Source organism: Paenibacillus terrae, assembly GCF_000943545.1.
GTDB lineage: Bacteria > Bacillota > Bacilli > Paenibacillales > Paenibacillaceae > Paenibacillus > Paenibacillus terrae_A.
Window position 1 is genome coordinate 230,687 of sequence record NZ_JTHP01000001.1, and the last position, 57,671, is coordinate 288,357.

At 48.0% G+C, this 57,671-nt stretch carries 56 protein-coding genes, 1 pseudogene and 2 riboswitches (2 of these 59 running past the window's edge); of the genes and pseudogenes, 44 read left to right on the top strand and 13 right to left on the bottom strand.

Features of this window, described 5'->3' with window-relative positions:
* The 3 genes in view from QD47_RS00975 to QD47_RS33660 are tightly spaced (at most 29 nt apart) and all read left to right on the top strand, a layout consistent with a single transcriptional unit that may run on beyond the window.
* On the top strand, positions 1-1,300 hold the 3' portion of the coding sequence (locus tag QD47_RS00975) for a polysaccharide deacetylase family protein (RefSeq protein ID WP_044644344.1). The gene continues 728 nt to the left of window position 1, outside the view; 1,300 of the gene's 2,028 nt are visible here — the last part of the coding sequence; its start codon lies beyond the left edge, outside the window; the stop codon is at positions 1,298-1,300.
* Between the two features lie 21 nt (positions 1,301-1,321).
* Positions 1,322-2,716: a hypothetical protein gene (locus tag QD47_RS00980; RefSeq protein WP_044644345.1), complete on the top strand. Its 1,395-nt coding sequence runs from the start codon at positions 1,322-1,324 to the stop codon at positions 2,714-2,716.
* Between the two features lie 29 nt (positions 2,717-2,745).
* Positions 2,746-2,871: a hypothetical protein gene (locus tag QD47_RS33660; RefSeq protein WP_268794219.1), complete on the top strand. Its 126-nt coding sequence runs from the start codon at positions 2,746-2,748 to the stop codon at positions 2,869-2,871.
* Between the two features lie 399 nt (positions 2,872-3,270).
* Here the strand turns inward: QD47_RS33660 and QD47_RS00985 are convergent, their stop codons facing one another.
* Entirely contained in the window at positions 3,271-3,618 is a 348-nt protein-coding gene (locus tag QD47_RS00985; RefSeq protein ID WP_044644346.1) for a hypothetical protein, read from the bottom strand.
* A 79-nt stretch (positions 3,619-3,697) separates the two neighbouring features.
* Here QD47_RS00985 and QD47_RS00990 point away from each other — a divergent pair, with 79 nt between their 5' ends.
* The 10 genes from QD47_RS00990 (at position 3,698) to QD47_RS01035 (ending at position 13,221) form a co-directional block, all read left to right on the top strand.
* Positions 3,698-5,158 (top strand): lipase family protein, encoded by a 1,461-nt coding sequence (locus QD47_RS00990; RefSeq protein ID WP_044644347.1) that lies wholly within the window; start codon positions 3,698-3,700, stop codon positions 5,156-5,158.
* A gap of 38 nt (positions 5,159-5,196) precedes the next feature.
* Positions 5,197-5,493, top strand: coding sequence for a WXG100 family type VII secretion target (locus QD47_RS00995; RefSeq protein ID WP_014278615.1), 297 nt, complete (start codon positions 5,197-5,199; stop codon positions 5,491-5,493).
* A gap of 32 nt (positions 5,494-5,525) precedes the next feature.
* Positions 5,526-5,837, top strand: coding sequence for a hypothetical protein (locus tag QD47_RS01000; RefSeq protein ID WP_028540768.1), 312 nt, complete (start codon positions 5,526-5,528; stop codon positions 5,835-5,837).
* Positions 5,838-6,223: 386 nt separating this feature from the next.
* Positions 6,224-6,568 carry a hypothetical protein gene (locus tag QD47_RS01005; protein ID WP_014278613.1) on the top strand — a complete coding sequence of 115 codons (345 nt, stop codon included), beginning with the start codon at positions 6,224-6,226 and terminating at the stop codon, positions 6,566-6,568.
* A gap of 175 nt (positions 6,569-6,743) precedes the next feature.
* Positions 6,744-7,817, top strand: a complete 1,074-nt coding sequence (locus QD47_RS01010) for an ABC transporter substrate-binding protein (protein WP_044644348.1) — start codon at positions 6,744-6,746, stop codon at positions 7,815-7,817.
* Positions 7,817-8,746, top strand: coding sequence for a nucleoside hydrolase (locus QD47_RS01015; RefSeq protein WP_044644349.1), 930 nt, complete (start codon positions 7,817-7,819; stop codon positions 8,744-8,746). The genes QD47_RS01010 and QD47_RS01015 overlap by 1 nt, the downstream gene beginning before the upstream one ends.
* Before the next feature lie 27 nt (positions 8,747-8,773).
* The gene (locus QD47_RS01020) at positions 8,774-9,595 is read left to right on the top strand and encodes an ABC transporter permease (protein ID WP_044644350.1); all 822 of its coding nucleotides are present in this window, start codon (positions 8,774-8,776) and stop codon (positions 9,593-9,595) included.
* A gap of 6 nt (positions 9,596-9,601) precedes the next feature.
* Positions 9,602-10,390 (top strand): ABC transporter permease, encoded by a 789-nt coding sequence (locus tag QD47_RS01025; protein ID WP_044644351.1) that lies wholly within the window; start codon positions 9,602-9,604, stop codon positions 10,388-10,390.
* Positions 10,391-10,406: 16 nt separating this feature from the next.
* A complete protein-coding gene (locus QD47_RS01030) occupies positions 10,407-11,465 on the top strand; it encodes an ABC transporter ATP-binding protein (RefSeq protein ID WP_044644352.1) in 1,059 nt (352 codons plus the stop codon).
* Positions 11,466-11,493: 28 nt separating this feature from the next.
* Positions 11,494-13,221 (top strand): adenine deaminase C-terminal domain-containing protein, encoded by a 1,728-nt coding sequence (locus QD47_RS01035; RefSeq protein ID WP_044644353.1) that lies wholly within the window; start codon positions 11,494-11,496, stop codon positions 13,219-13,221.
* Positions 13,222-13,270: 49 nt separating this feature from the next.
* Here QD47_RS01035 and QD47_RS01040 read toward each other — a convergent pair.
* A pseudogene (locus QD47_RS01040) lies at positions 13,271-13,600 on the bottom strand (Rpn family recombination-promoting nuclease/putative transposase); the annotation flags it as partial.
* A 578-nt stretch (positions 13,601-14,178) separates the two neighbouring features.
* On the opposite strand from QD47_RS01040, the gene QD47_RS01045 reads away from it, so the two are divergent.
* The 4 genes from QD47_RS01045 (at position 14,179) to QD47_RS01060 (ending at position 17,952) form a co-directional block, all read left to right on the top strand.
* Positions 14,179-15,450, top strand: coding sequence for a M20 metallopeptidase family protein (locus tag QD47_RS01045; protein WP_044644355.1), 1,272 nt, complete (start codon positions 14,179-14,181; stop codon positions 15,448-15,450).
* A gap of 191 nt (positions 15,451-15,641) precedes the next feature.
* Positions 15,642-16,121, top strand: coding sequence for a Dps family protein (locus QD47_RS01050; RefSeq protein ID WP_044644356.1), 480 nt, complete (start codon positions 15,642-15,644; stop codon positions 16,119-16,121).
* A gap of 150 nt (positions 16,122-16,271) precedes the next feature.
* Positions 16,272-17,396: a nitric oxide synthase oxygenase gene (locus tag QD47_RS01055; RefSeq protein WP_044644357.1), complete on the top strand. Its 1,125-nt coding sequence runs from the start codon at positions 16,272-16,274 to the stop codon at positions 17,394-17,396.
* A 97-nt stretch (positions 17,397-17,493) separates the two neighbouring features.
* The gene (locus QD47_RS01060; protein ID WP_044644358.1) at positions 17,494-17,952 is read left to right on the top strand and encodes a hypothetical protein; all 459 of its coding nucleotides are present in this window, start codon (positions 17,494-17,496) and stop codon (positions 17,950-17,952) included.
* Between the two features lie 71 nt (positions 17,953-18,023).
* On the opposite strand, the gene QD47_RS01065 is transcribed toward QD47_RS01060, so the two are convergent.
* The 5 genes from QD47_RS01065 to QD47_RS01085 all read right to left on the bottom strand — a co-directional run bounded on the left by QD47_RS01065 (position 18,024) and on the right by QD47_RS01085 (position 21,262).
* Complete coding sequence (locus QD47_RS01065) at positions 18,024-18,461, bottom strand: AbrB/MazE/SpoVT family DNA-binding domain-containing protein (RefSeq protein WP_044644359.1); 438 nt, start codon at positions 18,459-18,461, stop codon at positions 18,024-18,026.
* A 191-nt stretch (positions 18,462-18,652) separates the two neighbouring features.
* The gene (locus QD47_RS01070) at positions 18,653-19,372 is read right to left on the bottom strand and encodes a 3-ketoacyl-ACP reductase (protein WP_044644360.1); all 720 of its coding nucleotides are present in this window, start codon (positions 19,370-19,372) and stop codon (positions 18,653-18,655) included.
* A gap of 157 nt (positions 19,373-19,529) precedes the next feature.
* Positions 19,530-20,381 carry a DUF4097 family beta strand repeat-containing protein gene (locus tag QD47_RS01075; protein WP_044644361.1) on the bottom strand — a complete coding sequence of 284 codons (852 nt, stop codon included), beginning with the start codon at positions 20,379-20,381 and terminating at the stop codon, positions 19,530-19,532.
* Position 20,382: 1 nt separating this feature from the next.
* Positions 20,383-20,940: a DUF1700 domain-containing protein gene (locus QD47_RS01080; RefSeq protein ID WP_044644362.1), complete on the bottom strand. Its 558-nt coding sequence runs from the start codon at positions 20,938-20,940 to the stop codon at positions 20,383-20,385.
* Entirely contained in the window at positions 20,933-21,262 is a 330-nt protein-coding gene (locus QD47_RS01085; protein WP_044644363.1) for a PadR family transcriptional regulator, read from the bottom strand. Before QD47_RS01085 ends, QD47_RS01080 begins: the two co-directional genes overlap by 8 nt.
* Positions 21,263-21,776: 514 nt before the next feature.
* Between QD47_RS01085 and QD47_RS01090 the strand changes: the two genes are divergently transcribed.
* On the top strand, positions 21,777-22,310 hold the full coding sequence (locus QD47_RS01090) for a DUF6985 domain-containing protein (protein WP_044644364.1): 534 nt from the start codon (positions 21,777-21,779) through the stop codon (positions 22,308-22,310).
* A 56-nt stretch (positions 22,311-22,366) separates the two neighbouring features.
* Here the strand turns inward: QD47_RS01090 and metE are convergent, their stop codons facing one another.
* The 4 genes from metE to QD47_RS01110 form a co-directional block, all read right to left on the bottom strand.
* The gene (gene metE, locus QD47_RS01095; protein ID WP_044644365.1) at positions 22,367-24,685 is read right to left on the bottom strand and encodes a 5-methyltetrahydropteroyltriglutamate--homocysteine S-methyltransferase; all 2,319 of its coding nucleotides are present in this window, start codon (positions 24,683-24,685) and stop codon (positions 22,367-22,369) included.
* 159 nt (positions 24,686-24,844) lie between these two features.
* A riboswitch (cobalamin riboswitch) is annotated at positions 24,845-25,040 on the bottom strand.
* A gap of 183 nt (positions 25,041-25,223) precedes the next feature.
* Positions 25,224-25,721: an anaerobic ribonucleoside-triphosphate reductase activating protein gene (gene nrdG / locus QD47_RS01100; protein ID WP_044644366.1), complete on the bottom strand. Its 498-nt coding sequence runs from the start codon at positions 25,719-25,721 to the stop codon at positions 25,224-25,226.
* On the bottom strand, positions 25,718-27,667 hold the full coding sequence (locus QD47_RS01105; RefSeq protein WP_044644367.1) for an anaerobic ribonucleoside triphosphate reductase: 1,950 nt from the start codon (positions 27,665-27,667) through the stop codon (positions 25,718-25,720). Before QD47_RS01105 ends, nrdG begins: the two co-directional genes overlap by 4 nt.
* A gap of 294 nt (positions 27,668-27,961) precedes the next feature.
* The gene (locus tag QD47_RS01110; RefSeq protein WP_014278591.1) at positions 27,962-28,432 is read right to left on the bottom strand and encodes an AbrB/MazE/SpoVT family DNA-binding domain-containing protein; all 471 of its coding nucleotides are present in this window, start codon (positions 28,430-28,432) and stop codon (positions 27,962-27,964) included.
* Positions 28,433-28,551: 119 nt separating this feature from the next.
* Here QD47_RS01110 and QD47_RS33665 point away from each other — a divergent pair, with 119 nt between their 5' ends.
* From QD47_RS33665 to QD47_RS01120, 3 genes are all read left to right on the top strand, one after another.
* Positions 28,552-28,683 (top strand): DUF7916 family protein, encoded by a 132-nt coding sequence (locus tag QD47_RS33665; RefSeq protein WP_268794220.1) that lies wholly within the window; start codon positions 28,552-28,554, stop codon positions 28,681-28,683.
* 126 nt (positions 28,684-28,809) lie between these two features.
* Positions 28,810-31,791: a glycoside hydrolase family 3 C-terminal domain-containing protein gene (locus tag QD47_RS01115; RefSeq protein WP_044644429.1), complete on the top strand. Its 2,982-nt coding sequence runs from the start codon at positions 28,810-28,812 to the stop codon at positions 31,789-31,791.
* 66 nt (positions 31,792-31,857) lie between these two features.
* On the top strand, positions 31,858-32,355 hold the full coding sequence (locus QD47_RS01120) for an Rrf2 family transcriptional regulator (RefSeq protein WP_044644368.1): 498 nt from the start codon (positions 31,858-31,860) through the stop codon (positions 32,353-32,355).
* Positions 32,356-32,472: 117 nt separating this feature from the next.
* Here the strand turns inward: QD47_RS01120 and QD47_RS01125 are convergent, their stop codons facing one another.
* Positions 32,473-33,564, bottom strand: a complete 1,092-nt coding sequence (locus QD47_RS01125) for a GGDEF domain-containing protein (protein ID WP_044644369.1) — start codon at positions 33,562-33,564, stop codon at positions 32,473-32,475.
* Between the two features lie 225 nt (positions 33,565-33,789).
* Between QD47_RS01125 and QD47_RS01130 the strand changes: the two genes are divergently transcribed.
* The 10 genes from QD47_RS01130 (at position 33,790) to QD47_RS01175 (ending at position 44,622) form a co-directional block, all read left to right on the top strand.
* Complete coding sequence (locus QD47_RS01130; RefSeq protein ID WP_044644370.1) at positions 33,790-35,424, top strand: spore germination protein; 1,635 nt, start codon at positions 33,790-33,792, stop codon at positions 35,422-35,424.
* Positions 35,402-36,643, top strand: a complete 1,242-nt coding sequence (locus QD47_RS01135; protein WP_235332155.1) for a Ger(x)C family spore germination protein — start codon at positions 35,402-35,404, stop codon at positions 36,641-36,643. Before QD47_RS01130 ends, QD47_RS01135 begins: the two co-directional genes overlap by 23 nt.
* Positions 36,644-36,668: 25 nt before the next feature.
* The gene (locus QD47_RS01140) at positions 36,669-37,778 is read left to right on the top strand and encodes a GerAB/ArcD/ProY family transporter (protein WP_044644371.1); all 1,110 of its coding nucleotides are present in this window, start codon (positions 36,669-36,671) and stop codon (positions 37,776-37,778) included.
* Positions 37,775-38,899 (top strand): GerAB/ArcD/ProY family transporter, encoded by a 1,125-nt coding sequence (locus QD47_RS01145; RefSeq protein ID WP_044644372.1) that lies wholly within the window; start codon positions 37,775-37,777, stop codon positions 38,897-38,899. The genes QD47_RS01140 and QD47_RS01145 overlap by 4 nt, the downstream gene beginning before the upstream one ends.
* A gap of 413 nt (positions 38,900-39,312) precedes the next feature.
* Positions 39,313-39,708 (top strand): Fur family transcriptional regulator, encoded by a 396-nt coding sequence (locus QD47_RS01150; RefSeq protein ID WP_044644373.1) that lies wholly within the window; start codon positions 39,313-39,315, stop codon positions 39,706-39,708.
* Positions 39,684-40,523, top strand: a complete 840-nt coding sequence (locus QD47_RS01155) for a winged helix-turn-helix transcriptional regulator (RefSeq protein ID WP_044644374.1) — start codon at positions 39,684-39,686, stop codon at positions 40,521-40,523. The genes QD47_RS01150 and QD47_RS01155 overlap by 25 nt, the downstream gene beginning before the upstream one ends.
* Positions 40,524-40,668: 145 nt before the next feature.
* Entirely contained in the window at positions 40,669-41,082 is a 414-nt protein-coding gene (locus QD47_RS01160) for a BlaI/MecI/CopY family transcriptional regulator (RefSeq protein WP_014278583.1), read from the top strand.
* Between the two features lie 3 nt (positions 41,083-41,085).
* Positions 41,086-41,946 carry a M56 family metallopeptidase gene (locus tag QD47_RS01165; RefSeq protein WP_044644375.1) on the top strand — a complete coding sequence of 287 codons (861 nt, stop codon included), beginning with the start codon at positions 41,086-41,088 and terminating at the stop codon, positions 41,944-41,946.
* A gap of 120 nt (positions 41,947-42,066) precedes the next feature.
* Entirely contained in the window at positions 42,067-42,474 is a 408-nt protein-coding gene (locus QD47_RS01170; protein ID WP_044644376.1) for a DoxX family protein, read from the top strand.
* A gap of 156 nt (positions 42,475-42,630) precedes the next feature.
* The gene (locus QD47_RS01175; protein ID WP_044644377.1) at positions 42,631-44,622 is read left to right on the top strand and encodes a methyl-accepting chemotaxis protein; all 1,992 of its coding nucleotides are present in this window, start codon (positions 42,631-42,633) and stop codon (positions 44,620-44,622) included.
* Positions 44,623-44,717: 95 nt separating this feature from the next.
* Here the strand turns inward: QD47_RS01175 and QD47_RS01180 are convergent, their stop codons facing one another.
* Positions 44,718-45,698 (bottom strand): DMT family transporter, encoded by a 981-nt coding sequence (locus tag QD47_RS01180; protein WP_044644378.1) that lies wholly within the window; start codon positions 45,696-45,698, stop codon positions 44,718-44,720.
* A 179-nt stretch (positions 45,699-45,877) separates the two neighbouring features.
* On the opposite strand from QD47_RS01180, the gene QD47_RS01185 reads away from it, so the two are divergent.
* The 13 genes from QD47_RS01185 to cobK all read left to right on the top strand — a co-directional run.
* Positions 45,878-46,735 (top strand): LysR family transcriptional regulator, encoded by an 858-nt coding sequence (locus QD47_RS01185; RefSeq protein WP_044644379.1) that lies wholly within the window; start codon positions 45,878-45,880, stop codon positions 46,733-46,735.
* A 69-nt stretch (positions 46,736-46,804) separates the two neighbouring features.
* A complete protein-coding gene (locus tag QD47_RS01190) occupies positions 46,805-47,518 on the top strand; it encodes a pirin family protein (protein WP_044644380.1) in 714 nt (237 codons plus the stop codon).
* Positions 47,519-47,533: 15 nt separating this feature from the next.
* Positions 47,534-47,869 carry a hypothetical protein gene (locus QD47_RS01195; RefSeq protein ID WP_044644381.1) on the top strand — a complete coding sequence of 112 codons (336 nt, stop codon included), beginning with the start codon at positions 47,534-47,536 and terminating at the stop codon, positions 47,867-47,869.
* 161 nt (positions 47,870-48,030) lie between these two features.
* Positions 48,031-49,656 (top strand): spore germination protein, encoded by a 1,626-nt coding sequence (locus QD47_RS01200; RefSeq protein ID WP_044644382.1) that lies wholly within the window; start codon positions 48,031-48,033, stop codon positions 49,654-49,656.
* Entirely contained in the window at positions 49,650-50,879 is a 1,230-nt protein-coding gene (locus QD47_RS01205) for a Ger(x)C family spore germination protein (RefSeq protein ID WP_044644383.1), read from the top strand. The genes QD47_RS01200 and QD47_RS01205 overlap by 7 nt, the downstream gene beginning before the upstream one ends.
* Positions 50,872-51,096 (top strand): hypothetical protein, encoded by a 225-nt coding sequence (locus tag QD47_RS01210; RefSeq protein WP_044644384.1) that lies wholly within the window; start codon positions 50,872-50,874, stop codon positions 51,094-51,096. Before QD47_RS01205 ends, QD47_RS01210 begins: the two co-directional genes overlap by 8 nt.
* A 40-nt stretch (positions 51,097-51,136) precedes the next feature.
* Positions 51,137-52,309: a GerAB/ArcD/ProY family transporter gene (locus QD47_RS01215; RefSeq protein WP_044644385.1), complete on the top strand. Its 1,173-nt coding sequence runs from the start codon at positions 51,137-51,139 to the stop codon at positions 52,307-52,309.
* Between the two features lie 107 nt (positions 52,310-52,416).
* On the top strand, positions 52,417-53,262 hold the full coding sequence (locus QD47_RS01220; protein ID WP_044644386.1) for a uroporphyrinogen-III synthase: 846 nt from the start codon (positions 52,417-52,419) through the stop codon (positions 53,260-53,262).
* A gap of 292 nt (positions 53,263-53,554) precedes the next feature.
* Complete coding sequence (locus QD47_RS01230; RefSeq protein ID WP_044644388.1) at positions 53,555-54,109, top strand: LOG family protein; 555 nt, start codon at positions 53,555-53,557, stop codon at positions 54,107-54,109.
* Between the two features lie 57 nt (positions 54,110-54,166).
* A riboswitch (cobalamin riboswitch) is annotated at positions 54,167-54,350 on the top strand.
* On the top strand, positions 54,309-54,536 hold the full coding sequence (locus QD47_RS31420) for a hypothetical protein (protein WP_152643756.1): 228 nt from the start codon (positions 54,309-54,311) through the stop codon (positions 54,534-54,536). It overlaps the preceding riboswitch by 42 nt.
* Before the next feature lie 128 nt (positions 54,537-54,664).
* A complete protein-coding gene (gene cobJ / locus QD47_RS01240) occupies positions 54,665-56,482 on the top strand; it encodes a precorrin-3B C(17)-methyltransferase (protein WP_044644389.1) in 1,818 nt (605 codons plus the stop codon).
* A 95-nt stretch (positions 56,483-56,577) separates the two neighbouring features.
* Positions 56,578-57,663: a sirohydrochlorin chelatase gene (locus tag QD47_RS01245; RefSeq protein WP_044644390.1), complete on the top strand. Its 1,086-nt coding sequence runs from the start codon at positions 56,578-56,580 to the stop codon at positions 57,661-57,663.
* On the top strand, positions 57,660-57,671 hold the beginning of the coding sequence (cobK, locus tag QD47_RS01250) for a precorrin-6A reductase (RefSeq protein ID WP_044644391.1). Its footprint extends 768 nt past the window's final position; only the first 12 of its 780 coding nucleotides appear in the window; its start codon is at positions 57,660-57,662; its stop codon lies off the right edge, out of view. The genes QD47_RS01245 and cobK overlap by 4 nt, the downstream gene beginning before the upstream one ends.

Here is a 57,671-nt window from a genome sequence, read left to right on the forward strand (position 1 = left end):
ACATGATAGCATGAGTATCGGAGTTTTAGACCACCGCGATGGTTTTTTAATAAACAGTGATCATTCTGATAAGAACATTACCATTGAGTTCTCTAGAAGTGGAGAAGTCTGTATTGATTCCGAATATAGCACCGCCTCGAATACTCATAGTGAACAGCAAAGCTATGAACTCATTCAAGAGAAATATTCAGAAAATGGGATCGTGATTAAATACCCTCAAATTACAAAACTCAAGGATATTGCAAAGCAAAAATCTTTAAATCAAATTCTTAAGATCGAAGCTTTAGAAGGATTACACGACTATGCGGATTCCAATTCTGGAGTCCATGTCGAAATTGATTATGAGATCAAACGACAAAGTGAACGATTCTTTAGCGTTCAATATACGGGTATTCGTTATGTGAAGGACGCAGCCTATCCTAGTCATATGTTTTATACGACGAACCTGGATATGAAGCAGGCTTCAAGAATAAAATTGAGGGATCTGGTAAAGGTCGAGAAACCTTTTATTGAGCTTATAAAAAGCGGGAAGATTACAGCTGTTCAGCCGGAGCAACAAGTATTAATCGGTGATTTCACAAAAGATGATTTGATTCAATTGTTAGCAAACGCGGATGTAACCAAAGGTTCGCCTGCGGAAGCAGAAATGGAATCGTTTAGTTATCTCACAAATGATTCGTTGGGGATGAGTGTACCTATGGCTCATGTAGTAGGGGACCATGCGGAGTATGAAATTCGTTTTGCACAAATTCCAGAGAATATCAGGCAGAATGAGGAACTATGGAGTGAGCTAAGTTCCGTTGAGGATCAGTCTGTTTCCACAGTTGGCAGTGAAAAATTGGATACCGACCAGTATGAAATTGAAGAGTCACAGTCTTTTCAAACTACTCTCGAGGGTTTTGGGAAAGTACGGTTTGTATCCACATATGGATATCCGGAAGGTCTTCGTAAATTCTTTTTCTTCCTTTTAGATGAGCAAGGACATATTATATATCCATTTCCCGAGTTCTACGGGAATCATGAGTGGGTCGCACGTTATGGAGGCGTAGAAGCGGTGGCCTTCAAGGATGTAAATAAGGATGGATTAAAGGATGTTATCATCATTAGCAGTGTGGATAACGGAATTCATGGATCTGGTAGAGTTGATCCATTTCCTATAGCAGGTATCTACTTTCAAAAGAAAAATAAAACCTTTACCACGCTCCCTGCACTGGATCAGGCCATCAACGATCAGGGGCATAATCAAACCATTAAAGATGTCATTCAATACGTAAGCAAACAACGGATAAGCGTAAACTAACCGACAAAAAGGGGCAGAGACATGGGATATCCAATCATCAAGTATAACGGAACTGTTCTATCTCTTAAAAATCCGAAAGTTAAAGTTGTACAGAAAATGAATGAGCATGTGAAAGTCTTTTTAACGGGTGTGTTAACCGGCACTCAAATGGAAGAGTATACGGATCATATGGAGGCAGGAGCTAAGTTAGTTGTTTCTTACCTGAATGATGATCAGAAACAGATTGTGTTGTTCCGGGGATTAGTCACGCAGTTCAGAATCAAGTTGGTGTCCAATGTAGCTTATTTGGTCGCCGAAGCCCTATCCTATACTAGCCAGCTGGATGAAGTGCCTCATAGACAATCCTTTCAAAATGTAAAAATGAAGCTACAGGCTTTGCTTGAACATGTCCTCAAATCATATCCTAAAGCCAATTGTACCAGTCGCTTAAAGGATCAGCTTTTACAGGAATTTACGATGCAATTCGATGAGACGGACTGGTCGTTTCTGAAACGTATAGCGTCTCGGCTTGGTTGGGGACTGATACCTGATCCGATAGGAGAGAACCCTCAGTTTTATTTTGGATTACCTGATGGTGTCCATAAAGGTGAGCTGAAACAGTATAACTACTCCTTGACCAGAAAAACCAAACCAGGGGCAAGCAAAGACGACAATCTTTTGTATTATAAAGTGCAAACGACGGGGCCGAAAGATGTCCTGCTACAAATTGGGGCTGAGGTTAAATTCAAAGGGAAAGCTTTATACGTCTTGCAGTCTGTTGCGTTTATACGACACAATTCCTTATGGCATGAATATGTGCTAACCACCTCTGATGGAATGAAGCAGGAACTGATTGTAAACGAGAACATTCGTGGCATATCATTGAAGTCGAAAGTGATTGGAATTGAACAGGATCATGTGAAGGTATTCTTTTATGAAATGGATAAGGTCAAGCCGAACGTTAAGGAAACCTTTGCTTTTCCATATGCTACATTTTATACATCGGAAGGGAATACGGGATGGTACTGCATGCCGGAGCTTTTTGACTTTGTAGATATCTACTTTCCGACCCATAACGAAAAAGACGCTACTGTAACCCACTCGATCCGAAAGAGATCTAAAGGGGGAGACTTTATTAAGGACCCGTCAACGAAAATATTTATGACCAAGTACCGCAAAGCTATTATATTTGAGAAAAATGAAATTTTAATCACGGGGAATGACGATGAAGTGGTGATTCGACTGCTGGATGACCATGGAATCGAACTGCGGAGTAAAAAGGACATCCGTGTTAAGGCTGACGGCAACTTAGTATTCAATGCGGGTAACACAATACAAGTCACAGCGAAGGATGCCATCGGTTTAAAATGTAAAACGAGTCTGGTAGAAATGGATGGTAACATCAAAATGACCGGAGAAAAGATAAAGACGCAATAACTAAAACCATCGTGAGAGGATAAAAAAGCATGGCTAAAGTAACTACTGGAGCAATCGTGAATGAGAAACCGCCTACCCAAGAAGATATGATCCAAGAGTGGAAACGTAAAATAAGCAGAGGCGAATATCCTTTTATTCATGTAACTAAGCATTAAGTGAAGAGTATTAAATATGTTTAGCAACAAGTAAATAAGGCTCCTAAGGAGCCTTATTTGAGTTTGATGATCTATACCCTTTTAGCACTGTTATGTAGCCGTAAAGGTGAATTTTATTAACTACATTTGTCATTGCATACTCTTTAGTACAACAAATTAAAAATGATGTTCATCTATACAATTTTCCCCTAACATACAGTTACAAAGACCTATTCTACATAACTATGTACTATGACCAGATATACTGTATCCAATGACTTTATACTTATTTTTCCTCTCGGCTATATCGCTCGCAAAAAGGATGCACTATAATTATACTACTTCTTAATTTGGGAAAAATTAGACTTTAACATAGATTACAAATATGTTGAAAGTGAAATGCTCGATGAGTATCCCTTCTCAGGAAGAAGGGGTCTTGTATTTGGGAACTTCACTGTCGATAAACCAATCTGGCCCAGAGACGTCGATCACTTCTTTGGTTTTATAATTATAGTAGATGGTAATTTTGTTGTCTTCGTGGCCTTTAATGTACCCATACAGATAGAGCCTGGAGTGGACAGCAGGATCATCCACAGCATAATCCTTTAATATGAAATCGGCATTATAATGTTCTTTAATAAAGTCCACGCCGATGGGAGTGGCGACGTCTACTAATTCTTGTTTCTCTTTGTCGGACAAGTTGGAACAACCTCCTAAATACATAACAACTAAAATAAGTGCCAGAATCAGTGGGGTTTTTCTGTTCAAGTTACAATTCTCCTTTTCTGGTAATCACCTTTTTCATAACTCTATAATATATTTACACAATAGACAAGGTGGGAATAACTTGACCTACATTAACGATAAAACATACTGGACCATTGCGGATAAAGTTTATGACCGAGAGTTGACTGCCAAAGATTCTAAAAGCAGAATTCTTCCTGACTGGAAGATTGTTGAGCCTGAAGGAGCTAAGCTGCATGATACGAACGGTTCTGGATTCGATGCGACTGTATTCCTTAACGAGAAGACCAATCAGGTGATCATCGGTTATAGGGGTACAGAACCTCCAGATCGCCCCAAATGGAGCGTGGCGATGGACTGGGGAACGGATATCAGCGATGTCGTCGGAGGGCGCGCGAAAACGTTGGAAGAAGTCCATCAATATTATGAAAATAATAAGGCAGAGGTGGCTAAACTCCCACCACAAGTGCAAAGTGCATTTCTTCAATATGAGGAAAAGTATCAGAATAATCAATTTACACAAGCTGAGAATCTATATGATGTCGTAAAAAAACAGTATCCCTCTGCTGAAATAACGACCACAGGCCATTCTCTAGGAGGAGCGGAGGCAGAATATGTGGCGGTGCGGAACGGACTGACATCAGTCGCTTATAATCCACCAAGTATTGTACATCTGTTACCGGATGATCTTCAAAAGAAGGTGGAAAATGGCGATTTTCGAAAGACGAATGTCGCTTATGTCAATCCGAAAGATACTATCGGTTCGGGAGCTAATGATGCACAGCCACATGGGGGTACAACCTACTTTATAGACAATGATTATAAGACGGCTAATAAAGCCAAAATCACTATTCCTGTTTCATTACCAGTCGAAAGAGAAAATAAGTGGGCTAACTTTTTTTGGGGGCCCAAATGGTCTCCCATTGTGTATGTCCCGATTACGTTGCCTATGATGCAGCAAGATCCTATTACAAAGTTCTATAATTCGGTAATGGGAGAAGCAACACATAGCATGGATCATTTCACATTTGATGAAAACGGCAATATAATCAATCCACTGTACACGATAGACGGTCAATTGGTGGAAGGCAATCCACGGGTGCAGGCGTACGAGCAAATGCTGGCCGCCCGAGCAGAACTCAAGGAAGTCATGGGCGATTTGGTTGAGCGCTACGGTGGACAAATGGGTGCTTTCGGGCAGTTTGCTGCTACTGCACTGGGAGTGAATATCCTGGGAGTAGGACAACAGCATGGTCGCTCCAATGGCGGTGCATATTTTGTGGGCAACAAAAATGGAGGCACAATTCAATTAACAACCGAAGAGCTAAAGCATGCGGCTAATCAGATGCGTTCCAGCTTGCATGGATTTTCTAGTGATACCCGTGCATCCATTCAGTTATTTCAGGCTCATATCGGAACAAGTGAAAGTCAGTCTTTGACCCCGCTTGCGCATAGTGCAACGGCAACACTGGATCGGATCAATCGCTGGTATCAGGAATCGATTACAGAGATAGCAGAGTATATAGATCGCAAGGGCCAGGAATTTACGATGGTGGATCAATAAAAAGAGCAGCTGGAAGAACACAACGGGAGGCAAAAGAGATGAGTAGAATATCTTTGAGCCTGGGGGATCTGCGTAGGGCTGTACAGCAGTGCGAGCAGCTAAAGCAAAGACTTCAGCATCAGGAGCAGCAGATGAGAAATATATATGGTCGTCTGCAAGACTGGAGGGGCGAATCGGCTGCTGAATTAACACGTAAAATGGAGACGTTTCTCCAAGGCACAACTGTACGAATACAGGAATTGGACGATCATAAAGAGCAGCTGAAACGTTATATTCGGAAAATGGAAGAAGCTGATCGGCGTGAGGAGAGACGCAAACGGGCTGCACAATGGTGATACAGGCGGACTGCAATAGTTAGGAGAACATCATGAAAGATCAAAATGCATTTGTCATTTTACTTATATTGAATATCGTTTATGGCTTAACGTTATTTGCCTATCCGGTCATGCTGATGGTGGTCGCATTTTCTTTCGATGCCCCAACAGCTGGAGATTATCTCATCAGTTATATTTTTGCCTATGTCATAATGAGCTACCCGATAGGAGTATTTATTTCATGGAGCTGTTGGTATTTTTATCATCGTTATGCTTTTAAGAAGGCGTATATCATAGCTAACTTTATGCTGCTGTGGCCAGCTACTCTTGTAGTGTCCTCGTGGATTCAATCGGCTTTTTCTTGAAGGGGTTCCCATCTGGCCCAGTCAGCTACATAACATAAAAAAAACCGTACAATCGCTAGGGGACTCCCGCGGGGTACGGTTAAATGCGTTTAAATAAAAACTACATATATAGTAGAAGAAAAAAATATTCTCCCAGAGTGGTGACGATAACGCCTTTGTAGTCTGCTTTAATTTTCCTGCGGGGAATATAGTATCGTTCGGAAGCTTAAGGGTTAGACGAAAAAAGTGTAAAAATGTTGAAAAGCTACAAAGTTCGACATATTGTTCGCTTTTTCGCATCATATGTTATTGTATTAGGGATTTTTATTGCTATTTATCATATATTTATGTATAATCTATCGTGTTGAAAGATTGATTGTACGTAATATGCTGATGAGGGTGGGTTCATGACGCTGCTCGACAGTAATGAAAGCAAGAAGCGGATGTGCCAGATTTACAACGAAATTTCAAAGGAACTGTTCGGCTTCGGGACCACGCTACTGCGGGCCACCGTTGAGAACAACATTGTTACCTTTGTGGCGAAGCACCGGCGTTCTCCACGCTCTGCGGCATTGGAAGTGGAAGCCCCCGGCTTGAAGCTGGAAGTGGATTTCCGAATGTCCATGCTGTATAAGAAGAGACTTCGCGAGAAGCTGATTGAGGATATGGGGCTCGATATTGAAGCTCTACTGCGCGACTATGATTCAGCAACGCAGTGGGCAATCACGAACATCATACTGAAGGAATCCTAATACAATTGGATATTCGGCTTTTCGCTTCGGATCTATCTGAGGGGAGAACCTGTTATAACGCGCAGCGGGACCAACTTATTCTTTGTTTACGAAGAAAAGTATTCTTGTTTTACAAGAGTACTTTTCTTTTTTGTGTTATCAGGTTCGCAGAATGAATAAATAGGGGGAGTTTCAAATGAAAAAATGGTTTAAAGGGTTCATGGCTTTGACCTTGGCATCTGTTGTGCTTGCAGGTTGCGGCAGCAATGCTACCGGAGGTCAGGAAGATGGAAAAGGCAGCTCGGCTGATGGAAAGAAGAAGCTAATCATTTCCACATGGGGCTTCTCCGAAGACTTCTTTAACAAAGAAGTGTACGAGCCTTTTGAGAAGGAACACAACGTTGATATTGTAGTGGAGATTGGAAATAACGCAGAACGGTTGAACAAAATTAGCCAAGGAAGCACAGACGTTGATCTGATTTATCTGTCTGATTATTATGCCCAACAGGGGATTCAACAAGGTTTGTTTGAAAAGCTGGATCGCAGCAAAGTGCCGAACCTGAATCAAATTTATGACATTGCCAAAGCACCGCTGGGTGAGGAGTATGGCCCTGCTTATACGGTTGGCCGCCTCGGTATTGCTTACAACCCGGAGCTGGTTAAAAAGAATGTGACCTCTTGGGCTGATCTGTGGGGCAGTGAGTTCAAAGGAAACGTGACCCTGCCGAACATTACGGCTACGGCTGGACCGATGGTTGTAGACGCGGCCTCCAAGGTAGCGGGTAGTAAAGAGTTTAATGAAGACCAGGCATTCGGGAAACTGAAAGAGCTGAGTCCGAATATCGTTAAGTTTTATAGCAAAACCTCCGAGTTCGTCAACATGTTCAGTCAGCAGGAAATCGCGGGCGGACCGATTATGGAGATGTACTTCAAAGATTTGCAGGCAGCTGTGCCTGGAGCCAAATTTGTAGCACCGAGTGAAGGTGCTTATGCAGTAATGAACACGATCAACGTGGTGAAAGGCTCCGACCAAAAAGAATTGGCTGAGGAATTTATCAACTGGCAGCTGAGCAAGGAAGTTCAAGAGAAGTCCGCCAAGGCGAAGGTTGATTCTCCGGTGAATACGCAGGTGGTGCTGTCCGGTGCGGATACAGAAGGAATTACGTATGGTACAGATGTGGTAAACAAGCTGACCAAGCTGGATATGAAATTCGTCAATGACCATATCAAGGAATGGACGGATCGCTGGAACCGGGAAGTTGCCCAATAATGAAAAAAGTCATATTAGATGTAGATACAGGTATTGACGATGCGCTGGGTATTTTATTAGCCACCAAAAGCGGCCAGCTGGACGTTACAGCGATTACTACCGTGTGCGGTAATGTATCGCTTAAACAGGCAACATTGAACACATGCAAAATCCTCGATCTTTTGGATAGACCGGATATTCCGGTCTATCGGGGGGCCGATGCTCCCTTGATCCGTAAAGGATTGCATGAGCACCGTATTCATGGGGAAGACGGTATTGGGGGCGCATTGAGTGGAGTTGTCCCTGCCATTTCGGCGTCCGAAGGCTTTGCGCCAGACATCATCATTGATACAGTCATGGCTCATCCGGGAGAACTGACGCTGGTTTGCACCGGGCCGCTCACGAATCTGGCGTTGGCGCTTCTGAAATGTCCGGAGTTGACGCAATACGTCAATGAGGTCATTTTTATGGGCGGTGTTATTTACGGGTGCGGCAATATTACGCCTGTAGCAGAATATAACATGTATGCTGACCCGGAAGCGGCGCGGATCGTATTTCATGCCGGATTTGGGCGGTTGGTACAGGTGGGACTGGATGTAACACGGAAGGCACTGCTGACGACGGACCATATTGCCCGTCTCACCGATCCGGCGATTCGCAGCTATGTGGCTGAAAGCACGGCCATTTATACCAAGCGTTATGAGGAACGTAACGGAGTAAAAGCGTGTGCGCTTCATGATCCGCTTGCTGTAGGCGTTGCGCTGAATTCGAGGCTGGTGGAAACTTCGCTAATGTATGTCGATGTGGAAACCTCCAGCCGTATATGTGACGGACAAACGGTGGGCGATGTACAGAATCGTCTCAATCATAGCCCGAACATGAACGTGTGCGAACAGGTGGAAAGCGAGGCATTTCTGGAACTATTTATTCAGGTGCTGAACAAGGAATAACATATTGATAACCGCAAGGAGCTACCCATGAAGAAAACATACTTGTATTGGCTGCTGCTGCCAGGTCTGCTCTTTCTGGCGGTGTTCATGGTCATTCCGATTGTGTTAACGATCGGCTCGACCTTCGTACAGAACAGCTCATTCACCCTAGAAGGCTATCTCCATTTCTTCAAGGACCCTTATTTTCTGAAAATATTGCTGACTACGCTGGAAGTCAGTATCGTTACGACGCTCGTATGCGTGCTACTCGGCTTCCCGACGGCTTATTATATTTCGCAAAAGGCCCCGCGCCGTAAAGGAATTTTGCTGGCGCTGGCTATCTTTCCCTTGCTGACCAGTCCGGTGGTGCGGTCATTTAGCTGGATGGTCATCTTGGGTCGCAAAGGGCTGTTGAATAACGTGCTCATCGGTTTAGGACTCATTGATGAGCCGCTCAATATTTTGTATACCCCGGCGGCGATGATTATTGGTCTGGTGCATTTGTTTTTACCGCTGATGATTATTTCACTGATCGGTGTTCTCGAAAATATCGACGGTGATCTCGTCCATGCAGCTCAGAGTCTCGGTGCCTCCAAATTCAGCGCATTCCGTAAAATTGTATTTCCTCTGTCTGTGCCGGGCCTGATTATCGGAAGCATTCTCGTTTTCGTGGGCAGTCTGACGGCTTATACGACACCAGCACTACTTGGAGGAAAACAGCGCGTCATTGCTACATTTTTGTATCAGAACGCAATGACGCTGAATGACTGGTTTCTCGCCTCCGTTATTGCAACGATTATGATTGTCATTACATTTATCGTGGTCGGTCTCTTAAATAAGGCGGCCCATAAACTCAATCCGAAGGGGTAGGTGGATATGCGGGAGAAACATTACGGACTAGGCTTCTTTAGCCTGCTGGTCTTCGTCTTTCTGCTCGGTCCGCTGTTGATCATATCGGTCACTTCTTTCGAGCCGGGCACGGTATTAAAATTTCCTCCGCAGGGCTTTTCCTTGCGCTGGTATCAAAATATTTTTGAAGTAGACCTGTTTATGTCCACATTCAAAACGTCGATTGTCGTCTCTCTGCTGGGTAACATTTTGGCGCTGCTGATCGGCATGCCTGCCGCTTATGCGCTTAGTCGTTTTTCGTTTCACGGGAAGGATGCGCTGAACGCCTTGTTCCTCTCCCCGCTGCTCATACCGGGTATTGTGCTGGGCTTTACACTGCTGCGTTATCTGATCATTGTTTATCATTTGCCGGTATACGCAGGACTGTTGATCGGACATACGGTGATTATGCTGCCGTTCATTATACGGGTCATTGCGTCCAGCTTGTCCAACTTTGATTTTGCGATTGAGGAAGCAGCGCTCAGTTTGGGAGCCGGACGGCTGGAAACCTTTTTCAAAGTGGTTCTGCCCAACATCCGTTCGGGTATTATTGCGGCCATCCTGATTGCCTTTCTGGAATCATTCAACAATGTCGACATTTCCGTCTTCATGACAGGACCGGGATTCAGCACCCTGCCTATTCAAATGCTGACCTACGTCGAAAATTATTTTGACCCGACGATTGCAGCGATTTCGGTAATGCTGATGATTTTGACCGGTATTCTGATGTTCTTGATTGAACGACTGATGGGATTGTCTTACTTCACTAAAAGGTAATGGAGGCTTCAACCATATGGCACTGCTTGCTCTGGATCGTGTATCGGTCGCTTATGACAACCAACTGATCTTGCAGGATTTCGATTTGCAGCTCGAACGGGGGCAATTGCTCTCGTTGCTCGGACCGAGTGGATGCGGCAAAACGACCACGCTTCGTCTGATTGCAGGATTTCTCGAAGCTAAACAAGGGACGTTTTTGTTTGGCGATAAAGATTACACCCGGGTTCCGGTGAACAAACGGAATTTCGGTTTTGTATTCCAAAGCTATGCGCTTTTCCCGCATTTGTCCGTTTTTGATAATGTTGCCTTTGGACTGCGGCTGCGCAAGGTGAAGGAAGATGATATAAAACGCCGTGTTATGGCTATGCTGGATACAGTTAGTCTGGGGGGCTTTGAAAAGCGTTTCCCCGGCGAACTGTCCGGTGGACAGCGTCAGCGTGTTGCGATTGCGCGGGCGCTTGTGATTGAACCTGACCTGCTGCTGTTCGATGAACCGCTGAGTAATCTGGATGCGAACCTGCGTGTGAATATGCGTGTAGAAATTCGCCGTATTCAACAGGAATTGGGGATTACCACTGTATACGTATCGCATGATCAGGAGGAATGTTTTTCGATTTCTGACCGAGTTGCGATTATGAACAAGGGGAATATCGAGCAGTTGGATGCGCCATCAACGATTTTTAAATATCCAACCACCGAATTTGTCGCCCGTTTTATCGGATTCAATAATTTCTTGTCCTTTGACGAACGCGTTGAGGAGGAGGAACGAATTCGCCTGAGTACAAGCGATCTTTCGTTTAGTGTGGCCCGTAATCAGGGTACAGTCCAGCCGGGTGCCCGTCAGGGGGCTATTCGTCCGGATGATTTGGTTATCCGCACAGCAGGCAATGAGACGGGAGAAAATGAGCTTCCCGGCATCATTAAAGTGAGCACTTACCTGGGGCGCAGCTATCAGTATGTGGTAGAAACGGCGAAAGGAAGCTTCACCGCCAATCAGGAGATGGACACGCCGTACCTGAGCGGTCAACGGATTACCCTGCATTTTCCGGCAGATAAAATGGTGCTGGTCCAGTAATCAGCGGGTTCGATGAAGGAGATACATCATGCGTGCAGACAAAATGATTTTACAAGTTAAAGTGTATAACAGCTATTACAAGACGTTCGAGGAAGGCAATGTTGCTATACTTGACGGCAAGTTTATGTATATCGGTCAGCGTGGCCTGGAGTCGTTTGAAGTGAATGAAATTGTAGAAGGGCACGGGAAATATATGATTCCCGGCCTGATCGACATTCATCTCCATATTGAAAGCACAATGGTGACACCGGCGACCTTTTCCTATGGACTCATTCGCAACGGCGTGACGACGATTGTACCGGAACCGCACGAAATGGCGAATGTTTTTGGATTGGAAGGCATTCAGGAAATGATGGCGGCCAGCAAGGAGTGCGTGGCTGATATGTTCTACGGTATTCCAAGCTCCGTTCCGGCGACGCCTTTGGAAACCTCAGGGGGCGAGATTGATATTCCTGAGATTGACGCACTGTTGCAAACCGGTGAGATGATCTGTCTGGGTGAAATTATGAACTATGTGGATGTGATTCGTGATCCGGAGGGCAAGACCAACCGTATTTTACGCCATGTTCGTGAGCACTACCCGGAGCTGATCATTGAAGGGCATACGCCGCAGTTGCTTGATCTGGACCTGCATCAGTTGATCTACGCGGGAATTGGCTCGGACCATACCCACCAAAGCATTGAAGGCATGAAGGCGCGTATGGCTGCGGGGATGTTCATCGAGATTCAGGAAAAATCCATGACCCCTGAAGTGATGGAGTATTTGATTCAAGAAGACGTGGCGCAGCATTTTTGCTTTGTAACGGATGATGTGATGCCGGATTCCTTCGTAGAGCGTGGGCATCTGAACCATATTGTAAGCAAAGCAATCGGGATGGGCATGAAGCCTGAGAATGCGATCTATGCTGCTACGTTCACGCCTGCGACACGGATGCGTATGCACGACCGGGGCACGATTGCACCGGGGAAAATAGCTGATTTTGTCTTGTTGTCTGACCTGAGCCATTTTGAAGTAGAGCAGGTGTACAAGGACGGGCAAAAGGTATTCGATAAATTTGAGGAGTATCATCAAGATTCGTTAAGCTGCCGTTTTCCACCTCATTTTTACCAAAGTGTAAAGCTGAAGCCTCTCACAGAGCGGGATTTTACCGTAGAGCTGGATGTAGCGGATGGTACACATCATTGCCGTATTATGATGGTGAAGGACGGATCGACCTTTACGAGCGAACGTATTGCGCCTGAGCAGGTGGCGAATGGTGAGCTGATGTGGGAACAGAGCGAACACGGACTTATCGCTACTTTTGAGCGATATGGCAAGAATGGTAACCGTGCCTATGGTTTGATCGGGGGAGACACGATTAAGCGCGGGGCGGTGGCAACCACGTATTCGCACGATAACCATAACTTGCTGGTTGTAGGGCATAACAAGCAGGATATGATATTGGCGGCGAATACGGTTCTTTCCAGTCAAGGCGGCTTTTGCGTAGTTGAAAATGGCAAGGTGCTGTCCCTTTTGCCGTTAACCGTAGGCGGGATTCTAACAGAAGGACCGCTAGAAATGGTGGCGGCCCATGTGAAGGAGCTGCGTTCTGCCTTGCTGTCGCTCGGTTACCGCCATTACAATCCAATCATGTCGCTGAGCACTCATTCTTTGCCGGTCAGCCCGGCTTTGAAAATTACCGATCACGGCCTGATTGATGTAAACGCGGGCAAGATTGTACCTTTGATTGTGGACCCTTTGGAGATAAAAGAATAATAGTAGAGCCGACCCTCTTACGGGTCGGCTCTTTTTGTCGTGGTCAGTTTTATGATTGAAGCGCTCGAATTTCAGCTTCCGACAAACCGGACGCTTTGGCGATAATATCTATATCTAAGCCTAAACGGAGCATATTTCGTGCAATTTCAGCCTGACTTTCTGCTTTACCCTCTGCCTTGCCTTCTTCTTTTGCTCCTTCAATCATGGATGCCTCATCATGTAGATACCGTTGTCTTGCTTCATACTGAAGACGGGCTTCCCGATCCTGACTTAGGAATTCCAAGGTATTCATCGCTTTTTTCAGTACAGGCTCGTTCATGGTCAGCACCTCCCATTGTGATGGATTCGCTCCTTTTAGAAACAAAAGCCAGTTTACCAATCATATAAGATGATCTTAAAAAGTTACCTATAGTGCCACTCCGCAGACAGATGGTGCTTCCCATCGCCACCGCCCCCGGATTTCCGGAACAAAGCTTATAATCAGGGGAGAAATCCGGGGACAAAAGCGACCGCTTCGCTTGCACAGCACCATTCTATCTACTCCGTTTTCTATGTGAATTTTCAAGTTCAAAACTTAAAGAAAAAGATCTTTGCGAAAATCAAGAAGATATTCCATTTATATCAAACCTTTTTTTAATCTATTATACCATGTCATCCAGTGAGCAAGCACATATTGAGCAGCACTTTGGCAAGCCAGATTTTTTAACGTCAATAACCAGGAACGAGAAAATCGTGTAGTTGGGTGATCACATCCAATTTTCCCCGTGTGGTAGGGTTCATGAGTATATAAAGGAGATATATTCTGAACTGGTGCTTTAACAGACAAAATTAACATCTTCTATACTCGTATTGATGTAACCTATGTATAACGCGTTGACGGCTTGCAGGGATACAGACTACATTTAGGCTGATATATACTATAACTATTCCGATAAGATTTTAGGAGAGTGTTCAATAATGACTCGTGCTTTTGATGGTCTTGTAGTGCCGGACGCGTTGGAAACGGATTTGATTGCATTTCGAAGGGAATTGCATCGTTACCCGGAAGTTTTGTTTGAGGTGGAACGGACGGCTGCGTACATAGCGGAGCTTCTCCAAAGCTGGGGGCTGGAGGTACAGACAGAGGTCGGGAAGCATTTTGGTAAAGGAGTAGTTGGTATATTGCGCGGAACACAGGCCGGGGATACGGTGCTACTGCGTGCGGATATAGATGCTTTGCCTGTAACAGAGCAAAACACCGCCGATTATATCTCCATGATCCCCGGAGTCATGCACGCGTGCGGGCATGATGCACATACGGCGATGCTGTTGGGAGCCGCTCAGGTGCTTAGTCATAATCGAGATCAGGTTCGAGGTACGATTAAGTTTGTTTTTCAGCCAGCAGAGGAGGGGGCGTTGGTGTCTCCCCTGGATGGCAGGCTGATTAGTGGAGGAAAGGATCTGATCGAAGATGGTGTGCTGGAGGATGTAAAGACAGTGTTTGCCATGCACGTATGGCCTGATTTCCCTGTAGGAACGATTGGATTTCATCCGCACACGGCTATGGCCGCTTCTTCTCATTTTACAATCCGGTTTGCCGGACTTTCGGGACATCACAGCACGCCCCATCTTTCCTCAGATGCTATAATTATGGTCGCTCAATTTATCACGGATATTAAAATATTCATGTCCACCGCCATCGATCCGCAGGAAGCGGCTGTCCTATCTTTCGGTACACTGCAAGCAGGCAGCGCCAAAAATGTCATCGCAGGTCACAGCGAAATTACAGGAACCTTCCGGGCTTTTCGTACAGAGACGGTTGAACGGATCACCCAAGCGATTGCGGATCGTGCGAACAGTATTGCATCTTTACATGGCGGCTCCGCACATATTGTGCAACGAACAGGAACGGTTCTTCACAACGACCCTGTGGTCGTACAAGCTGCAGTGCGCGCGGCAGGGAAAGTCTTTGGAGTGGAAAGTACGGAAGTGCTGGATGCTCCCTTTTTAGCCGGGGAGGATTTTGCGCTCTATACACAGCAGGTTCCCGGCGTATTCGGTTTTATCGGGATAAGCGCACCAGGTACACAGCAAGCGTATCCGCTGCACCATCCCCAATTTGATATCGACGAACGAGCCTTGATTCTTGGGGCGCGTATGCATATAGAATTTGCGTTGCAAGTATTGAACGATACGAAAGGTAAACAAATTTTCAAAGGACCTGACACTTCACGTAATCTTCATGATTAAGGCCTAATAAGCTCTTGCAAATAACTGACCTAATGTTATAATTAAAACAGGATTTAGATTAAGTCTAAATTAATTACTGAATATTTATTGGAATCACGCATGGGATTTGCAGGTTAATCAAACACTAATGTCACGGGAATTCAGGCTTCACTCCAACTAAACTATGGATGAACATGAGAGGGGAATTACACATGAGTACATTAAATCATACGAACGCTCAACCTACACAAGAGGCTATTCAAGAATTGCATAAGGCTTTGAACCGTCAGGTAGCTACCTGGTCGGTGTTGTACACGAAGCTGCATTATTTCCACTGGTACGTAAAAGGACCTCATTTCTTCACACTGCACGCAAAATTTGAAGAGCTTTATAATGAAGCGACAGCTAACCTGGATATGATTGCTGAACGTTTGCTGGCCATTGGAGGCCGTCCTGCCGCTACCTTGAAGGAGCATTTGCAACTGGCAGCCATTCAGGAGTCAGCAGGTGAGCAGACAGCCGAGGATATGGTAAAATCCGTGGTTACGGATTTCAAAACCATCACTACTGAGCTGGCTAATGGCATGGAAGCAGCGGATGCGGCACATGACAAAGCGACTGAGGATCTTCTTAATGGCTTGAGAGAAGCGGTGGATAAACATATCTGGATGCTCAATGCATATTTGGGATAAGATTTTGGGAGGGATTCCCATGGATATGAAGATCAGGTGAACAAGACACACATCCCGTTGGTTCCAGACCACCACTGGAGTATAATGACGGATAGGCGTGAAAGACAACGGGCTCATAAGTACTGAGAGCTGCCGGGATGGGGTGTACGTATGGAAGTGAAGCAACAGCTTTTGCGTGAAGCGAAGCAGTTTATATATACATGTTATGAGGAGCTGGGCCGAAGCCGCGATGAAGCGGAGGCCCGGCTTCTTGATATTCGTCATGACATAGATACTTCGGGAACGTATGATCATACCTATGATGAGCTGGAGCATGGGGCACAGATGGCTTGGCGTAACAGCAATCGTTGTATCGGTCGTTTGTTTTGGGATAAGCTTCTGGTAAGGGATGCCCGCGAGGCTTCAAGTACAGCGGAAGTGGTTCATGAGCTGTTAGAGCATATACGCATAGGGACAAATGGCGGTAAAATCAAGCCGACGCTTACCGTGTTTCGCTCGTCCAAGCCGGGGCAACCGGATATTCGCATTTGGAATCATCAATTGATTCGGTATGCTGGCTATGAGAGCGCTGAAGGAGTGATCGGGGACCCGATCTCGGTAGAATTCACAAATGCGTGCCACCGCATGGGCTGGCAAGGAGCCATGACTCCCTTTGATGTATTGCCGCTGATTGTGGAAGCAGGTGGACAGCCTCCTGAGCTGTTTGATATTCCCGAACATTTGGTGCAGGAGGTACCTATTGAACACCCGGAACTTCCGGGGTTGGCTTCGTTGGGTTTGCGTTGGTATGCCGTGCCTATGATTTCGGATATGACGCTGGAGATTGGCGGTATCATCTACACCGCAGCTCCTTTTAACGGCTGGTATATGGGGACAGAGATCGGTGCCCGTAATTTTGCCGATACCTTCCGTTATAACATGCTGCCGCAGGTAGCTGAGCTGATGGGGCTGAATACCTCAAGCGAAACGACGTTATGGCGCGATCGGGCGCTGGTGGAGTTGAACAGTGCTGTGCTGTATTCTTTTAAAAAAGCGGGAGTCAGCATTGTCGATCACCATACGGCAGCTGCACAATTCCAGCTGTTTGAGGAACGGGAAGCCCATGCGGGGCGTGCGCTCACAGGCGATTGGACATGGCTGATCCCGCCGTTATCTCCGGCGACAACGCATATTTTTCACAGTTCCTACGATAATCGGCTTGTAAAGCCAAATTTCGGAGTTCAAGAGAAGCCGTATATGCAGAAGAAGCTCCACGGCTGCCCTTTTCATTCTTAATCATGGAAAGCTTTAAGTATCGGATTCGGGTTCCTATTCTATATGATTAGAGTAAATTCAGCTTTTTCATGTCATAAGGTCGAGGAGCGAGGCGGAGTTGGAAAGAAATCAAGCAGAGCGCATCGTCGCTAAGCTTTTGCAACGGGCAGATATAGGCGTGACGGTCAAGCTGGAGAAACGGTTTCCCGGCGGGCGGCTAATTGGGGGCAAATATGCCATGAATGCTCACACCATTACAATGTATATGGACACGATTGAAACACAATGTATTCAGATGTTTGGCAGCGTCGAACGAGTCGAGGAGTACTTTACGGTTGTGCTTGCGCATGAGATTGGACACGCCGCTGATTCTGAGCTGCCTGACCTCTCCGATGCTATGGAACAGGAGAGCGAGTTAGGTACCCGACAACGGTTTGCGCTGCAAATTGAAGAAAACGCATGGAACTATGCGCTCAGATTGGTGCTGGAGATTGAGATAACGTTCATTTCCACCGTTATTGAAGAGTCCTTGTTGGCCTATCGGGTCCCGGTTGTGGAGCAGTCTGACATTGCATAAGGATGATGATCCGAGAGCCGACAGGCTCTTTTTTTTGTATGGCGAGATCAAACGCGGGTAATTGGAACGATTCAAAGTAGAAGTTTTTTTAGCTGTGACACGCGTCCCTGAGACAATTCGAGCATCTCGGCCAATTCTTTTTGTGAAACATTAGGGTGTTTTTCCATGAGCTGTTTTAGTTTATGCAGGAGCTCAGTCTGATTTCTGTAATTCCTTCTTTTCTTGGGCTGAGCAGGACGTGTTTCGCCTGAATGACTGGAAGGATTATCGCTCTTAAGATTCTCAATGCAATCGCTGCATATCAAATGATCTCTGAAGTAGCTTAGGTTATCTACGGCACTGCAAAAATAACAAGATACCCCTGTATATTTACGGATCATCAGGCCCTCTGATGTAATAAAAAAATCAAGGGCATCTCCAATATTGATATTCATAGAATTGCGCAGCTCCTTGGGCAGCACGATGCGGCCCAGATGGTCTAATGGTCGTGTCATTCCTGTATTTTTCATTATTCATTTCCCCTTTCATAACTGCGCTTATCGGTGCAAAAATCGTAGGTTATGTATGTTCTAAAGTACAAAGCGCGTATATTGCAGTTTGAATTGTATTAACTATGAACAAAAAAGAAGCTCCAGCATGACGAACAATGACGTCTGCCGGAGCGTGGTACAGCCCAATGAATCTAAGATGTCGAGTCAAATTATTGTGGGTTGGTTGTCCAAATACCGGCTACTTTTAATTGAACCCGCGAAGGCAGCTTCAATGCCGCCAATGTCAGGTCGGCCATATCTTGTGGCTGAAGCATGCGGTCCTCGTCGCCAATCGGCAAACCTGCACTTGCTGCCAGTTCCGTATTGACTGTGCTTGGAGTCAGCGCGGTGACGCGAATGTTGGATTTGCGAACCTCCTGCATCAGTGCCTCCGTGAAGCCCATCAAAGCAAACTTGGAGGCGCAATACGCCGAGCCTGTGGCGAAGCCTCGTTCCCCTGCTGTGGAGGATACATTAATAATGTTGCCGCTCTGCTGAGCAAGCATGCTCGGAAGAACCGCGTGTGTGACATAATAGGTTCCCAACAAATTCACGCGGATCATGCGTTCCCACTCTTCGGGGTCCATGTCTGCGACTGTGCCGAATGTAGCAATTCCTGCATTGTTAATCAAAATATCGACAGCGCCCAGCTCATGCTCCAGCGAGGCTACAGCTGCAGCGGCCTGTGCGCGATCAGATATATCCGCGACAGCGCTAACCACCTTCACGCCGTATGTACTCCCCAGTGAATCTTGCAGCTTTTGCAGGTCAGGTAGTGTGCGTGAGATTAATCCCAGGTTGACGCCTTCCTTGGCCAAGGCCTCGGCAACGGCTTTACCAATGCCTTTGGTAGCGCCTGTAATAATGGCTGTTTTATTTTTAAGTTCCATCCAGTCTCCTCCTTATGGCTACATACATAGTTGTGCATTTAAGCACATGTTTATATTATACTGATTTAATTTCCCTGAACCAAACTTCCACTCCAGGTCGCTTATTTCGCTTAGTTGCGACCTGGAGTAGAAGACCTCTGACAATGGTCATGATGGTCTATTTGGAAATAAGAATATCACCTGAAGTCGTTTTGACCTTTATAACGTTCACACTGCCGGGAACGGATTCGGGAGTATCTATACTTCCTGAGTCGGAGCGGACATTATAAATACCTTTAAAATCAGGGGCCTGCTTAATCCTCACATCACCGGAGACTGAATCGACTTTCAGGTTGGCTGTGGTACGTTGTGTGATATTCGTAATACCGGAGGTCAGGGAAACTTGACCATTGCCGCTATAATCGTAAATTTTGGCATCCCCTGAAGTGATGTGCAATTCCATATCTGCTGTAACCTGACTAGCCGTAAAACTGCCGGATGTTAACTTGGCGACCAAGCGGGTACTTTGGAGGTTTGAAATCTCGGCATTGCCAGAAGTGGCTGTGATGTTTGTGTTTTGAATGGAGGCATCCTGGAGGTTTACGCTTCCTGAATGTACATCTGCCTGTAGCCCTTTTAGGGTTTCACCAGCGGGCATTTCTACCGTGATCGTTTGTTTCAAATCAGGAGAGATAGTGAAGAATGCCAAGGAAAGGGCTGGCTCAGATTGAATGGAAAGCTTACCGTTCTCAATACGGGCATTATGAATCTGGTCGGCTACTTTCGTCTGAACTTCTCCACTCATGCGTATCGTGCCCTGCTCACCGGAACCGGGAGTAAAGACAATAGAGACATCATCGGAGCTATTCACTTTAAGATCTTGTAGCTGTCCACGTGTGAACGTCCATTTTTTATCAATAGCTGTTATTTCCCGCATCGCTTGTTGGTTCCATGGAGCACCGTAGGCTACCATCCCGGCCACACCGATGATGATACATAGACCCGCTGCAATAAACCATTTTTTATTCATGTTACTCGTTAGCTCCCCTCAGGGTAGTCTGATTCCATTTCCAGTATCGAACCGTACCTCTGACCAGAAGGTTCAGAAGGTAGCGTACTCCAGACAGCAGCAATAGGCCAATCCCGGTCAACATGATGGAAAAAAAGAATTTAGCGGGATAAAAGTTGCCGTTCAGCGCATAATCTGCGACAGCGAGAAGAGGGGCCACTATCAAGCTGACCGCTGCTGCGGCCAACGAAACCCATACTGCCCACAAAGAGGCTAAGACAGGAATGGAGATTAACAAATTGAGAAACAACAGCCCTAAGAAAGTAAATAAATTGCGTGCGAAGCTTCCCTGGCGAAGCGGAGGAGGGGGAGTATTCCAGGTTGCATTGGGATCATCCAGCGCTTCGCGAGCGATATCCTCGGGGTTGCCCAGTTCGCTGGCAATTTCGGCCTCACTTTTGCCATTCACCAACCCATAGTCAAAATGCTGACTTAAATCACCAAGCAGCTCATTACGTTCCTCTGCGGGGAGAGGGGAGAGACGTTGCTCCACCTCTGTAAGAAACTGTTTTCTATTCATCGGGATTTCCTTCTTTCAGTAGGCTTGCGACATGATGGACAAATTCATTCCATTCCCGTGTAAGTATTCTCGTGTAATTGCTGCCTGCATCGGTCAGCCGATAATATTTACGGGGGGGTCCCTCGGTCGATTCCTGTAAATAAGTTGTACAATATCCCTCTGATACCAGACGGCGAAGCAGCGGATATAAAGCTCCTTCGGCTACTTCGATATGACGGGAGACGGCCTGAGCCAGTTCGTAGCCGTAACGGTCCCTGCGCCCAATTAAAACAAGAACGCACAGTTCCAGCACCCCTTTTTTGAATTGGATGTTCACATTCATGAGCGGTGCTCCCTTCCTGGATGTTATCATTGCTTCATGGGTGTCGTTTGGAGTATGGGGGGAGAAATGTGTGCTTGAACATAAAAGATTTCAGGTACTAATCATAAATCAGTAGTCAGGTATAATTTAACATCATGTACTGTTTAATGCAAGGTACTAAAATTTTAAAAATAAATCTGCGGGCTCATTTTAGGAGTTTTCTTTCGCTTTTAGAGTCAATGAGATAGCGAATGCTGCTGAAAAAAGTAGTTCTATTTAGAAAGACGCCGAATCTTGGGGGAATTTGCGGAAAAGAAGCCGCTTTAATTTCATCCTTAAGGATGTTAAATTGTAAAATCAGCATGTTGCATCATTCGATTTTCCCAACGCTCGAAAGTACAATAGATAGACGAACTAAACCGTTTCGATCTATATATTGCTGATTTGAAATCGCTCTTGGGATTGTTGCAAAATGCTCAAATAAAAGGATCCATAAAGGTAAAGATCATTTCTTATGAAAAGGATGGGAAAAAGGATGAATTGGGAACGCTGGTATATGGAGCTGGATCAGGATGATGAGACTTGGGAAGTATCAGAGGAAGTCGTGCTTCGGGGCACGGTACAACTCCATTTTTGCGGACAGGACTCGGAGGTGGAGATAGAGTTTATGGTGTCCGCCGATTCCGAGGAAGAAGCACAGGCCGTAAGAGAGCCTAAGCAGGAGCAAAAAAAGACATGGGAGCAATATATGGCACATGGGTCAGACATTCATCCTCATGTGCTGGAAGCGATACATCATTACTATGCAGATGTAGTGGAAAAGTACCAGAACGCTTATACCTCATGGGGAGAAGACCTGGATGAATATGCGCCTTATGTGGAACGCTCGGAACAACTGCTGAAACGGTTACAGCCGGTGTCTATACTGATTCCTGACTCAGCGGAAGAGGATGAGCTGTATTTGAATTTTAGCTGTTTCTGGGATAGAGAGCATGGCTTGGGCGTACATATGAAGCAGGGAACACCCGAGCATATTCAAGGGGCATACACATTATATGATTTGGAATAGAATCCCCTTCCGGCGTTTAGGGAAAAAGAGGGCCGGAAAGGGGAGGGTTATAGAAATTAGCTGGATACAGCCAACGAATCTCTGGCTGCTTGAGCGGCCAGCACCATTTTCCGCAATGCAGCTACAGATTCATCCTTGGTGCGGGTTTTCAGGCCGCAGTCTGGATTGACCCAAAATAAATCGGAAGGCAGTACGCGCAGGGCACGCTGTATCATACTCAGCATTTCTGACACATCGGGAATGCGCGGGCTATGGATATCATATACGCCCAGACCGATGCCTTTGTCATACACCTGATCCTCAAAGCTGACAATCAGTTCACCGTGGCTACGCGAGGTTTCAATAGAAATGACGTCGGCATCCATATCGGAGATGGATTGGATCATATCCTGAAATTCGGAATAGCACATATGCGTATGGATTTGGGTGGCGGGTTCAACGGTTGCTGTTGTAACAAGGAAGGCTTGAACCGCCCACGCCAGATAGGCTTGCTGCTGTTCTTTTTTCAGTGGAAGCCCTTCACGGATCGCGGGTTCATCGACCTGAATCATGCCAATTCCCGCTTGTTCCAGTGCTTCTACCTCTGCACGCAGGGCCAGTGCTAACTGTAAAGCAACCTGACTGCGAGGAATATCATTACGTTCGAAGGACCAGTTCAAAATCGTTACCGGACCTGTCAGCATTCCTTTGACTGGCTTGGAGGTCAACGATTGGGCGAAGGCCGTTTCTTCTACGGTCATGGGTTGATCGAACGACACGTCTCCGTATATAATCGGTGGCTTGACACAACGGGAGCCGTAGGACTGCACCCACCCGTTTTGTGTAAAGGCAAAGCCTTTCAGCTTTTCGCCAAAAAACTCAACCATGTCTGTCCGCTCAAATTCCCCGTGTACGAGCACATCAATGCCAATGTCCTCCTGGATATCAATCCATTCCTTGATTTGCTGCTGAATGAACGTCCGATACTGCTCGGCAGACCATTCCCCTTTGCGATAGTGCAGACGGGCTTTGCGAACCTCTGCGGTTTGCGGGAAGCTGCCAATCGTCGTCGTAGGCAGTGGAGGCAGCTTCAGCTTGTCCTGCTGGATCACACGACGCTCAGCGAAGGGAACACTGCGTGACTGCGGCTCTTTCGCCAGCAGATCCGCCATATCGGCAGCGGTCTGTACTCGTGCCGCCGAGCTGTTGAAGCGGGCTACCGCGTCCGCACTCTGCTCAAGCTTGGCAATTGCCGAGGGTTCGCGTTTGCCAAGCGCAGCGGTCAAAGCTGCGATTTCTTCCAGCTTTTCATCGGCAAAGGCCAGCGCTTGCACCAGCTCTCGGTCCAGCTTATACTCTGCTTCCAGACTGACCGGCACATGCAGCAGACTGCATGATGGCTGCACGATGAGCTGGGCGGCGGGTGTCTGTTCTGCCAGCTGTCCAAGCAGCGCAGCCACGGCGTTCAGATCGGAGCGCCATATATTGCGCCCGTCAATAACACCAGCGGCCAGCGTTTTCCCTGCGGGGAAGCCATGTCTTAGCACATGTTGCAGGTTTTCGCCATCATCATGCACAAAATCCAGACCTAATCCCTGTACCGGGAGCGTGGACAGTTGCTCATAATGATCCAGACTGCCAAAGTAGGTTTGCAGCACGATATTTAAGGATGGAGCAGCCTCGGTCAAAGCTTCATAAGCCTCCTGAATAATGCCCAAATCCTCTGCCGGGAATGAGGTGGTCAGGACAGGCTCATCCACCTGCACCCACTGAACGCCTTCCGCAGCCAGCTCAGACAGGACGCGGGCGTACAGTGGCAGGAAGCTTCGTACAATGGCGGCCAAATCCTTACGATCATAGCCTTTGGACAGGGCAACGAACGAATAAGGACCGATCATGACGGGTTTACCTTCAATGCCTAGTTCCTGTTTCGCTTCACGATAAGCCTGCAAAGGCTTATTCTCGGTGAACACCGGAGTTGCATTTGCCAATTCCGGTACGATGTAGTGGTAGTTGGTATTCAGCCATTTGGTCATTTCACTGGCGGTGGCACCCTTTTGTCCACGGGCTATCCCAAAATAGACGGATAGGGGAACAGGTCCCTCGGGACGGTAGTTGAACCGTTCCGGCACCAGACCGAACATCACGGATGTATCCAGCATGTGATCATAATAGGAAAAGTCTCCGACAGGAATTCGATCTATCCCCTTGTCGCGCTGCTTGCTCAGATGCTCCAATCGCAATCGTTTCATCTCGGTATGCAATTCGCTTTCATCCATACTGCCGTTCCAGAAGCGTTCCAGTGCTTTCTTCCATTCCCGGTTTCCTCCGATACGCGGATATCCCAGGTTACTGCTGATCAAGCCGGACAACTCAGGCAATTCGGTAAATGACATGTACTTTTCCTCCCAGGCTGGTAGCCAGTTTATTTTTGCGTACAAAAAAAGACATTCCTCCCCGGGGTTAAAAATGAGTAGGGGAAAGAATGCCTCCGTTATTTAAAAATGAAAATTCGGCGAATGCTCTTAACACCTCCCTATCTCCCGTAGGTACTTGCGATGTTGTTGAAATAGGCAGGTCTCCTGACTTACGGATCATGACTTTCAGCGCTCCTTCCCGGTCTGTGGACCAGTGGGTGTATCAACAGCTGAAAATTCCCCGTTTACAGTGGCGGGACCGCGCCGGACTTGCACCAGCTTCCCTTTTAAGCCTGAACTGAATAGAACAGACACCTATCTCCAAGCTATGCGATTATGGTATGACGAATAATTATGCACTCGTATACTTGTTCACCATCATAAGTGAAACTTGCAGGATACGCAATATAAACTCTGTTTAAACCTGAAATGAACTACATGCAAAAAAAGACAAGCCCTCTCCATAAGGAAAGGATTTGTCTTAGGGTGTAGCATCTCATGCGAGTATAACATCGCCTTAGGCTAATGTAACTATAGATCCTGCCTGAATGCTGGCCTTCACATCCACCAGTCGTTGATTGCGGCTGCCCCGGAAGGGAAGGGTCAGATCCTTTTGCTGTTCTACAAAAGGGCCGTCCACAATCACATCGCATAGCAGCGCCAGCTCCCGGCGGGCCTGATCCGTAAGCAACTCCTCATAGTCAAAGCCCGTATAGGCCCACACGGTTCGGTCAGGGCAGGCTGCGCGGAAGTCGCGCACAAACTGCGAGCATTCCGATGCCGAGAAAAAAGGGTCTCCGCCGCAAAGGGTTAACCCGTCCAGCAGTGGATTATCTGCGATGTCACGGATGACTTCCTGCTGTCGCTCCAGTGTGAACGGTTCACCTGCGCGGAAACTCCATGACGAGGGATTGAAGCAGCCGGGGCAGGCATGGCGGCAACCGCTAATGAACACAACGGTACGCAGGCCATGCCCTTCGTTCAGAGATTCCGGAATGTAGCCACACAAATTCACCGATGCTTCACCCGGTCACGTACCTCAGCCTGCTTCGCGGCGTTGAAGCGAACGGTATAATCACCTGTCAGATATCCGGTTACCCGGCGCAAGCGCTGAAAATGCGTATGTTCTTCATCAGCACCGCATTCGGGACAGCTTGTCCCGATAATGCCTTCGTAGCCGCATTCCGTGCAGCGGTCTACCGGATGATTGATGGAGAAGTACCCAATGTTCTGATGGAGCGCGTATTGTACAATTTTAAGAAACGCCTCCGTGTTATTCCGCGCATTACCATCCAGCTCGATGTACGAAATCGCACCAGCGTTGCACAGATTATGAAATGGGGCTTCGAGGCTGATTTTACGGGCAGCCGGGAGCGTGTAATACACAGGAATGTGGAAAGAGTTCGTGTAGTATTCTCGATCATTTACCTCGGGAATAATTCCGAAATCACGCTGATCCAGCAACGTGAACTTGCCGGATAGACCCTCGGCAGGCGTAGCGAACAGTGTAATGTTAAGATCATGCAATTCACTCATACGGTCGCAGTAGACACGCATAGAAGCTATGATTCGCTGTGCTTCACGGTATACAGCGTCATCCTCTCCGTGGTGCTTGCCATACAGTGCCTTCATGCATTCGGCCAACCCGATAAACCCGACCGACAGCGTACCGTGCTTCAGTACGTTGCCCACTTTTTCATCCGGCCCCAGCTTTTCTCCGCCTTCCCATACCCCTTCGCGCATCATAAAGTCTGAGGCTTTTGCCGGCTGGCTGGTCTGTATATGGTAGCGATGGATCAGTCCGTCCACGGCAATGCGCATAACCTCTTCCAATCTGGTATCAAAGCCATCCCGGTCAGGTATCTTGCGCTTGCCTGTGCAAATACCGTACTCAATGCCAAGACGCACCAGATTAATCGTATTGAATGAGAGATTACCCTTGCCGCTTTGACGGTTTCTGCCGAAACGGTCAGCAAAGGTGCGGGTACGGCAGCCCATCGTCGCAATAATGGTATCCGGATCATCTGCGCGGTAATAGGGCAGGTTGAAGGTAGCATCCACATTGACAAAATTGGGATACATACGTTTGCTGGAGCATTCTACTGCCCGCATGAATAAGTCATAGTTGATATCGCCTTCAGCCTGATTGATTCCTTTTTTGCATTGGAAAATATGCTGTGGGAAAATAGGGGTTTCCCCGCTGCCCAGGCCACGAATAGTGGCCTCCAGCAATGATTGCGTAACAAGCCGCCCTTCAGCAGAAGTACACATACCGTAATTCAGTGATGTGAACGGAATTTGCCCGCCTGCCCGACTGCTCATGGTATTCAGGTTATGAATAAGTGATTCGGCGGCCTGTCGGGTTTCCGTCTCCGTTTCTTCGCGTGCGAATGCATATGAACGAGGGCATGCCTCCTGTAATAGGCTGCTGGCTATGTGTAATTCGTCATCAGGCAGGGTGGGTTCTATTTCTTCTCCGAACAGACGGAGTCCCTTGCGCAGATGCTTGCGGAAGGACCGGGCCACGAAAGGAGCAAGGTCCCAGTCTATTTTATTGGCAGAGACACCTCCAAATTGGCTGTTTTGCTGAGACTGAAATATAATAGCCACCAGTGCCATAGCAGACATAATGGTTTGTGGTGTGCGCACAGAGCCATTGCCTGTATTAAAACCATCTTGCAACAAACGACCAAAAGGTATAAAGATACAGTTCGTAGTCCCGAGCACATATTGGTCCAAATCGTGAACATACACATATCCGTGGTCGATAGCGTCTGTCAGTTCAGGCGGAAGCACACGTAGTCGCGCATACCATTTGGCGTACTCGGAGCCAAGCTTACTCATTTTTCCACTGAACGACTCTCCATTCAAATTTGCATTCTCCCGCAGCATGTCCAAGTCTTGTGCCCCAATGACCCGCTCGCCGATGCTGTATAATTGATGTTCCTCCAACACCTTCATTGCAAAAACCTCCATATAGTAAAATATATATTATTCTCCAAAAAACAATATATTGACGATATCGTGTACTAAACAATTGTTTCGGTCTATATATTGTATATATGGATGGATAGAGAGTATGTGATTATTGTCACGTCGACAGGGGGAGAACGCACAAAAAAGTCAGGTGAAAGTTAGGAACACATCAACGAATACGCTCCTTATTCTACACCTGACGATCGAATATTTGACGGAAAACAATAGGATGGCAATCCATTGGATCTGAGTATGTTTTGTAATAAATTACTGAATAATTTAAAGCAGCTTTTTCAGTTGGGACACCCGGCCTTGTGAGATATCGAGCATTTCGGCATATACCTTTTGCGGCAGGTTGGGATGTTCCTGAATCAGCTTTCGGAGCTTTTTTACCATTTCTCCTTGCTGGACTCTGGATTGTTTAGGCTGCCAGGTTGTATGGTTACGAACCGGCTTGGTATGTTCTTGAGCCTGGATGGCTTCGGTGCTGGTGGGATGTACATTTTCCTCTGTCTTTAATACCTGAATGCAATCGGCGCAAATAAAGCTATCACGAAAATAAGTCAAATGATCAACTGCGCCGCAAAATTTGCAGGATACACCTGTATATTTCCTTAATACAAATCCTTCTTCATTCACGAAAAATTCGAGCGAATCACCAATATTGATATCCATCGTGGTGCGCATTTCCTTGGGAAGCACGATTCGCCCCAATTGATCCAGAGGCCGTGTCATTCCGGTATTTTTCATAAACCTTTCCTCCTTCGATTGTATATCCTGATTATACCAAAAAATATTATTTTTTGCTTTGTTTATTGAAGAAAATATACAATTTTTTTTAATTTACACACTGTTACTAACCAGGTACATTGGCTAAGAGCTTCCTGGATGGTTCTGTAGAAGGCGCGGACGAAGCTACAATTCGTGATTATAAGCTCATGTCCAAACAAACATCCGATATTCACACCATTGGCGACACTGGTCTATTCGGTATTAATTGAGGAAAGACACCAAATGGTGAGCAACAGCAATTGTTGCCGGGGTAATCCTTTTTCGCTATGATATATTAAAACGCTTTCATAACGGCCTTTTATGATATTTTAAATGGAGACAAGGAGATGACGGATATGAGTCATGAAACAACGGATCTAGAATATCTTTTTCAAAATCCGAAGCTTCATATGGACGAACGTGTACGGGATTTGGTGTCTCGGCTAACCTTGGAGGAAAAGATTGAATCCATGCTGCAATATCAGCCTGCCATTGAACGATTGGGAGTCCCTGCATACAAGCATGGTACGGAAGCAGCACATGGTATAGCCTGGTTAGGAGAGGCGACTTCATTTCCGCAGCCTGTGGGGTTGGCTTGTACGTGGGGTACGGAACTGATGCGACAAGTCGGCTCGGTTATTTCGGATGAAGCGCGTGTATACTACCGCCGTGACCCGGCGCTAAACGGACTGACGTTATGGGCACCAACCGTAGATATGGAGCGTGATCCGCGCTGGGGGCGTAATGAGGAAGCGTATGGAGAAGACCCCTATTTGACGGGAGAACTGGCGAAGGAATTGGTCAAAGGCATACAGGGTGATCATCCGGTATATTTGAAAGCGGTTGCGACATTAAAGCATTTCCTCGGAAACAATAACGAGGTGGACCGGGGAAGTGATTCCTCCAGCATAGACCCGCGAAACCTGCGTGAATACTATCTGAAAGCCTTTGAGAAGCCTTTTACGGAAGGCAAAGCCCAGTCCATGATGACCTCTTATAACCTGATTAATGGAACGCCTGCTACGTTGTACCACGGTGTTAATGATATTGTCAGGGACGAATGGGGAATGGACGGCTTTGTGGTCAGTGATGCCGGTGATGTGATGGGAATCGTAAAGGATCATCAGTATTATGACTCCCACACGCCGGGTGTGGCTGAATCTATTCGCGCGGGGATCGACAGCATTACAGATGATGCGGATTTGTCCAAGCAGGCCATTCGTGATGCCTTGGCACAAGGAACGCTGCAAGAAACGGATCTGGATCAGGCGTTGTTCCATGCATTTCGTGTTCGCTTTCGTCTGGGGGAATTTGATCCGGCGAAAGACAATCCCTATGCCTTGATCGGGGAAGAGGCCCTGATGACAGAGCAAGCTCGTGAACTGTCGTTGCGTGCAGCGAGAGAGCAGATCGTACTGTTGAAAAATGAGCGTTCGCTCCTGCCGCTGGACCCTGCGAGGTGCGGCAAGGTGGCGGTGATCGGGGCGCTCGGCAATGAGGTGTACCGCGACTGGTATTCCGGTACACTTCCATATTTTGTGACACCGCTTGAAGCGATTCGCGCCAAGCTGGGAACCGAAGACGCGCAGGAGCGCGTCATATACCGCGATGCCAAGGATCGCGTGACCTTCGCGGCGGCTGACGGAGCGAAGCTTACAGTTGATTCCTTCGGTGACATGCGGTTGTCCCATGATGCCGAACCAACGGTTTTGACCGTGAATGATTGGGGCTACGGTAGCGTCACGTTAACCGACGAGCGACTGGGTACCTATGTGACGAGCGATGAGGAAACGCTTCGTGTGACAGCTGAGGAAGCGTATGGCTGGTATGTCAAAGAAGTCTTTGGACTGACTCCTGTTGAAAAAGGGGAGCGTCTGTGGACGACATGGAACGGCAAGCCTGTGATCACAGGGCCGGAGGGCTCATTGAAGGTAGCCGAGGCTGCGAGTTCCGTACCTAACGCTGTAGCGGGTAACGGGACGAAGGCTTCGACAGCCTTGGAACAGGTAGATGCAGCTTTCCGAGTAGATACAGTGTCGGACGGTTTAATGGAAGCGATAGCCGCCGCCCAAGCGGCAGATACGGCGATAGTATTCGTGGGCAATCACCCGCTGATTAACGGTAAGGAAGAGAATGACCGTCCGGGCTTGGAGCTGGCAGCTTCCCAGCAGCGGCTCATCGAGGAAGTGTATCGGGTTAACCCTAATACGATCGTGGTTCTGACGGGCAGCTATCCGTTTGCCATCCCTTGGGTACAGGAGCATATTCCAGCGATCGTGTACACGTCTCATGCTGGGCAAGAGCATGGCACGGCAGTAGCGGATGTGCTGTTTGGGGATTACGCGCCAGCGGGTCGTTTGAATATGACATGGTATCAATCGGAGGATCAATTGGGTGATATCAAAGATTACGATATTATTCGCGGCGGACGTACCTATCAATATTTTGAAGGTGAACCTTTATACGCGTTCGGCCACGGTTTGACGTATTCGCCATTTGAGTACAGCCATCTGCGCACAGATGCCCAAGCGCCCGATCCCAACGATAGATCCGTCCCCGAAGGTCGTGTGAACTCTTTTGGTGCCCTAGATGCCACGGATACCCTGAATGTATGGGTGGACGTTACGAATCGGGGCATAGCTGCTGGGGAGGAGGTTGTACAGCTATATGTACGGCCCGGAGCTTCGCGAGTAAAGCGAGCATTGAAGACATTGTGTGGATTTCAACGCATCCGCTTGGAGCCGGGGGAGACGCGAACGATCTGTTTTACAATGCGAGTGAAGGATTGGGCGATTTGGGATGTCACACGGGATCGCTATTGCGTTGAAGCTGGCGAGTACACCTTGCTGGCAGGTGCTTCTTCAGCGGATATCCGGTTGGAGCACCCTGTGAACGTTCGAGGCGAAGTTATTCCGCCCCGTCAAGCCGGACAAAGCATTCGCGCTGAAAACTTTGATGATTGTTCCCATATCCAGCTGGATGAAAGCAAGGAGCAAAAGGAGGCCTGTGTACGTCCGCGTTCACCTCAACGTCCCGGCTGGATTGCCTTTCATGGCGTCGAGTTGGGAACGGCGGGTGTGATTGAACTTCAATGCCGCGTGTCAGGCAATAGCAGTGATGCGGCGCTGGAGCTTCGCTTGGATGCACCGGATGGCGAAGCTGTGGCATGTATGACCGTCGGTGATACGGGAGGGGCACAAGCATGGGTTACGCTTTCCGAAGCACTGGGTACAGCCACAGGTACACGTGATTTGTACTTGTGGTTGAGTGGTGAAGTACGACTGAGTCACTTGACATTGAGCGCTTCTATTACAGCGGATTATGGCCTTCAGGCTTGAACTTACTTCTGACTTCACGTACAATGCATTCAACGAAGTTTCTACAGCTTAGGGGTGTCATTTCATTTGAATAGTGAAAAAAGACTACGCACCGCAACGCCCAGATGGCTTGGGGTGGCGGTAAAGGCGCTTGTCTATTTAGAAAAGCATGGAGAGCTCTGTGCCAGCGGGTCTATTGCCCGCTCTATTGACTGTGAGGTCACCTTGGTGCGCAGGGTGCTGACGCGACTTGTACAGGCAGAATTAATAGCAGCACGTGAAGGCCGTGAGGGAGGCTATGTGCTTACCCGTTCGGCAGACCATATTACACTTGCCGATATATACCACGCCATTGAAATATGTGATCCGATTTTTCCAGGTATGATGCATGAATCAGAGACGAACCCTTTTTGTGAGGAGCTTGCAACCGCCGTATCCGAAATCGTAGTCGAGAGCGAACGACGTATGCTGGAGGTATGGGAGTCTCATACGCTGGCCTCACTCGCCAAGCGTACAACGCTGGTGGTGGGTGGCAGTAGCCATAGTGAAGGCGAGGATGCCAAGGCTTCTTCCAAAGAGGATTAACACATTTTTTTCAAAACGGATAATAGCCGATACGACTCTTCCGAGAGAGGGTTGTATCGGCTATTTCTGTAGGATGCTCATATGATGTGAAATCGTAAATGAAAAGAATGCCCGGCTTTATACCTGATAGGAGCAGACCCGATTACGCCCTGCATTTTTAGCTTCGTATAGCGCTCTATCCGCCTGTTCCAGCAGAGCCGCCCCGGACATATCCTCCCCGGTATCGGGAAAGGTCGTTACGCCGATAGACACCGTGACTTTGAGTACAAGCCCGTCCGACAAAACGAACTCGTACTGATCTACCCCGCCAAGGATCTGATTCGCTATGCGTAACGCTTGCCGGAAAGCACAATTCGGCAGAAGTACGGTGAATTCCTCCCCGCCGCTGCGGGTTACCACATCAAAGGAGCGACACTTTTCCCTCAAAATCTGACCTAGCTGACGCAGCACTGCATCCCCGGCCGCATGACCGTAGGTATCGTTCACTTCCTTAAAATGATCAATATCCAACACCAGTACAGATAAGTGCTCGTGACGTTGACGAGCTTGAGGAAGCTGCTCTTCCAATGAAAATTCGAGCTGTCTTCTGTTGCTTAAATTGGTGAGATGATCTGTATAGGAGGTATGCTCCAGACGAAGTAACAGCTCATTGGAGGTATTGATGGACTCAGCAATGAGATACAGAAGAAATCCGCCTGCCATAGAAATAACAAAATGGAGCGGATAAACGTCCAGAACATCATTAATATCATTCAAATTAATTGTGAGAGAGCAGAAAATAATGCCCAAAGCGAAAACGTTCATCATCATCATCTTCGTTAAACGTGACCAGGACAGATGTGACAGCAAAGCGCAACCCAGGCCCACGAGCATCATAAAAAAAGCCCCCACAATGGCTTGAGTGGTGATACCAAACAGCATTAATCTGCCTAAGCATATAAATAGGGTAGCCATGAGTGTTGCCGGTCCGCCAATGTAAGCCGCCGTAGCTACGATGGCCAGATGACGAAGATCGGCAATTGTATTAAAGCCCACTGGGAACGAATAGTACATCAAGATAATGCCATAGCATCCAAAAAGAGCGCCTCCGATCCAATGTGCCTTACGCTTTAAGGTATGTAGGCGGATTTTATATCTTTGTGATATAAGCCCGGTTATGTACAAAAAGGTGACAAGGATACAGGTATTTACAAAAAACGTACTGAACAAGATGTTAACCCTCCCGAGAGGCATATTTCTTCATTTTATCAAAAAAACTGACATTAGGCTTGGAAATGAAGAATTTATTGAAATTTATTACGCGGATGTGGCTTATAACGTTTCGTCCTTACACTTAGTGCATAACTGGGAATAGATTGAGCATACTCCAAACATACAAGAATTAGGAAAAAGATGTGGCGTCCATTACTGCCACTTTGGAGATGAGGTTTGCTCATGATTCGCTATCCCTATCGCAAATATAATAAAAAGTCGGGGGCGGACAGGAATAATGGAAGCTCTTCGCATTTTCTTAAGATCGAGGCTCATTTGGAAACCAACCTGGAGCAAATCAAGGAATTGACGTCAGGCAGCCCGGACTTCTTGATTCGCCGCTTTAGTCTGGGGCTGAAAGCTGACGTTCCTGCTGCCATTGTATTTCTGGATAGTATGGTCAAGACGGACACAGTGAATGAACTCGTCATGAAATCATTGCTTAGCCGACCATCCGCCGAGGTGGCTGCTGAGGTAGAAAGTGCAGAAGGGCTTTACAGTCGGATACAGGGCCATGCACTTGAACTTGGTGAAGTGAAGGAATGCGATGGTTGGAATTCCATGATGGAACAGCTCTTGATGGGAGATACGATCATTTTACTGGAAGGGTGTACAAAGGCCATTGCGTGTGGCACACGTGGAGGAGAGGAGCGTGCGGTCAACGAGCCCACCACACAGTCTGTCGTCAGGGGACCGAAAGAGGGATTTGTGGAATCCCTGTTCACGAATATTTCTCTTGTCCGACGGCGGATTAAAAGCTCCGATCTTACGATGGAGATGTTCAAAGTAGGAAGCACGTCCCTCACGAATGTAGCCATGCTGTATATGAAGAATATTGCAGATCAAAGTGTCGTAGATGAAGTTCGTCAACGGGTAAAAAACATCAATATCGACGCCGTATTCGAATCCGGTATGGTAGAGGAGATGATACAGGACCATAATTTCACACCATTCCCAACGATCTATAACACGGAAAGACCCGATACGATCAGTAGCAATATTATGGAGGGCCGAGTGGCGCTCATCATAGATGGAAATCCGTTTGTACTAGTGATGCCTACCGTATTTGCCCAATTCTTTCAGAGTGCTTCGGATTATGAGGAACGTTACGATATGGCGACTGTCGTCCGACTCATTCGATATATCAGCTTTATCATTCTTATCTTGGGGCCTTCTCTCTACATTGCCCTAACGACGTATCATTATGAAATGATACCGACCCCGCTGCTGATCAGCATACTGGCTCAGCGGGAATCCGTTCCTTTTCCGGCATTTCTGGAGGCGCTTATTTTGGAGGTTACTTTTGAGATCTTGCGTGAAGCGGGTATTCGAATGCCACGTGTGGGTGGACAAACGGTATCCGTTATTGGTGCGCTTGTCTTGGGACAAGCGGCTGTGGAGGCTGGGATCGTCACCCCGCTGCTCACGATTGTGGTAGCCCTGACGGGGATTGCCAGCTTCGCCATTCCAGCCTATAACATGTCGGTGGCCGGGAGACTGTTCCGATTTGTTTTTATGATACTATCAGCGTTTATGGGGCTGTATGGCATTACATTGGGGCTGATTGCGCTGATTGCCCATATGAACAGCCTACGTTCTTTTGGGGTGCCCTACATGGCCCCTTTCAGCCCCTTTGTACTGGAGAGTCAAAAGGATGCTGTATTGCGTCTCCCATTCTGGATGATGCGGACACGTCCTAAAAGCATTACATCTACTAACCAGACACGAATGAAGGATGGAAGCGGAATTTCCTCTTCCGATAAAACGACACCGATGCAGGAGGGGGGGACTCAGGGTGTATCAGGGGAAGGGGAATGAACGAAGCACGGTAACCTTCAAGGGGAGAATGTGGGCTCTGAGCCTGGTGGGGCTACTATGGATGCCCCTCCTGTCTGGTTGTTGGGATTCAGTAGAGCTAAATCAGAGAGCAGTCGTAGCGGCAATAGGCATTGATGTGGCTGGAGAAACGGATTATGAGGTTTCCCTGCAGGTTATCGTGGCAGATGAAATCGCCGGGGCCAAAGCGAGAGGAGATACCCCTATCGTGTTGTTTCAGGAAAAGGGGAGCAGTCTTTTTCAAGCCATCCGCAAAGCTTCACAGAAGGTTCCACGCGAAATTTCCCTGGCCCATGCAAGATTGGTCGTCATTGGGGAAAATCTGGCACGGCGTGGAATCGGAGATACGCTGGATTTTCTGGAAAGGTATACGGAGACCCGGCCCACGATGAAAATGCTGGTAGCGCGCGGTGAGACTGGGAAGGATGTACTGGCAACCATGACTGCGATCGGTCGTATTCCCGCTAATGATATTTCAGGAAAGCTGGAAACATCTCAGCGTTTGTATGCAGGGGATTACGCGGTGAGTCTCGACGATGTCATTCGCAGCATGTCCAATAAGGGCGGCGGTCCTCTTCTTACGGGCGTAAAAGTGGATGGCAGGATGGAGCAGGCCCCCCGTAAGAACAATGTGGACAATATTTTACCGGAAGCGAGCGTGCGTATTACCGGGATGGGAGTGTTCCGAAAGGACCGTCTTGTATACTGGTTGGAAGATGACCAGGCGATTGGACTGTCTATCGTGAACAACAAGGTGAAAAGTGCTGAAACCACATTGAGCTGTGGCAAGAAAGGCGAAGTCATCGGGATCGAAACCTTGTTCTCTAAGGCAAATGTACACAGCCTGATGGAGCAAGGAGAGCCTGTTTTTGTCATTGACTTAAAGCAAGTCGGGGCGATACAGGAAGCTGAGTGTCCGATTGACTTGAAAAGTCCAGAGGTGATGAAAAGCTTGCAGAGGCAATGGGCAGTGGAAACAAAAAAAGTGATTTCATCAACGGTTAGAGAGGTTCAGCGTACCCGTAGCGATGTACTCGGCTTCGGCCTTGAGCTGGAGAGAAGCGATCCTGCGCAATGGAAAAGGCTTTCTTCCCGATGGAGCCGTTATTTTGCAGAAAGCACCGTTCGTGTTCAGGTCACTTCGGTACTGAAGCATACGCAGGCACGGACCAACCCGTATTCAAGGGGTGATTCCGAATAGTCGAACAGGGGGAGGAGGTAAGGCGATGAAAAAAATACAAATAGATGCGATAGAGATGATTTCCCTCATGATTCTATTTGAATTGGGAACGTCTATGATGTCCATTCCTGGAAGGGATGCGGGCAAGGATGCATGGCTGGCTATCCTCATCGCTACAGGGCTTGGGGCCCTGCTTTTTCTGTGCTACGGCAGCCTTCACAGACGCTACCCCAATTTGCTTATGACGCAATACAGCAAAGTTATCATGGGCAGAAAGGCAGGAGCCGTGATTGCTTTTTTGTATATTGTTTTTTTTATGTACGGTGGGGCACGTGATCTTCGAGATACGGGGACGCTGATTGCCGATCGGACACTCCCGCATACACCGTTAATCATCATCAGTGCTCTGATGATCGCGCTTGTGATGTACGTGATGCATTTAGGGCTTGAAGTGGCGGGGCGAACGGCGATTTGGCTGCTGGTCTTTATGCTGGTACTGGGGCTCGCAACGAATGTAATGCTCGTGTTGTCCGGCATTGTGGACTGGGGGAATCTGCTGCCTATTGCCCAGCATGGCTGGCAGCCGATATGGCAGGTGATTTATTCACAGGCCTTGATGCTGCCGTTTGGTGAGATGGTTACCTTTACGATGATTCTTCCCACATTAAAGAAAGACTATCGTGCCAACGGCGTTGGTGTTTCCGCTGTGCTGCTGGGGGGCATCATCCTGACCATAGTTGCGCTGGTAAACGTACTTTCACTCGGAGAGGACGTGTTCCAGCGGGCAACGTACCCGATACTATCCACGATCAGCAAGGTGGAAATATCGGATTTCATCGACAGGGTAGATGTTATTGGGGTCATGACCGTCATTATCTTTGATTTTTTTAAGATCTTTATTTTCTATTATGCGGCGATAAAGGCAGCAGAAGACGTATTTAACACTTCTAGCCGCAAGTTGCTGCTGCCATTCGGAATAATTATGCTCATATCTTCGGTACTGATGGCTCAAAGCTATCAGGAGCATATTAAAATAGGCGATTTCGTGTTGAAATACATATTCCCTATATTTTCTGTACTTTTCCCGCTCCTGTTGCTAATGGTGTCCTGGTTTAAAAAGACCGAAAACAAAAAAGGGAAGGAGAATGCTTCGTGAATCATGGTCTTGGACACGTAAGGCTGGTCAGTACCGGGCAATTGCTCATTCTTATGTTCCATTTTCTGCTGGGAAATGCGGTCATTATTAATTTGGATAATGAATATGAACGGGATACATGGATTGCCCAGCTCATCGCTATGGGTGTCGGGATCGTATTGTTCCGAATGTATACCTACACAGCAGAAATGTTTCCCGGCCAAACGTTGACCACCTATGTCCGTAAATTGCTTGGAAACACGAGTGGAACAGCAGTGGGGATACTGTACATTCTGTTTTTTCTGTATTTAACCAGTAGAAATCTACGCGATGAGACTGAACTGGTCCGTGTCTCCATACTGGAAAAAACACCAAGTATGGTCGTTGCCTTTCTGATGGTAATATGTGTGATTTATGTTCTCTGGCTCGGATTTGAAGTTTTGGCCCGCACTGGACAGATCTTTCTTTCGTTGGTGTTACTCGTCATTTTCTGGGGAACTACACTATTAATCTTATCGGGCAGCATTCATCTGGAAGAGCTGAGGCCTGTAATGAGTCAGGGCTTTAAGCCTGTACTCAGCTCAGTAATTAGAGAACGTTTGCCTTTTCCTTACGGTGAAATGATCTGTTTCATGATGTTTATCCCTTGTGTACGTAAGCCTTCACAGATGACCAGAGCAGGTTATGTGGGCATTATAGCTGCGGGCATCGTTTTAGTTGAAGTCGCCATATTAAATGTAACCGTGCTGGGTACGAATATAACGGAGCGTTCTATCTTTCCATTATTAAGCACATTTGCGAATGTCCAGCTTTCGGAATACGTCCAGCGTCCCGATGTCATTATACTGATGTCTATGCTGATCGGGGACTTTTTTAAAGTGGCTTTGTTCTTCTATGCATCCGCGGTGGGGATATCCGATATATTTGGTTTACCCTACCGAAAGACACTGCTTCCCTGCGGTATCCTTGTTTTACTGTGGTCCCAGATAGGAACACCGAGCCTGAGCGAGCATTTTGAATTTGGACGGCAGTCCCTAATTTATATTCATCCATTATTTGTTTACATTTTCCCCATTCTGCTTTTTCTGATGGCTCTTGTGCGAAGAAGCAGAGTTAGAAGAGGGGACTCTCAGAAAACGTGACCATCGTGAGAAAAGGAATTGAAGTGCGTATCCAATTTGCCTTTTGCCCACGGTAACAAAGAGCAACAGCAGCATTCCTGCCAAGACGATATATTCGGATGGTCGCAGGGTGCCAAAAGCCAATGAAATAGAATCCCAAGGATTATGAATACCAAATAGCCAGTTCACCAGCAGATTGGTTCCGAGCATGAGTACCATAAAGAGTGTGAATATCCAGAGTATTTTCATAAAATATCCCCCCGTGTGTATGAGCTGAACGTATATCTTGTATACATTGTGTTGCAAAGTGGCTCAATTTATCCGATCCCATTGACTTGAAATGAATTAGGATTTATACTTATTCTAAATTGATTTATTATTGTAATTATAAGTTGAGAATAAATATAATCTGCGTTCGTTAAGGGAGATGCGGTATGAGAACTTTAAATTTAACTTCGCAGCGCCAAGCGGTATATGATGTGGTTCGTGAGGCCCACGATCATCCTACCGCAGCCGATGTTATGAATCGGTTGATGGAGCGCGGATATAATCTTGCCTATGGAACGGTATATAATTCGCTACGTTATTTAACAGATAAGGAATTGATCCGCGAGTTGAAGCTGGGGGAAGCTGCCAGTCGTTATGACGGACGAATGGATGATCATCAGCATATTATTTGTCAGGTATGTGGACGGGTAGATGAAGTGATGAGCGAGGTTCCACATGATTGGATCGAGACGGTTGCGCATGAAACGGGATATACCATCGCCCATGCCCATGTCGTATTCGGAGGAGTGTGTAAGGAATGCCAAAGCAAGCGAATCAAATAACGAATCGTTTCAAAGCAGCCGATATGCCTAAACGGGTGAAGGGTAACTGGACAACGATGTTATCCGCTCCCTCCGCCCCTGCGTTACAGACGGTTCCTTCCAATGAGCCGTTGTACTGCCCGACTACACGCCGCATCGTTCTGATCAGCTCGGTTCCGGGTGTCGTTCATGGTTTGGTACGTACGTTGTCAGACGCGTGCTTTGATGTGATGGTGTTCCATCGCTGGGAGCCTGAAGTACAACGTCATCTGGGAAGCGATCTGCTGATTTACGATTTGACCGCTACCGATACACGGAGTGAATTACTGGATATCCGTAATCGTCTTGAGGCGGAACAGATGAAAGATACACCCGTCATGTATGTGATTCAGGATCGGATGGCTGTTCGTGCGCATGAGCTGCTTCCTTCCGAAGAGGTGCTGGTATGGCCGCTGGCTTCTAATCATATGGTGCATGATATTGAACGGATGATTGTACGTCATCCGGCAGCTTCCCGTCAGGCAACGCAAGGTAGTCGTCGTACGGTGTTCAAGGACATCTGGATTGACCGTGATAAAATGTTAGTATATAAAGAAGAGAATCAATTAAATCTGACCAAAACGGAATATGATTTGCTGTTGAAGCTGATTGATGCTCAAGGCAAAGTCATTTCTCGGGAGCAGATGATGCATGATATCTGGGAGACGGATTTTGTAGGCGGCAGCAATGTCGTGGATGTGCATGTCAAAAGCTTGCGCAAGAAGCTGGGCGACCGGCCTGCGGAGCCTGAATATATTGCAACGGTAAGAGGTGTAGGCTACAGATTGGCGGATTGAACTGAAGCTGATCAGGCTATGAATTGCCGCTGGATGGAGACATTCGGCGGATGTATATAAATCCCTTTGAAGAAACTGACATTAGGTGTGACGGTTGACTTTATCAGGATATATACACTACAATCGGTAGTGTGAGGTGCTTCTTATGAAACGACTGAATTTTAAAACTGGTGAAACCGGACTCAACCGATTTTTCGGACCTCTGGAAGCCAAAATTATGGATATTTTATGGTCCACTTCGGATCGGAGCATCAAAGAAGTGCAGACCGCGTTGGAGGGGGATCGGGACTTTAATTTCAATACGGTGATGACCGTGATGAACCGTCTGGTGGAAAAGGGAATACTGAGTAAGAGTATACGCGGGAGAACGTCTTTGTATCGACCGGTTTTGAGCAGGGAAGAATTCAGGGATGAACAGTCCAAGGAGCTAAGCCACGAACTGGTGGATGAATTCGGTCCACTCGCTGTAAATCATATGATTGATGCTCTAGAGGTGGCTGATCCTATGCTGATCGAACGTCTGGAACAAAAAATTAAACAATGGAAAAAGGATATATAGACGATGTGGAAAACACGTTCTAAATTACTGTTTACAGCAGGCGCCTTTATTTCGGGTTTCGCCCTTATACAGATGGGTATGTACGCCGGGCAGCATATTTTCGGCTGGAAATTGGATTTTAACGTGTTTCAGATTTGTAGAAGTCTGTTGCAGAACTACGGAATTGGCTACATGGTGGATGCCCTCAGTGGACTCGTCTTTCTCACCTTTGGGATTGCTGGGGTAGAAGCGATACGCCAGTGTATGGCCACAAGGGCGGCTTTCCGCAGACTGCGCCGGATGCGTGACCTGCCGCTGACGGAAGCACTGGGTGAACGATATCGTGAGCTGGGAGCCGACCGGATTTGGGTCATTGATTATACCAAGCCTGCCGCTTTCACCATGGGATTATGGAAGCCTCGCATTGTATTATCCTCCGCATTGCTGTCCCTACTGGACAAGCACGAGGAAGAGGCTGTCATATACCATGAAGCGTATCATATGAAGCATTATGATCCATTAAAAACATGGTTGCTGCAAATGTGCGCCACACTGCTGTTCTACTTGCCGGTGCTGCGTCATATTACCAACCATTATAAGATAGCCCGTGAAATTTTGGCTGACAATGAAGCAATTAAACGCACAGGTTCACCAATGGGAATTGGAAGTGCATTGCTCAAACTGCTGAGAATGACGCCCGCGAATGCCCATCTGGTGAATTCCGCCGCTTGTTCCTCTTTTGCAGAAACGTCCATTAATTATCGGATTTCACGTATTCTAGACCCTCAGCAAGAGCCGGTAATCCAATTGCCCTGGCGTTCGATTATGTTATCCAGCTATGTGCTAGTGATGCTGACGCTTATGTTTGCCCTGGCGTTAATGTAGTTTGGCAAGATATATCCTAATGGGTGGCGCTTTATGCGCTACCGATTATTGCTGCATAATACACTACATTTTGTAGTGTTGTTTACCTAATCTGTACACAAATTAAAAGGAGATGAGCATATGAATCAAACACTTACGAATATTGGATTACTGTTGGTACGAATCTTTACAGGGGTTATTTTTATTGTTCACGGTTCACAAAAATTTCAGGGATTAGACGGAACCTCAGGCTTCTTCCAAAGTATCGGACTTCCTGGGTGGTTGGCTCCTGTGGTCGCTACAGTTGAGCTAGTTGGCGGTATTGCGCTTGTCCTGGGCATTGGGACACGACTCGCCGGGGCAGCATTGACCATCGTTATGATTGGTGTATTGCTGACTGCTAAAAAAGGACAGCCCTTTGGCTCGATTGAATTTGATCTTCTGGTTCTGTTTGCCAGTCTTCAGCAAGCGTTGGTTGGCGCACGTTTTCTTTCGCTGGATCAGTTGTTTAGCCGTAAAAAGCATGAAAGCAGTAACGTACAGGTCTAAATGATCATATAACCGCGTCCTTAGTCTCAGGGCGCGTTTTTTTTGTTTTGCTCATTTACGAAAATTGGATGTAAATCATTTGCTTTATTTAACCGATATAACTTCCATCGAGTGTAATTTCAAAAACATAGCTTTTCAAGTAAAGGGGAAAAACACATGGAAAAAATGCGAAAGAGAAAAACCATTTGGACACTCAGGAACAAGCTGATTTTAGGATTTTTACTTGTTTTGTTGTTACCAAGCTTAAGTATATCTATCGCGACCTATAATTCATCATTTAATGCTATGGAGAAACAGCTCTACAGCAGTGCAAATCAGGGAGTAGCGACGGCTAATTCGGTTATTGAATATGCACTTTCCAGTAAAATCAAAGATGTGGGTTATTTAGCTAAGGGACTCGACAGCTCCATGATTGATGGTCGAAACAGCCCGTTGATTCAGCCCAAGCTGATTCAATACATAGGTCTGCACGAGGATGCGACCGATATTTTTGTCGGTACAACAGAGGGCTTGATGATCCGCGGCGTACCCAAGGAGAACGAAGGTACATTTGATCCCCGCAAACGACCATGGTACATCGAAGCGATGAAGCAGCCCGGTAAGGTGATGATCACCCCTGTCATCATCAATTCTTCGGGTATTCCTGTTGTCGTGGTATCTCAAACGCTCTCCGATCAGTCTGGTGTTATCGGGATCTCTCTGAATCTGGAAAGTGTACGTAAACTGGCTTCCATCAAAGTGGGGCAAGAGGGATATATCATTATTTTGGATCATACGAAAAAATTTGTGGTCCACCCTACGGCTAAGCCGGGTACATCTCTTGATGCAAGCTTTATTAATGATATGTACGCTGCGCCGAGCGGGCAGTATACATATGTATATGAAGGTCAAGAGAAGTATCTGAATTATGTAACGAATAAGGATACCGGCTGGAAAATTGCAGGAACCTTCTATCAATCCGAGATTAGCGCTGCCACCGCTGCCATGCGTTACGTAACCATTTTCGTGCTGGCAGCCTCGTTGGTGCTTGCACTTATTGCGATTTTCCTGATTACCCGTTCTGTCCTGGTGCCGATCCGCAGACTGCAAAAATCGGCAGAGCAGATCAGTGAAGGAGATTTGACAGGCGATTTGGAAACAGGAAAAACCGATGAGGTTGGTCAGTTGTCTTCCCACTTCCAAACGATGGTAGACAGCTTGCGCACGATGATTCGAAGCGTACACGAAACCACAGATCGGGTAAGCTCTTCGGCAGAGGAATTGGCTGCGGGTGCAGATCAGACGACCAAAGCCATTGAGCATGTCACCATAGCTATTCAGGAGGTAGCTGTGGGCAGCGAGCAGCAGGTTCAAAGCGTCAAACATGGATCCGTAAGTATGGAGGAGCTTGCCCGGCAGGCAGTGAACGTATCCGAGCGTATGATGGGCGTATCTGAGCATGTAAAGCGAAATGCCGAGTCAGCTCAAGAGGGCAGCAAGGCAGCTACGCAAGCTGTACAGAAGATGCATGACATCGACGAGACGGTTAATGATCTGGGACAGGCGATGGATTCTCTTAGCGAGCGCTCCGGTGAAATTGTGAATATTATCAGCGTTATATCCGGAATTGCTAAACAGACGAATCTGCTGGCACTGAACGCGTCCATTGAGGCGGCACGCGCCGGGGATCATGGTAAAGGGTTTGCTGTGGTTGCGACAGAGGTACGCAAGCTGGCCGAGGAATCGGCCAAATCGGCTACCTTGATTTCGCAGCGTATTGATGCGATGCAGGTGGATATGAACCATGCTTTGGCAGCTATGCATCAAGCACGGACACGGGTTACGGAAGGAATTGATTCGGTAAGCACGTCGGAGCAATCCTTTGCAGAAATTAGCCATGCCGTGGAACGAGCGATGGAGCATATCAATGATATTACCGGAGTGACACAGGAGATGGCTCGGGGAGCAGTAGGTGTCGTTGGAATTATGAGCGACATTTCCCAGATTTCGAACGAGTCAGCGGGCAACACGGAGTCGATCTCAGCCGCCGCTGAGCAGCAGCTCGCCTCTATTGAGGAAATTGCTTCTTCCTCAGCCGATCTGAGCCAAATGGCTGAGGAACTGCGTGAGCTAGTTGGACGATTCCAGGTGGAAGGAAAAGATCAATAAAACGATAAAAGCGCCCGGATACATGAGTTTATCTCATGTCCGGGCGCTTTTTTTGCATGCATTTTGCCACAACTTCTTTGTCGTAGATTTAAAGACTATCTTTGGAATGACTTGCGACGATCCAGCCGAAAACGCATGCGGCGCGGACTGTCGGAAGGGCGTAGAGAGCTTCTTTGAACCATATTGTTAAGCAGCAGCGCGAAGATGACCAGCAATGTCCCGTACAGCTCAAATCGACTGATGGTATAGCCTTGGAAATACATAAGCACCAGTGTGGTAATCGGTACAAAGTTAATAAATAAAATTCCGTTCAGTGGTGACAGCATTCGGATTCCGGCATTCCAGCTCAGCAAGGCCGCCAGCCCCGGAAGCAGGATCATAAAGCTCATTTCGTATTTGACTGACCATACATGCTGCCAATCAGGCACCGCAACCCAGTTGAAGGCGGAGGCGGTTGCGACGACTACAAAGGAAACCAGAGTTCCGAGCAGGCAGGTTAAGGTAGAGTATCGAAGAGTGGACCACCCTGCAAAATGGCTGCCTCCCATGGAATACACGACCCATCCAATCACCCCTGCGAAAATGAGCAGCAGAGGCAGCAAATGCTGTCCGGCGAGTGTGAAGAAGGCCCATTTTCCGTTCGTAATCACGAGTATAGCTCCAGCCAGTGCGATCATCATACTGATCAGTGTGTATTTTGGCGGCATTTTACGGGTCATGACCCATATCATCGCAATCGAAATCATCGGCATCAGCACTTCCATAATAGAAGCTACAATGGTACCTGCTGCACCCATCGCGTGCTGTCCCTGGAAAACGGCCATATTATAAATGGTAAATCCCATCGTACCAAAGAACAGCAATGTCTTGCCCTTGCCCTCAAAGCGAAAAGCAGCCCGTCCCTCTTTGAGCCACAACAGCACAATTAATATGAGCGTAACCGAAAAATAACGTAAAAATGAAAAGTACAGCGGATTGACTTGTTGCAATGCAATGTGCGAAACCGGAAACATGGCCCCCCAGGACATACTGGCGATCAGGCACAATAAAGATCCGGTCATGATTTGTCTATTCATGGTGAAAAAAAGCTCCTCCTTGCCGGCCTCAGCGGACATATCTTATGGACACATCATAATGGATAGGGAGCTGTTGGTAAAATGATTGAAAATAAACGTTATCATCATTTAAAATGATAATAAGTGACAAGGCACGTCAATTTTGATAGCCTTGTCCTTCACGATAAGGGGGAGCAGTATTGGATCTGAACGACTTAAACATTTTCCAGACGGTGGCTGCTCATGGCAGTGTAAGCAAGGCGGCAGCCGAGCTTAGCTATGTCCAGTCCAATGTAACGGCCAGAATCAAGCTGCTGGAAAAGGAGCTGCAAACGCCTTTATTTTATAGACATAAGCGGGGCATGATCCTCAACGCGGAGGGCAAGCGTCTGTTGCAATATACGAAAAGCATTTTGTCGCAATTCGAGGAAATGAAACATGCGTTTCAGAGTACCTCAGCGCCTTCGGGGGTGCTGGAGATAGGAATCGTGGAGACGGTGATCGCTCTCCCGGCGATTTTACATGCTTACTATAGCAAGTACCCGGATGTCGAGCTGTCCCTCAAGGCAGGGGTTACGGAGCACCTGGTACAGGAGGTTGCGGAGATGAGGCTCGATGGAGCCTTTGTGACCGGGCCGGTGAAGCATCCCCTCATTGAACAGTTGGATGTGTTTCAGGAAAAGCTGGTCCTTGTTTCCCAAGGAGATGACTTTTCCGTTGAGGATGTAACGACCCGTCCGCTCCTTTTATATAAAAAAGGCTGCGGCTACCGTGGGCGGCTGGAAACCTGGCTCAAGATGGAGGGGATTATCCCCAAGCAGATTATGGAATTTGGGACATTCGAGACGATTATCGGCAGTGTGGCGGCTGGCATTGGAATGACGGTTTTTCCCGAATCCTCGATCAGCGGGCTGGCGGCCCAGGGTTTGGTGCATTGTCATGCGATGCCTGAGCCGTACAACGAAGTGACAACGGTGTTTATCCGTCGTAAGGAAGCTTATGTGACCAGTACCTTGCAGTCTTTTATGGATGAAATTATCGCTCAGACAGGGGCATAGCATTATCGTTGGGGCTCGGGTACAATGAAAAAGATTTGATCTCATTTTTCTTCCTGAAGGAGGGCTACTATGTTCACAATATATCCGGCTGCTTCCCGATTCAGCTTCGATAAGGGATGGCTGCGGGGCAGTCACAGCTTTTCATTCGCGGAATATCAGGATGAGAACAATACAGCGTTTGGCCCCATGCGTGTCTGTAATGACGACGTGATCGCACCGGGCCGGGGCTTTGGGGCGCACCCTCACAGTGATATGGAGATTGTCTCCATCGTGCTGTACGGCGAGCTGCGTCATGAGGACAACCGTGGGCATGTGGCGGTGACGAATTTTGGAGGTATCCAGCGAATGTCCGCGGGGCACGGGATCATCCATACGGAGCACAACGCTTCGCAAACGGAGGATGTCAGTTTGCTGCAATTGTGGTTTAGCCCGCTTACGAGAGGACTGGAACCGTCGTATGAAGCTACTGCGTTCAACCCTGAGCGATTGTACGGTCAGCTTCTGCCTGTCGTTGCAGGGAAGCGTGTTCCGGGCACGGAGGGCGAAATAGCTGCGATCCATCAAGATTTGACGATTTATTTAAGCAAGCTTCAGACCGGAGAGCGTGTGGAATTCACACAGTCCGAGGGGCGACGCGTGTTCTTGTTTGTTATCGAAGGCTCACTGCGTGTGAACGGTGAACATATGCTAGACGTGCGCGATTCGGCCCGTATTGAGCAGGAGCCGAAGCTGTCGCTGGAGGCACAGGAGCCTGTCTTTTATATGCTGATTGATTTGCCCTAAAAGGAGGTGCGCGCAATGGCGCAGCAGGAAACATGGCTGATTAAGCATGCCGTCACGGGTCGCAGCTTTGCTGACAGCCGCAAGCAGATTTTGGTTTGCCGTTTGGAATCGGCAGACGGTGTGTTTCGCTTCACGCTTCAGGAGCTGCCGCGAGAGGCAGCGGAGGAGATTGTGCGTTATAGCGGGGAACTGAATGTATTCCGTTTTGTAACGCCAGAGGACGGAGCCGTTGTGAAGCATTGGTATTACGTCACCCCGGAAAGCGTGAAATTTAATGATCAGACAGGGGAGCTTACGTTCGAAGCTGGTTCTGAGATTGAGTACCATCCTGACGAATATTGGGGAGATTAATCACTATTTTATAATGATGTTTTCGGAGACTCTGCATGATTGCAGGGTCTTTTTGTCATCTATTCAACATGCTGAGACTGTTGGATACATAATCCTACGCAGGCTGGTACATCCTACATTTTATATTACCTATCCGGCTCATTTGTAAAGGGGGAATACCGATGAAGAAAGGACGCTTTCCCAAGCTGCCGAGATTACCGTGGAGCCGGCGCACGATTCCGGCTGCAGATCGCAAGACACGAAATTATGATGCTCTTAAAGGACTGCCTGAACCATCATGGTTGGAACAGCCGTTACGGAGCAGTCTGGAAGACAATTTGACTGCTTTGCGTGATATTTTCAAGGATTGCTCTGATTTCGTCTATCGAGAGCTGATGATTTCCCCTGAACGCAAAGGGATGTTGGCTTATATTGAAGGCACGGTGAAATCGGAGGATTTGCAGGATCATATCCTGCGACCTTTCATCTTGGGCATGATGCTTAAGGACCCCGAGGTAAACGGAACATTAGATCCGCTGGATGAAACTCGGATTTCCATGTCCCAGACCAAAACGATGGATCAATGGAAAATGGTCTCGGCGGCGATACTGGACGGCAATGCCGCCTTGTTCGTAGACGGTAAGTCTCGTGCGTATATCTTCAGTGCTAAGGGAGGCGTTCGCCGTGGCGTGGAGGAGCCTCAGACCGAGGCGGTTATTCGTGGGCCGCGTGAAGGATTTACCGAGACCCTTCGTGTAAATACCGCTTTGCTGCGATTCAAGCTGAAGACCCCCAAGCTCAAGATGCACAGCATGACCATGGGAACAGAAACCCAAACAGGTGTTGTACTTACCTATATTGAGGGCATCATAGATCCGAAGCTGGTGGAGGATGTAAAAAAAAGGCTTAGCGATATCGAAATAGATGGTGTGCTGGAGACAGGATACATTGAGGAACTGATTGAGGATCACCCGTTTTCACCGTTTCCGGAAATGGAATACACGGAACGTCCGGATACGGTTACCGCGCAATTGCTGGAAGGACGTTTTGCCATTTTTGTGGACGGTACGCCCTTTGCCCTGATTGGGCCAGTCACGATGTGGCAGATGATGCAAGCGAGCGAAGACTATTACGAGCGCTTTTTCATCAGTAATATGGTGCGCTGGATTCGGTTTCTTTTTCTCATATTAGCCCTCTTTTTGCCTGCATTATATGTAGCGGTCACGACCTATCATCATGATATGCTGCCGACGACGCTCATCCTGAGTATTGCGGCGGCGCGTGAATCTATCCCTTTCCCCGCCTTGGTGGAAGCATTGATTATGGAGATTTCCTTTGAGGCGTTACGGGAAGCGGGGATTCGTCTCCCCAAAACGGTCGGCCAGGCTGTCAGTATCCTCGGTGCACTTGTTATCGGTCAAGCCTCTGTACAGGCGGGAATTGTGTCGGCACCGGTGGTTATTATCGTGTCGCTCACAGGCATTGCGTCGTTTACTATTCCGCGTTTTAACTTTGCTATTACGGTCCGCATGTTACGGTTCCCGATTATGCTGATGGCAGGTGTGTTCGGGCTGTTTGGAATCATTATCGCGACCACACTGCTCGCTACACATTTAACCAAGCTAACGTCGTTTGGTGTGCCTTACATGAGCGGGTATAGCCCATACAATCACATGGACCAAAAGGATATCGTCGTTCGTGCGCCATGGTGGAAAATGACCAAACGTCCTTCCTGGATTGGAAAAGGTAACAACAAACGAGCGAAGGGAAACATGAATGGATCGCCCACAACCGAGGAGGGATGGTAATGAAGAAGCCCAAAGAGTCTGATGCAGGGAAAGTACGTAAAGCGGCTGTGCTCAGCTGTTTGCTGCTTTGTTCTGTTCTTTTGGGTGGATGCTGGGATCGCCGTGAAGTGAACGATGTAGCCTTTGTAATGGGGACCGGGTTGGATAAGGAAGGGGATCAATACCGTGTAACGATGCAAATTGCTCTTCCCGGACAACTCGGATCTTCGGGAAGCACAGGAGGCGGTGGAGGTACTAGGGGAACGAAATCCTATTATCTGGAGTCCAAGATAGGTCCAAGCTTCCGGGGAGCAAGCACTGAGGAACAGCGAGGGGTTTCACGAACGCTGAATTATTCCCATCGGCGGGTGCTATTATTCGGCGAGGCACTGGCACGTGAGGGGATCAGCAAAATGATGGATGTACTGGCGCGTATTCCGCAGAACCGTCTGTCTTCGCTGGTCGTCATCACGAAGGGCTCGGCGCTGGAAGTGCTTCAGGCGGATGCCCCGATTGAGCAATATCCAGCAGAGATGGTGCGTGAGCTTAATTACTCATATATGAAAAAACCTCGCTCCATTAAATTGCTGATGAATTCAATCCTGATGGATGGTATTGACCCGGTTGTGCCAGTGATGTCTCTCGTAAAAAATGGTCCCGCCAACATAAAGGACAAGAAGACGAATATTCAGGTGGATGGGCTGGCTGTATTTCGCAAAGACAGGGTAACGGGGATTATAGATAACCATCTAAGCCGGTTTCTGCTATTGGGTATGGAGCAGGCTAAGGATACGGAGATATTCATCCCCCCTCCTAAAGGTGCTGGTTATATATCCGTTCATCTCATCGAAAATAACGTCCATATCAAGCCTCATATTCAGGGGGATGATATTCGAATGACCATTCGTCTGAACTGCAACGGGAATGTAAGAGAGGATGAGACCACTTTCGATATATCCAATGAGGAAAATTTGAAGTGGCTGGAGCAGCAGGTTGCCGAAGAGATCAAGAAAGAGCTGGGTGAGGCTGTCCGGGTTATTCAGCAAAAATATCATTCAGACATACTTGGCTTTGGCCGGGCTATCATTATGAGTCGTCCAGATGAATGGAAACGGATTAAACCTCGATGGGAGCAATTGTATCCCAAGGTGGAGGTCACCATAAATCCGATCGTGCATATTGAGAATATCGGTGCGGTCACCAAACCATTCGGGATCAAAAAGGAGGACATCCAAAATGAATAAAGTATTTTTGTTGCCTTTGGTGCTGGCTACGCTGTTCATGTATCTGATTGACCGCAAAAGTCTGAAATCTGCACCTGCAGTCAATCGCTGGGTCTCACGTGTATTGTATGTCATTAGCATTGGTATCTGGATCTACGGAACCTCGACAAAGAGTTCCGTATATGTGGCCACATGGCTAAGCCGTTTCATTGACATGTGGATCCCTCCTGTGTTGTAAAGAGAGCAAGATGCCTGTAGGGAAAAAGGAGGTCTCCTGTATGAAACAGTTCACAACCAGACAAATCGTGCTGCTTGGTATGTTGATGGAGGTCAGTATTACCATTGTGCATGCTCCGACGCAGGCAGCAGATTACGCGCATCAGCATGCCTATTGGACCTGTGCGATTGCTGCCATCGTAATATGCTTGCCGATCTGGGCGATGTTGAAGCTTAAGCGGCGTTTTCCGGATCAGGATCTGCTACAGGCCATAGTCAGTTCTCACCCCGTGCTAGGGCGTATGCTACTTGTGGTTTATATTGTTTTATTTCTGATCATTTTTGCACGAGATATGAGAATTATTACCGATCTGGTGGGAATTGTACTTTTGCCGCTGACTCCGATTGTTGTCATATCCCTTATTATGCTGCTGACGTTAGTGTTTATGGCTAAGGGCGGTATAAGCACGATTGTGAATATGGCGGAGATTTTTGTACCGTTGTCGGTTCTGACGATGCTGACGATGCCGCTTGTTTTCGGGCGTAATATGGATTTTTCGGCACTGAGACCGATTTTGCACCCGGATGTAAATGGAGTTATCAAAGGTAGCTGGCGTATGCTCGGATATATGGCAGATATTATGCTGCTGCCTTTTGTGATTTCGGGAAAAAGCTATGGTCCCCGGAGCGCGTGGCTAGGACATTTGACCGGAACCGCTTTTCTGATCATCATGGTTCTGCTGGAGGAGCTGGTTATTGGAGTTCCTATCTTGTCGCGGCTGTTTTATCCATCGTATGAACTGGCGCGTCAATTGCAGTTAACCGACTTTCTGGATCGGTTCGACTTGTTTGTGGCTGCACTGACTGTACCAACCCTGCTTACAAAGATTGGTGTTGATCTGTACGTTACCAGTTTTGCGGTAAAGCGCATGTTTGCCCATACACGGGGGAGTCTGATGGTTTGGCCCGTAGGCTTGTTGGGTTATGTCTGTTCCTTTATGCTGTTTTCTAATATCGTCCAAATTTATGATTTTAGCCGGGAGTGGACGATGGTGATGATCATTTTCTTTGTCTTCATGCCTTTTGTGCTATGGCTGCTGCTCCGACCCAAGCCTGAAGAATATAACGAATATCATAAGCCATCTGGAGAGAAGCAGGATAGTACGAGTCAGCAGGATAGCACAAGCCAGCAAGAAAGCCAGCAGGCAAGCAGAACAGAACAAGCTAACTTATAAGTTTACTGTATTCATAGGAAAAAGAATTCTTATTTGTCTTTCAGCCCTCTAATTGTATACTTGGTAGAAAGGATTATGACTTCGATTTCTACAAGGGAGGGAACAGGATGGCACAACGCATGGCAGGCAAGAGAGTTGCCCTTGCCGGTCCCCGTAAAGCAGACGAAATGGCATTGCTGGTTGCAAAAATGGGAGGCGAGCCAGTGCAGCGTCCGGCCCAGGGCACGGTTTTTCTGGATGATATTGAGCTGCGCAATGCGGTTGTATCGTGGGTGAAGCGGCCGCCGGACTGGAACATTTTTACGACAGGCATGGGGCTGGATGCGCTGTTCGATATGGCGGAGGATATGGGCGTGGCGGAGCAGATTATGGAGCTGCTGCAATCCTCGAACATTGCGGCGCGCGGCTACAAGACGGTCAATGGACTCAAAAAGCGCGGCTTCACGCCCGCTGTACGGGACGAGGATGGAAGCTTGACCGGGTTGATGCAGGCCTTTGCTCCGTACGATCTGAAGGGGAAGGAAGTGCTGTTGCAGTTGCATGGTGATCCGACCCCACGGCTGGTGAAATGGCTGGACGAGCAGGGGGCAGTTACCCGGCAGGTGCTCCCTTATAAGCATATTCCACCCGAGGAAGCGAATTTGCAAGCACTGCTAGCGGATATCGTAAATCGTAATGTTGATGCAGTTACGTTCACCAGTGGTCCGCAAATCCGCTTTTTGTGCCAATATGCGAGGGAACAGAAGCAGATGGAAGACGTGCTGGAAGCTTTTCGCCATGATGTGATCGCTGTGTCGGTAGGCAAGGTGACGGCGCAGTCCATTTTGGAGGAAGGTATTGAACGGATCGTGTTTCCAGTGGAGGAACGAATGGGCGCGATGATGGTGGAGCTGGGAAGATATTTTGAGCATAGCGCCTCGGTGCACGGCTACGGTCTTGAAGTTGTGAACTGAAAACTAACCTATATCCTTGCGATAAAGGGTAAAATAAAGATAAGGGCCTACAGGGTCTTTATCTTTTTTTGTTGGAAATGCATCGACAGAAGTTTTTGTTATAACGAAAATATTTATTTCAGGATTTTGCAAAATTCGATTCCGGTCGCTCCCTAGTGCAATATATAGACGAACTGGACCATTTCGATCTATATATTGTTCATTGAAAGTCGCTAGTTGGATTTTTGCAAAATCCTCATTTAATATAATGAAAAAGCCTCGATGCGGATACCAGAACAGGAGCTGAGACGTTATGAATTCCATTTGTGTATTTGCCGGGTCCAGACCCGGACATTCATCTGTATATCTTCAGGAGGCAGGCAAGCTTGGAGAGGCTATGGCCCGACATCATGTTCGTCTGATCTATGGAGGCTCCAGCAAGGGGCTGATGGGCGAGGTCGCGGATGCGATGCTGGCAGGGGGCGGTCAGGTCACCGGGATTATGCCGACCCTGTTATTCGATGCAGAGATTATTCACCGGGGAGTCACCGAATTTATTGAGGTGACAAGCATGCATGAACGCAAAGCGGTCATGAGCGAAAAGGCTGACGCATTCATTGCCCTTCCGGGCGGATTGGGAACATTTGAGGAGCTATTCGAGGTACTGTGCTGGGCGCAAATCGGCATTCATCGCAAGCCTATCGGGCTGCTGAATGTGAACGGATATTTTGACCCGTTGGCGGAAATGGTGCGTCATAGTGTGCAGGAGGGCTTTACCGGAGTTGACCATCCAACGCTGCTGAGTATCTCTGCGGACCCGGACGAATTGTTGCATATGCTAAAAAATAAGGCAGAGAACTTGAAATAAAACGTTTTTCATGCTTGCACAACTGATTGAGCCAAGGTTATGATAAGACCCATAATCAAATAGCGGACAGACAAGGTGCCTTTGTGATAGCGAAGGGTAACAGGGAATCGGGTGCAAGTCCCGAGCGGTCCCGCCACTGTAAGGAAGAGGATTTTTTCAGACGTCACTCGTGAGAAAACGGGGAAGACGAAAAAATCTGTTGATGCCGAGCCAGGAGACCTACCTTGATCTGTATGCACCGTTAACCTTCGCGGAGAGGATGGGTGTACGAAATCAGGAAATCAGGCGCACGCTGCTTTTTCCATGTTGCTTACAGGTTTGCGTGGATCTGAACGTGCAGAAGCGTTTCAAGCGTGAACAGGCAGATGGAAAGCAACGGCACGATGGCGGAAGACAAGAAGTGTCTTCTTATGCTGTGTCCGTCTGATGATACGATGCGTACATAGGAAACCCATCCGGGCAGGATGGGTTTTTTTGAGTTACAGGATGTCCATATATAAGTGAAATAGATAGAAGTGTGGAAAACATAGCCTAGATTTAAGAAGGAGGATAACGATGAGCCCATTAGGTAAATTGCTCGTGATTGGATTCGGACCGGGGGATATGGAACATATCACAAAACGAGCGCTGGACGCGCTGGCCGAGAGTGAGGTCATTATCGGCTACAACACCTATGTGGATCTGATCCGTCCGTTGTTGAATGGACAGGAGATTGTGCGCACAGGCATGACGGAGGAAGTGAGCCGTGCGCAGGAGGCGGTTCGACAGGCGGAGATGGGTAAAAAGGTAGCCGTCATTTCCAGTGGAGACGCAGGCGTATATGGTATGGCGGGGCTGGTGTACGAAGTGTTGATGCAAAAGGGCTGGCGCCGTGAGGACGGGGTTGAGGTAGAAGTCGTGCCGGGGATATCGGCGATTCAGTCCTGTGCTTCGCTGTTGGGTGCGCCCGTCATGCATGATGCATGCACGATCAGTCTGAGTGACCATTTGACCCCGTGGGAAACGATTGTGAAGCGTGTAGAGGCGGCAGCTTCGGCGGATTTTGTCATTGCACTGTACAACCCGCGCAGTGGTCGGCGTACACGCCAGATTGTTGAGACGCAGTCTGTTTTGCTGCGTTACCGTGATCCGCAGACTCCCGTCGGGCTGGTGAAGAGTGCTTATCGCGACCGTCAGCAAGTAATTGTGACGACGCTGGAGGACATGCTCAACCATGATATCGGTATGCTGACGACCGTTATCATCGGTAATTCCTCGACGATGGTGTATGACGGTCTGATCGTGACGCCGCGCGGGTATCAGCGCAAGTATACGCTGGATGCGTCCGAGCAGGCGCTCAAGCCGCATCAGCGGCTCCGCACGGAAGCGGAGCCGTGGTCGCTGGGCGCGCAAGAGGATCGCGCGCTGAATGCGTCGCAGGCAGGCGCAGCTCCCGCAGTGCCAGCCCCTGCTGGAGCTGGCGGGACTGCGCCCGCGCCTTCCGCGAGCGGTGCTGCTGCGGTTGCCACGCAGGCACGCCCGCAAGCGGTGGCTGCCGTGCAAGCCGGGGCGGCCCCGGCATCGCTGGCAGCGGAGGCGCTGAGCCGCCTCGCTGCGGGCGGCAAGCTGCCGGGCGAAGCGAGCGCGCGCTGGAACGGGCAAGCGCCCGCCGTGAGCGTCGCCGGAACGGCAGCCGTGGCCGGAGCGGTGGCTACGGCCGGGACAGCGACAGGCAGCTTTGGCAAGCCTGCGCTGTTTGAGGTGGGCGTTTCCCCCGGCGTGGGAAACAAGAAGTTCACCGCTCGCCAGATGGCGCTGCTCGCCGAGGTAGCGGGTGATGAAGGCGAGCTGGAGTACACGCCGGATCACCAGATCGTGCTGCGCGTGCCGTGCGCGGACCCGGAGGAGCTGGTAGGGCGGCTGCGGGATGAACGATTCATCGTGATGCCGATTGGCGATGTGTTTAAGGTGAAGGCGTGCGACTTCTGCAATATGGAGAAGGATGACGCTGTGCCTGTGGCGGAGCATCTGCAGGTTGTACTGGGCGGATTGCAGGCACCCAAGGAAACGAGCATTGCTTTGAACGGCTGCGGTATGGCCTGCTATGGAGCGGTGCTGGAGGATATCGGGATTGTGTACCGCAAGGGAGGATATGATCTGTTCCTTGGCGGCAAAAAATTTGGCCGCAACGCTCATGCCGCTCAACCTGTGGCAGAGGGCATTCCGGGAGATCAGATTACAGACATCGTTGAGAATATCATCGCTGAATATAAGGAAAAAGGGCATCCGAACGAGCGTTTTCATAAATTTTTCAAGCGTGTGGGCGTTGTGGCGGGTTTTCGGCATGAAGATGCACCTGCAATAGTGGAAGTGAATGCCGTCTGTGGCGATTAATGGGCTAGAAAGCCTGTTTTTATGGATGTAAGCATATAGATAAAATAGGGCGTCTTGCAGGTCATCCCTATTTTGATGAGGAGGAAAATACAGCAGTGAATGCAATATTGTTGGTTGGACATGGAAGTCGGGACCCAGAGGGGAATCAGGAGCTGATGGAATTTGCACAGGCGGTGGCAGATCGGGTACCGGATATGTGCGTGGAAACCTGTTTCCTGGAGTTGGCACGTCCCGGCATTGCCGAAGGAGTGCAGACATGTGTGGAAAAAGGGGCGACGCGTGTCGTTCTTATTCCGATTATTTTGTTCGCAGCGGTACATGCCAAAATTGATATTCCGATGGCTATTGACCGGGCAAAGGCGAAATATCCGCAGGTGGAATTTGTATACGGACGTCCGATTGGCGTTCACGAAAAAATCGTCAGCATTCTGCAAAGCCGCTTGAAAGAGGCCCGTCCGGTTGCGGTTCCAGCCGGTATGGATAGCGCTGTGGAGGCTTCTGCCGAGGTGACGGATGAAGAAACGGCTGTGCTGGTGCTGGGACGCGGAAGCAGCGATCCGGATGCGAACAGCGACTTTTTCAAAATTACCCGTATGCTGTGGGAAAAACTCCCGTATACGTGGGTGGAGAGCAGCTTTATCGGTGTGACACAACCCTCATTTCCAGATGGCTTGGAGCGTTGTCTACGTCTAGGTGCCAAAAAAATCATCGTGCTTCCATACTTTCTATTCACGGGTGTGCTGATTAAGCGTATCGGAGAAATGACTGAGGAATTTGCGGAGTCTCATCCTGAATTACACGTGGAAATGGGCGGATATTTTGGGTTCCATCCACAATTGGTCGAGCTGGTGCTGGAGCGTGCCAACGAAGGCTTATTCGGCAAGGTTATGGCCAATTGCGATAACTGCCAGTTCCGTCTGGAGGCGCAGGAGCATCACCATCATCACCACGACCATGATCACGATCACGGGCATGACCACGATCATGATCATCACGACCATGACCACCATCCACATGAGCATGGACACGATCATCATCATGAGGAACACTCACATGATCACGATCACAAGCATGAGCATGTACATGCGCACAGCCATGATGACCATGATCATGAACACCACCACGATCATACACATACGCCGTCTGTTGTGAACGGAAGCGGGCAGGTGAGTGGCTCATGATTTTCATG

Bases quoted from the DNA above. Each gene is read 5' to 3' on its own strand.
- QD47_RS33660 (WP_268794219.1), top strand. From the start codon at position 2,746: ATGGCTAAAGTAACTACTGGAGCAATCGTGAATGAGAAACCGCCTACC.
- QD47_RS00995 (WP_014278615.1), top strand. From the start codon at position 5,197: ATGAGTAGAATATCTTTGAGCCTGGGGGATCTGCGTAGGGCTGTACAG.
- QD47_RS00980 (WP_044644345.1), top strand. From the start codon at position 1,322: ATGGGATATCCAATCATCAAGTATAACGGAACTGTTCTATCTCTTAAA.
- QD47_RS01080 (WP_044644362.1), bottom strand. From the start codon at position 20,940: ATGAATAGAAAACAGTTTCTTACAGAGGTGGAGCAACGTCTCTCCCCT.
- QD47_RS01050 (WP_044644356.1), top strand. From the start codon at position 15,642: ATGAGTACATTAAATCATACGAACGCTCAACCTACACAAGAGGCTATT.
- QD47_RS01165 (WP_044644375.1), top strand. From the start codon at position 41,086: ATGTGGAAAACACGTTCTAAATTACTGTTTACAGCAGGCGCCTTTATT.
- QD47_RS01190 (WP_044644380.1), top strand. From the start codon at position 46,805: ATGTTCACAATATATCCGGCTGCTTCCCGATTCAGCTTCGATAAGGGA.
- metE (WP_044644365.1), bottom strand. From the start codon at position 24,685: ATGTCATTTACCGAATTGCCTGAGTTGTCCGGCTTGATCAGCAGTAAC.
- QD47_RS01220 (WP_044644386.1), top strand. From the start codon at position 52,417: ATGGCACAACGCATGGCAGGCAAGAGAGTTGCCCTTGCCGGTCCCCGT.
- QD47_RS01005 (WP_014278613.1), top strand. From the start codon at position 6,224: ATGACGCTGCTCGACAGTAATGAAAGCAAGAAGCGGATGTGCCAGATT.
- QD47_RS01130 (WP_044644370.1), top strand. From the start codon at position 33,790: ATGATTCGCTATCCCTATCGCAAATATAATAAAAAGTCGGGGGCGGAC.
- QD47_RS01160 (WP_014278583.1), top strand. From the start codon at position 40,669: ATGAAACGACTGAATTTTAAAACTGGTGAAACCGGACTCAACCGATTT.
- QD47_RS01085 (WP_044644363.1), bottom strand. From the start codon at position 21,262: ATGAATGTGAACATCCAATTCAAAAAAGGGGTGCTGGAACTGTGCGTT.
- QD47_RS01175 (WP_044644377.1), top strand. From the start codon at position 42,631: ATGGAAAAAATGCGAAAGAGAAAAACCATTTGGACACTCAGGAACAAG.
- QD47_RS01205 (WP_044644383.1), top strand. From the start codon at position 49,650: ATGGTAATGAAGAAGCCCAAAGAGTCTGATGCAGGGAAAGTACGTAAA.
- QD47_RS01150 (WP_044644373.1), top strand. From the start codon at position 39,313: ATGAGAACTTTAAATTTAACTTCGCAGCGCCAAGCGGTATATGATGTG.
- QD47_RS01015 (WP_044644349.1), top strand. From the start codon at position 7,817: ATGAAAAAAGTCATATTAGATGTAGATACAGGTATTGACGATGCGCTG.
- QD47_RS01065 (WP_044644359.1), bottom strand. From the start codon at position 18,461: ATGAAAAATACAGGAATGACACGACCATTAGACCATCTGGGCCGCATC.
- QD47_RS01155 (WP_044644374.1), top strand. From the start codon at position 39,684: ATGCCAAAGCAAGCGAATCAAATAACGAATCGTTTCAAAGCAGCCGAT.
- QD47_RS01140 (WP_044644371.1), top strand. From the start codon at position 36,669: ATGAAAAAAATACAAATAGATGCGATAGAGATGATTTCCCTCATGATT.
- QD47_RS01030 (WP_044644352.1), top strand. From the start codon at position 10,407: ATGGCACTGCTTGCTCTGGATCGTGTATCGGTCGCTTATGACAACCAA.
- QD47_RS01210 (WP_044644384.1), top strand. From the start codon at position 50,872: ATGAATAAAGTATTTTTGTTGCCTTTGGTGCTGGCTACGCTGTTCATG.
- QD47_RS01230 (WP_044644388.1), top strand. From the start codon at position 53,555: ATGAATTCCATTTGTGTATTTGCCGGGTCCAGACCCGGACATTCATCT.
- QD47_RS01170 (WP_044644376.1), top strand. From the start codon at position 42,067: ATGAATCAAACACTTACGAATATTGGATTACTGTTGGTACGAATCTTT.
- QD47_RS01180 (WP_044644378.1), bottom strand. From the start codon at position 45,698: ATGAATAGACAAATCATGACCGGATCTTTATTGTGCCTGATCGCCAGT.
- QD47_RS01045 (WP_044644355.1), top strand. From the start codon at position 14,179: ATGACTCGTGCTTTTGATGGTCTTGTAGTGCCGGACGCGTTGGAAACG.
- QD47_RS01025 (WP_044644351.1), top strand. From the start codon at position 9,602: ATGCGGGAGAAACATTACGGACTAGGCTTCTTTAGCCTGCTGGTCTTC.
- QD47_RS01195 (WP_044644381.1), top strand. From the start codon at position 47,534: ATGGCGCAGCAGGAAACATGGCTGATTAAGCATGCCGTCACGGGTCGC.
- QD47_RS01010 (WP_044644348.1), top strand. From the start codon at position 6,744: ATGAAAAAATGGTTTAAAGGGTTCATGGCTTTGACCTTGGCATCTGTT.
- QD47_RS01075 (WP_044644361.1), bottom strand. From the start codon at position 20,381: ATGAATAAAAAATGGTTTATTGCAGCGGGTCTATGTATCATCATCGGT.
- QD47_RS01200 (WP_044644382.1), top strand. From the start codon at position 48,031: ATGAAGAAAGGACGCTTTCCCAAGCTGCCGAGATTACCGTGGAGCCGG.
- QD47_RS01020 (WP_044644350.1), top strand. From the start codon at position 8,774: ATGAAGAAAACATACTTGTATTGGCTGCTGCTGCCAGGTCTGCTCTTT.
- QD47_RS01115 (WP_044644429.1), top strand. From the start codon at position 28,810: ATGAGTCATGAAACAACGGATCTAGAATATCTTTTTCAAAATCCGAAG.
- QD47_RS01070 (WP_044644360.1), bottom strand. From the start codon at position 19,372: ATGGAACTTAAAAATAAAACAGCCATTATTACAGGCGCTACCAAAGGC.
- QD47_RS01090 (WP_044644364.1), top strand. From the start codon at position 21,777: ATGAATTGGGAACGCTGGTATATGGAGCTGGATCAGGATGATGAGACT.
- QD47_RS01055 (WP_044644357.1), top strand. From the start codon at position 16,272: ATGGAAGTGAAGCAACAGCTTTTGCGTGAAGCGAAGCAGTTTATATAT.
- QD47_RS01000 (WP_028540768.1), top strand. From the start codon at position 5,526: ATGAAAGATCAAAATGCATTTGTCATTTTACTTATATTGAATATCGTT.
- QD47_RS01110 (WP_014278591.1), bottom strand. From the start codon at position 28,432: ATGAAAAATACCGGAATGACACGGCCTCTGGATCAATTGGGGCGAATC.
- cobJ (WP_044644389.1), top strand. From the start codon at position 54,665: ATGAGCCCATTAGGTAAATTGCTCGTGATTGGATTCGGACCGGGGGAT.
- QD47_RS01035 (WP_044644353.1), top strand. From the start codon at position 11,494: ATGCGTGCAGACAAAATGATTTTACAAGTTAAAGTGTATAACAGCTAT.
- QD47_RS01105 (WP_044644367.1), bottom strand. From the start codon at position 27,667: ATGAAGGTGTTGGAGGAACATCAATTATACAGCATCGGCGAGCGGGTC.
- QD47_RS01215 (WP_044644385.1), top strand. From the start codon at position 51,137: ATGAAACAGTTCACAACCAGACAAATCGTGCTGCTTGGTATGTTGATG.